Raw genomic sequence first — 57,671 nt, 5'->3', positions numbered from 1 at the left:
GTATTTGCATTATTAAAACCTTGAATTTGTTCTTTATCTAAAAAACGTTCTGAAGCAAAACCATCTTCTCCTCCATGACCAAAATAATCGAATACTAAAGTCCCTTTTTCAACAGCATTTGTAATCGCTTTATTAACTTCTGGATAACGTTCTCCACCAGCAGAATTTTCTTGAACAAAAGCATCAGCATATATTTTATTGATATTAAAAATAGGCTTATTCGCTTTTATTTCATCTGCTATTGACTCTACACCTTGTTCAATAACTTCTTCACCTGCAACATCTATATCATCAGCCAAAAGTGTTATGGTATTTCTCCAATCTCCAATGGCTTCTTTACTATAATAAGATAGTATTTTATCAATAACATCTGTAGCCTCAGAGACTGTTGACACAGGAATTCTACTTGAAACTACGTCTATGGTGTGAGAAGTACTCATAATTCCTTCATCAGCATCTAACATCACAAAAAAATCATCTGTCACATAAGAACTTGCCAAATTAAAACTAATAGTAGATAATTTTACGGGTACTATATTATTATTAGCTTCTATTCGATCTTTATAATCGTAAGATGCATCTCCAAAAAAACAAACGTATTGTAATTTTTTATCAGGTGTAGTATTAGAATCATAGATGTATTTTATGAAATCTCTTACCCCAGTAATGTCTTTTGAACCCGATGAAAACTCATTATAAATTTCATCTATCAACACTACTTTAGTCGTTAAATTTGAATTATTTTGATGATAATCTGCTAATCTTTGTGCTTGGTTAGATAGTTCTTCGTTTGTTATAATGATGTAATTAATATCTTGTAAAGCATGTAAATTTTGATTTTCTACCCTACTATTTTGTATGGTTTCTGGAATGTAAAAATCATTTTGATCAAGTATAATATATTCTCTTAACTCACCAGCATTATCCTTAAAGGTAAAATTAGTTCCTGCATCTTCATTTACAATTTGCTTGGGATTTATATAGTCTGTTACATCCCAAACTTGAAAAGCATTTGCTCCATTTTGAATTTGATATGCAATAGCACCTGTTGCATTAGCTTGCTGAAAGCTTCTAAAAGAAAACTGAAAATCTGAAAACCTTAAATTCTTTTTACCTAAAACTTCAACATAATCTAAAAAAGCACTTGCAGAAGGATTTCCATTATTATCATATGTAATAGAAATAGCTAAATTTTCTGATGAATTAGTCACTTTTGCACTTCTTTCTAGTGCAATTGCTTTTGTTAAAGAACTTGCATTTATGCCTGGATAATTTATGGTGAAAATATCTTGACTATTCAACTGTACATCCATTGAAGAATTAACCACAGAATTCGTAACTCCCCTTACACTTACCTCTAACTCTTGTCCACTTAAAGCATTAGGAAATGGAATATTAAATTCTTGTGTATTGGCAATGTTAAAATCTTCTTTGTAAAACCATTGTGTACCAGCTGCCAAAATGCTTTTTTCTTCTTTTTCGATAAAGGTAAAATCATCAAAAATAGAAATTGTTGCTGAAGCTGTGTTGTTATTTACAGTCTTAGCTTGAATTCTTTTACCATCAGTTTCATTAACTGTTATAAAATAATACGCTTTATCAGAATAAATATTTTGTCTATGAGTTGCTGTTTCATTGGTGGTATCTACTACCCAGTCATGAGGCCCTTTTGCATAAAATAAAATGAAATCATTGGCATCAAAAGAGCCATCTGTTTCACCTTTTATGTAAATAGCATTTTCTTGTAAATCATCATATCTAAAAGCACTATTTAATTCAGGTAACAACTGACCTCCATTACCATAAATATGAATTTTTCTAGGATTTAAACCACTTGTAGAAATGCCAATACTTTGTAGTAAGTTTCTATCAATTTTAAAAACCCCTGTTGTATCTACGCTAAACTTAAACCAAGTTCCAGAAGACAAAACAGAGTTATTTTGACTTATTGCAATTTGACTTGATAAAATTAATAGAAAAAGAAGAAATCGTTTTTTCATATAACTATTCAAATAACGACAATAATATGTAGATATTTTATGAGAAACAAAGATATAGTATACTAAACCAAAAAAGCAATCGTTTTAAAGAATATGTATTAAAAATAGATGCGTTAAAATTAATAATTTACTTGTTCTAAATTATAATTATTGTAAATTGCATCACTATAAAAACCCTGACAATTTTAAATTAGGAAATGAAAAACATATTTAAAATAACATTAGTAGTCCTAACTACATTATTATTAGCAAATTGTAATAGAAACAGTGATAATAAATCTAGTTTAACTGGTTTAGCTTTCAACGATCCTAACAATGGTAACTTTATCAAAGGTAAATATGATGCCAGCCAAAAACCACCTCCAGGAATGGTGGCCATAGAAGGTGGTTCATATACCATGGGTCAAGTGCAAGATGATGTAATGTTCGATTGGAATACTACCCCAAGAAAAATGCACGTTCGTTCCTTTTTTATGGATGAAGCAGAAGTTACAAACTCTGAATATTTCTTGTATGTGCAATACATGAAAAATGTATTTAATCCTGCAGAAGAAAAATATAGACATATCTACAACTCTACTTTACCAGACACTTTAGTTTGGAGAAAAAGTTTAGGAAATACAGATATTTTATCAGAAAACTATTTTAGACACCCTGCTTATGGTGATTATCCTGTTGTAGGTGTTAGTTGGATTCAAGCTAACGAATACTGTAAATGGAGAACCAATGCTGTAAACCTTAAAACGTTAATAGATAAAGGTCACATTAAAAACATCTTTGAAATGGATACTGTAAGTAACTTTTTTGATACTGATGTTTTCTTAGTTGATGATTCTAAGTTGTTTGATGGTGATACTACGATTTACAAAAGAGGTGTAGGAAGAACCATGAGAAAAAGAGGAGAGCCAAGACCTCCAAAAGATGCTTTTCAGGGAAGAAAAATAACCAAAGCAGATGGTATTTTAACGCAACGTTTTAGACTACCAACAGAATCTGAGTGGGAATTTGCAGCAAAAGCAAATATCGAAAATAGAGAATACAACAACATTAGAGGTCGTAAAAAATACGCTTGGAATAGCAAGTATACGCGTTCTAAAAACAAAAGAACGAGAGGAGATCAATTAGCTAACTTTAAACAAGGTAAAGGAGAATATAGTGGTTTATCTGGCTGGAGTTCAGATGGAGCTGATATTCCTAATAAAATTAAGTCTTACCCTCCAAATGGTTTTGGCTTGTATGATATGTCAGGTAACGTAGCTGAATGGGTTGCAGATGTATATAGACCTATTATTGATAATGAAGCAAATGACTTTAACTATTTTAGAGGAAACCTTTTCACAAAAAAGTTAATTGACAGTGAAGGCAATGTAGTTTTTGCAGAAAATAGCGCTAACGCAAATGTAGATTACGATACTTTACCAAATGGTAAAATTGTACCTAAGCAATTACCAGGTACTATTGTTTATGTGCCTATCACCAAGAATGATGTTACTTTAAGAAGAAATTTCGCAAAATCTGACAATGCCAATATTGGAGATGGCGATTTATTATCTTCTCGTTTTTATGAAGATGATGAAGAAAGCTTTAAGAGTAGACCTAGCATGTACAACTCTCCTAGAAAACCAACTAGAGTTTTAGACTCTGTTACTGGTAGAGAAATTCTTGTAAATGATGCTAAAAAACGTACAACTTTAATAAGTGATAAAACAAGAGTTTATAAAGGTGGTGCATGGTCTGATAGAGAATATTGGTTAGACCCAGCACAAAGAAGATATTTACCAGAATATATGGCAACAAACTATATAGGCTTTAGATGTGTATCTGATAAAGTAGGCCCAATGTCTACAGGAAAAAGAAGAGCTAGAAACCCTTCTAGATAAAAAATATTTACATTATTTAAACCTCATTATTTTTAAAGTAATGAGGTTTTTTTTTATTTTTAAATTATGGAAATACATTCGCTTTACGAATTATATAAAGAACATTTTTTAGTTGATACAGATACTAGAAATATTAGAAAAAACACAATTTTCTTTGCGCTAAAAGGAGACAACTTTAATGGCAACACATTTGCTGAAAAAGCTTTAGCACTTGGTGCTAATTATGCCATCGTTGATGAGAAAGAATATAAAACTAATAGTCGTATTATTTTGGTTGATGATGTGTTGCAAACACTACAAAAATTAGCCAATTATCATAGAAATCAATTAAACATCCCATTTATTGGTTTAACAGGTAGTAATGGAAAAACCACCACCAAAGAATTGATTCATGCAGTATTAAATAAAAAATATAATGCAATAGCAACAAAAGGGAATTTAAATAATCATATAGGGGTTCCTTTAACGTTATTATCTATACAACCAGAGCATGAAATTGCGATCATAGAAATGGGTGCTAATCATCAAAAAGAAATTGAATTTTTATGTTCTATCTGTGAACCTGATTTTGGTTATATCACCAATTTTGGAAAAGCGCATCTTGAAGGTTTTGGAGGTGTTGAAGGTGTCATCAAAGGTAAAAGTGAATTGTATACCTATTTAAAAGAAAATCATAAAACAGCGATTGTAAATCCTGATGACAAAATTCAGGTTGAAAAAACAGAAACAATTCAAAGAATATTCTTTGATAGAGATAAAATTCAATTAAAAGCAACCAACCCTTTTTTAAGTATAGACTACAATTCTAATACGATTGAAACTCAAATTATAGGCACCTATAATTTTAACAACATAACAGCTGCTATTACTTTTGGAGAACTTTTTAATGTTCCTGAAGAAGGTATTGTAAATGCTCTACAAACTTATGTTTCTGAAAATAATAGATCTCAAATTATTGAGAAAAATAATACTAAAATTATACTTGATGCCTACAATGCTAATCCTTCTAGTATGAAAGTGGCTCTAGAAAATTTTGCTGCTTTAAAAGAAAATAATCAATTAATTATTCTTGGTGATATGTTTGAACTTGGTGATGAAAGCGAAAAAGAACACCAAGCAATTGCAGATTTAGCAAGCTCACTTCAATTAGAAAATCAGTACTTTATAGGAGAACACTTTTATAAAGTAACTATAGCGCATAAAAAATTCAAAACTTTTGATGATTTCAAATCTTATATTGATAAAAATCCTATCAAACAGCAATCAATTTTAATTAAAGGATCAAGAGGCATGCAACTTGAAAGAGTTTTAGAATTTATTAGTTGATATTATTCCTATGATATTCTAATAAATTATCTATAGGCCTCTGAATAACATCAGTAATCTTTAAATCGTATTTGGCAGCTACATCATCTAATATTTCTCTAAAATAAAAAGCTATAGAACCTATAAAATAGATAGGTGTATCTTTTGCTACTTGATAAGGAAGTATTCTAAATTTAAAGAATTTTTCAAATCCTTTTCTCATTAATCTTCTTACATATTTCTCTTCTTTAAACTCAAACATAAACTGTGCAAAAGAAGCTAAATACATATTTGGATTTGGTTCTCTATAAATATTTTGCTTAATGGTATCAGGGTCTAATACAAATTCTTTTTCAAATTTCTCTACTATATAGTTTGGCATTAAACCATAATAATAATCACGAATTAATCTTTTCCCAAAATAGTTTCCACTAGCCTCATCCATTAACACATAGCCTAAAGAAGCCACTTTCATGTGCATTTTTGTGCCATCAAAATAACAAGAGTTAGAGCCAGTTCCTAAAATGGCTACTAAGGCTGGTTGGTTGCCAGAAGCTGCATATACAGCAGCTAACATATCTTCTTCTACCACTATTTTTGCATTTACAAAAATAGCTTGCATAACATTAGCCAAAATATTAGCTGCTTTTGGTGTACCACATCCTGCACCGTAAAAATAGATTTCTTTAACCTCATCTTTTACTTGAATAAGTTGAAACATATTAATAATTCTGTTGTGTAATTCCTCTTGAGGCACAACAGCCGGATTTAAACCAAGCGTTCTTACTCTAAAAGTTTCGGCTTTATTAACATCTAAAGCTATCCAATCTGCTTTAGTAGAACCACCATCTGCAATTAATATCATATTCTATTTTTATTCAAATATAAACTAAGTAAAATCGATATCCAATAGTACTAAAAACTTCAATCGTTTTCGTTTGTAATTACTTGTTTAAAAACTTAAAATTGTATTTTTGAAGAAAATTAATTCTATGTTTTTTTTTAAGAAGAAAGAAATTCCGTTAACCGATTTTTTCCCTCAAGGATTTGTTGATATTCATTCTCATTTACTTCCAGGTATAGATGATGGTGCAAAAGATCTAGATGAATCTATAGCATTAATAGAAAAAATGTCTTCTTTTGGCATTAAAAACTTTGTGACAACACCACACATCTTAGGTGATGTGTATCCTAATACACCTGAAATTATTAAAGCTAAATTAAAAGTTGTACAAAAAGAATTAATCAAAAGAAATATGACTGATATTAACATAAAAGCTGCAGCTGAATATATGTTAGATGAACAGTTTTTAGAATTGATAGAAAATGACCAACCTTTGTTAACTTTAAAAAATAATTTGGTATTGGTTGAAATGTCTTATTTCAGTCCTCCAATTAATTTATATGATATCTTATTTCAGTTACAATTAAAAGGCTACAAACCTGTTTTAGCACATCCTGAACGTTATAATACTTATCATACAAAGTATAATGAATTTCAAAAATTGAAAAGAGCTGGCTGTTTATTTCAACTCAACTTATTATCACTCACAAAACATTATGGTTTAGGGGTAAAAAAAACAGCAGAAAAGTTACTAAAAGACAATTTATATGATTTTATGGGTACTGACACACATAATAATGGCCACTTAGAATCAATGAAAAATATAACAAAAGAAAAAGATAAAATTAAAATATTTTTTAATAATTTTAAAATAAATGAATGACTAAATATTTAGAAACTTTAATATTTATTGGGAAGTGTTTAACTATTTCAGTTAATTACAAAAATAAAATTATAGTTAAAAATAAAATTATTAATAAAAAAATAGACTGGGAGTATTTTATAAAGGTTAGTAGCTCTCATCTTTTGATTCCTAGTCTTTATTATAATTTTAAAAACACTAATTTAATTGACAAACTACCTTTAGATTTATCTAATTTTATGAAGTCTATATACAAAATAAATTATGATAGAAACGAAAAGATATTAATTCAGATAAAAGAATTAAATAAAATTTTAAAAAAAAATGATATTTTACCAATTTTTTTAAAGGGAGCTAGTTTTTTGATAGAAGATTTATATTTAAATAAAGGGGAAAGAATGATTGGAGACATAGATTTTATAGTTTCGAATGAAGATTATTTTAAGAGTATTAAAATTTTAAAAAAACATGGTTATTCATCAAACATTAAAGAACAAGATATCATTTTTCCTTCAAAGCATTATCCAAAAATGGTGAAAAAAGATAGGATAGCTGCCATAGAGATTCATTCAAAAATTATTTTAAAAAAACATTCTAAAATATACAATTATGAAAGTTTTTTATCTAAAAATAGAATAATAAATAACATGAATATACCATCTATAGAAAATCAAATTATCCATAACTTTTTAAACAAACAATTTAGTGATAGAGGAAAATATCTTAGAAACCCGAATTTTAGAAATACTTATGACCTTTTTAGATTATCTTTAAAAAAGCAACCACTAAAAATAATAAAAAAAAATAAAATTTTATTTAACACTTTTAATTCTTATTTGCTTCAGTCCTATTATTTATTAAAACAAAATGAATTGAATTATTATAAAAATTTTAAATCAAAAATTGAACTAAAAATATTTATACTCCTTATAAAAAACAATAAAATAAATATTATTTATAATAATGTTTATTATTTTTTAAGAAAATTTAAAATAAGATTTATATTAATTATACAACTAATTTATAAATCAAAATATCGCAATTATTTTTTTCGAAAATATAAAATAAATTTAATTATTTTAATATTTTTTTATACCATGGTTTAGTACTAGTTTCAATATAACCATATCCATAACCATATCCATAACCATATCCATACCCCCTTTTCATATCTGTATCATTTAATAAGATCGCCATGTTTGGTAATTTCTTTTCTTTATAAAGGGATTCTGGAACCACTAACATTCTTCTATCTAGGTAATTTGCTCTAGTGACATATAAAAACATATCAGCATATTTAGCTACTAATAAAGTATCTGTTACTAAATTTACGGGTGCTGTATCTACTATAATATAATCATAATCTTGTCTAACTTCTTCAAACAGCTGTTTAATCTTATCTGTCATTAACAACTCTGCAGGGTTTGGTGGAATGACACCAGATGCAATAATATGTAAACCTTCAATCTCTGGAATTTGAAATTTAATATGATCTAAAGTTTTAGAGTCGTTAGTAATGTAATTAGTTATCCCTTCTCTTTCAGATAAGCCTAAGTATTCCGTTACTTTTGGTGCTCTAAGATCTAAACCTACTAGAAGCACTTTTTTATTAGACAGGGATAAAGCCGCTGCTAAATTGATAGAGATAAAAGACTTCCCTTCTCCACTAGTAGTAGACGTAATAAAAATAGTTTTACCCAATTTCGAATTAGAATTGGGTAACATAAATTCTAAATTTGTTCTGATTAATCTAAATGATTCAGAAGTACTTGAACGTGCATTTTTATTAATTACAATTTTAGAATCTACCTCTGAGTGTGGGACATCACCTATAAAAGGAATTGACGTTAATGACTCTATTTCTTTTCTTGTATGTATTTTTGTATCTAATAAATTCCTTATATAAATAATGATAAATGGAATAAATAAACCTAATAAAATTGCTGAAAGATAAAATATTTGCTTATTTGGAGAAATAGGAACGTCATTAGAGTATGCAAAATCTATAATTTTTGCGTTAGGTACTGTTACAGCTAAAGAAATAGCTGTTTCTTCTTTCTTTTTTAATAAGTAAGAATATAATTCTGAGTAAATTTCTCTTTGACGTTCAATATCTATCATTCCTCTTTCAATTAAAGGAATTGAAGATAATTTAGAACTTATTTTTCGAGTTTCATTTTCTAATTCACTTAGTTGAATTTCTAATGATTTGTTTAAATTATCTAAACTTGATAATAAATTCTGATTTAGTGTAGATAGTTGATTTTGTATTTCTATTAATTGAGGGTTTAATTTTCCAGCAGTTACTAATAATTTATTTTTCTTTAACACTAAATCGTTATAAGAAATAATAGATTGAGTTATATCTAAATCAGAAAAACCCATGTTAGTCGGTAAAACATCATTTGAATCAGATTCTATTTTTAGTTTTTTTTGAATCCACTTTGCTAAACTTAATTGACTCTTAATTTCAATAATTTTCTGGTTACTCTCAGAAACTTCTTGTAAGGCAAATTCACCTTCTTTAGAAAGACCTGTTATACCAAACTTTGTCTTATAATTTTTTACATTATCTTGTATAAGAGCTAGATCTATTCCTACACTATATAATCTGTCGTCAATAAATTCTTTTGTTTTTTGAGAAACTAAATTTTTATCTTTAATAGCATCTAGATTATATTGCTTAACCAATTCATCTAGAATAGTTTCTGCCTTTTCTTTTGAGTTATTAGTAAAATTCAATTTTAACACACTAGAATTTTTATCAACAGGTGAAATTTTGATTCCCTTAATTAATCGATCTATTAATTTATCTCTATTATAAATTTTTATAGTTATTTTTTTTGGATAAAGATTTGTTTTTAAATCATTTTTAACGACTTTAAAATTTCCTAATTTACTTTCATTTTTGGTATTAAAAGTTGAACTTGTTATTAAATCATCATCAATACTTCTCAGTTGGTAATTATTTTTATCTATTAATTTTATTGTAAATGAAGTATCCTTACTTAAAGAATTTAATATTTTATTATTATCAAATATTATTTTTATATCAGAGCTATTAAATAATTCTAATGATTTAAATCTTTCTTTATAAAAATATGCTATATTTAAATTTAAACTATCAACAACGTTACCAACAATTTTTCTTGATTTTAAAATTTCGATTTCATTCTCTGTATTATTAGCGGAGCCTCCAATAATTCCTAGGTCTTCAAATGCAGCTAACTCAGCTGAAATACCTGATTTTTTATTATCTTTAATAAGTATAGACCCTTTAGCACTATAAATTGGAGCTGTATATAAAAGATATATATAAACTAAAGAGATCGTTAAGATTGGCAATAATAAAAACCATCTCCAATATATAATATATTTATCTAATTCTTCTCTAATATTTATACCATCGTTTTCAAAAACTTGGTTTGTATTATTATTTTTTAATAAATCTTGCATTATGTTATCTAGTTAATAGAGCTATAGCAGTAATTAATGAAGCTACTAGACCTGTAATTGATATAAAAAGACTTGTATTCGAATTAGCTGAAGCAGACTGAATCTTAGCATAATTTGGCTCTACATATACAACATCATTTTGTTGTAAATAATAGACAGGTGAAGTAAAAAGATCATTAGATAATAAATCAACTCTATATTGTATTTTTTTTCCATTTTCTTCTCTTTGAACAAGTACATTGTTACGTTGAGCTGAAATGTTTAAATCTCCTGCTAAACCTAGAGCCTCAAGAATTGTTATTCTTTCATTTTGTATCGTATAACTTCCTGGCATTCTGACATCACCTAAAACTGTAACCTTATAATTTGAAATTCGAATATTAATATTTGGATTTAAAATATAATCTGGTTCTAATTTATTTTTCAAAAAAACGATGAGTTCATCTCTTGTCAATCCTCCAATTTTTAATTTACCTAAAACAGGAAAATCAATTTCTCCATTAGTATCAACTAAATAAGTTTGCTGTTGAGCTACTCCAATAGCAGAATTTGAAGAAGTTGAATAAGTAACAGCTGATAAATTAAAAGGCTTAACAGCTTCTACATCTAAAGCTGTTATTGTAATCTGCAAAACATCATCGGGTTTAATAATAGTTTTATAACTATTAGAAACTTTAGATTGATCTATTTTATCATTTTGAAAATAAGTAATATCTTTTTTAGAAACACAAGATATGAATATTAAAGTAATGGAAATATATAAAAATCTTCTTATAAGCATATTAAAAATTTATTTGCGAAAATAGTATAAATTAGGAATAGAAACTAAATAAAATTAGAATATATGTACTGAAAAATTTTTATTTACTTCTTGCTCCTTTAAAAAATATATTTACAAATGCTTTATAAAAATATCTAATATCTGTAGACAATGGATTTTTTAAATATTGATTCAAATAATTTACTTCTGATTCTACTAATTCTTCAAAATTATTTGGCAAATCAGCATAAAAAGGTGGAACTAAACCAGGTTTTGTTTTTGTTCTTAAATTTTGAACTTCAGAAGGATACATGTTAAACTTAGCTTTACTTAAAGGCCTAACTCCAACTATTTTCAAATCTCCTTTAAGCAAATTTATTAACATTGGGAGTTCATCTATCCAAACCTTTCTAAAAAAGCGACCTAAAGGTGAAATTCTAAAATCATCATTAACTTTATCTCCATTAGCTGTACCATTTTTTTCAAAAACATATTTTTGCAAATATTCAGAATAGGGATGCATAGTTCTTAACTTGTAAACGTTAATTATTTTTTTTGATTTTCCTATTCTAGGCATTTTATAGATTGGCCCATAACTTGGATTCATGTCATAAGTAGGATTGTTTTGTTTCTTCGTGACAATATATATTAATCCGTCAATATTTTTATAATCTATAATTTCAAACCCACAGCAAACTAACCTTCCTAAAGCCTCTGCTTTAGACAACAACCTATTTTTACCACCTGTAAGTGTAAAATATATTTTTCTTAGGAATTTTACTTTAGGAAAAATTCTCATGAAAACAAATTCTATACTAAAATAAAAATCTCGTAGAAAAGGTATTTTATTTATTCTTTTTCTCTCTCTTCTTGAAGTAAAAGTCTCAACACAACAAACAAAAGTATCATCGATATCTATAACCTCATTAATTCTTTCAAAAAACTTATTTATAAATCTTATATCATTAATCTTATGTAAATTTAGAATACCTTTATGGTAAGATTTATAAGTATATTCGAGATTAGTAACTATATTTGAAACTAAAAGATGGTTTAAGTTGATATTAGTTTCGTCAACAATGTAGTTATGTAATTTATTTGTTAAATCTTCACTAATTCTATTGCTGCCAAAGATATGATTTTTTCGTATGTGAAATATATTTTTTTTCTCGGCTCTAGTTATTTCATTGGTTATAGCATTCATTTTTTTTTTTCAAATATATAAAAAATATAAACATAAAATAGTTAATAATAGGATTTTACAATTAGTTAATACTAGCATTGAAGATTATAACAAATTTGATATGATAAGAAAATAGTAATTAAAATAAATAAATAAATCCTAAAGATAAATTTGGTAATATGTCATCATCTCCTTGATAAATATCCCAACCAACTATAGCTCCAACATCTAATTTTATTTTAGTTTTTTTTGAAAGAGAAAAATTATTAGCTGCTCCCAAAACATAATGTATACTTGAATTTCCATAGAATCTATTTTGAAAATAACCTAAACCAGCATGAAATACTAAATCATAAAATCTATTGTCTCTTTTTTGCTTTAATATTAAATTCTTAAAATTAAGAACCCCTTCAAAAAAATAGAAATTATAAAAATGTTTATCATTATCTGCAATAGTATTGAAATACCTCCCTTGATAACCTATTTGCACTCCAAATGAAGAATTTAGCCATTTACCTCCAACTACCCTAATCATAGGTGAATAATTAGATTGTACAAAATCTTCACTTTTAATTCCAGACATTTGAACCCCTAAATCAACTCCTAAAAACCACTTTTTTTCAGTATCAAAATTATTTACTTGACTTAATAAAAGAGAGGAATTGATTAAAAAAATACTGAAAAAAATTATTTTAAAAATATACTTCATCATTGCTTTAATAATTAATTAAAGTTAGTACAATTTTGGCAGTTCATTGATAATATTTATTGCTTTATCATAATCAACACCAACAATTTCTAAGTACCACCTTAATGAATCATATCTTGGTTTATTTTCATCATTAACCAATTCTAAAGCTTCTTCTCTAGTAATCATACCTTCTCTTATTTGATTACTTCTAAAGGTATCAAACTCAGAAAATCCAGCAACAGTATAATAAATGTAATTATAGAAACTCGCAGTACCATCACCAATTCTCCAAGTAGATTTTAAATCTTTTGAAACTTCCCAGTTATAATCATCTAGTAAAATTTGTTCTATTTCTTTTTCATCCCATCTATAAAAGTCAAAAAAATGATAATAATCTTTTCTTGGATTTAAATATCTTGACAAAAAGGAATCGAAAGTATCCATTAATGAAGAATTAATATAAGCAGGATTAGTAATAATATTTTTACCTACATGACTAAATAGCTTTAATTTTCTTTTTGTACTCATTGAATATATCATTTCCTTATCCCAATCAGGGGGAACTCCACAAAAACCAACTTTAAAATCAGTGTTTTCTAAGAAATTAATCCCCCAAATATTTAAATCGATATTAGCTTGATCTTTAACAACATTTGCGTATTTAAAGAATTGTTTATCTCCTGCCATAAATAAAGGAATCATTCCTAAATCTGGTTTTTTTAACCAAGCTTCAATATTTAGTTTTATATTTTTTCTTTTTAATTTTATATCTGCAGCGACAATAACATTTTCAACACCTAACTTACCACAAACTCTAGCTATATTTCTTCTTGCTAAATCTGTTACCATACCCCAATCGTAGGTATAAGCTAATGGATTTAAGTCTAAAACATTTTTTACAAAATGTAGTACATAAGTACTATCTCTACCTCCACTAAATGGCACCAAACAATCTAATGAACCATCTTTACTTCTATATGGTGCTACCAACTTTTTTAATTCTTCTATAGATTTCGGTTGATTTTTTGGCACATAATTATTACAGTAGTTACATACCCCTTTGCTATCAAAATCTATAAAAGGAAAAGTTTCCGGTAATATGCATTTATTACATCTTTTTAAATTGTTAATTTCATCAATATTATATTCTAAAAGGTTTTTCTTTTCGGAATAGTCTTTTTTGCTTTTTATATCTTCAATCTCTATGACTGTTGACCTATCTCCACTCAACTCAATAGATTCTACTATAGTAGAATAATTAATTTTAGACTCATTAATAATAACTTCTTTTGAATCATTAATATTAAAATTTAAAAAATTGAAATTAGATAAATCTATAAATATACCTGTATTAGATTTTAAATGTTGAACGTTAAATCCCTTTTTAGCTAAACCACTTTTTTCTAAAACTTCATTAATTATAAATCTCTCAGATCCGTATATTAGTATATCATCATTATTTGTTGCATAATATAAAGAACCATTATTTGTTGCTAAAATAAACTGATTATATTTTTCAAAAAATAGTGAAGTAGATATTGTTCCAAAAATTTCATTAAAAGATCTTTTCAAAGATTCAATAGAGTTATATTCTTTAATATTCTGAAAATAATTCATTAATGATAAAAAAACTTCTGTATCAATTTCATAATTTCTTTCAAAATTATATTTAGAATTAATTTCGCTTACATTAACAATAATTCCATTATGTATTGCAATCAAATTATCTTTTACTACCGGTTGATTGTTATTGCTTTCAAGTTGCGAACCATTAGTGACTAACCTTGAATGTCCAAAAGAAAAAAATTGGTTTTTAGATGTGTAATTATTATGCAATAATTTATATTCTTCAGATTTTAATAATCCAGAGATTGGTTGATTAGATTTTAATACTCTAAACTGTTTATTCTCATTACTTCTAATACAAATACCAGATGAATCTTTTCCTCTAGCTTCAGATAGCTTTGCCAAATTAGTTAATGTTTTCTTTAGAAAAGCATCTTTATAATTTGAGTTTTCTTTTGTGATTATTCCAAATATACCGCACATATTCTTAGCTTTTTTATTTTTTATTATTTTTTAAAATGATTGCTGGTAAATGCATCAAAACGTATAGTAGTCTTCTATAATATCGCTTAGGATCCCTTAATAATTGATAAAACCATCTTAAACCTATTTTTTTTAACCATTCTGGTCCCATGTAGGCAGTTCCAGCAAAATAGTCAAAAACGGCACCAACACCAATCATTATAGTCCCAGGTTCTGTTGAGTGAAAATAATGCATTAGAAAATCTTGTTTGGGGCTACTAATCCCAATCCAAATTATATTAGGTTTAATTTTCCGGATAACTTTTAAATCTTCTTTGATTTGAATGCTTTCTTCAATTTCTTCTTGTAATATCAATGGTGGAGATTTATAACCTAAAATTTTGGCATTTGGAAATTCATTATCAAGAAAATTCTTCATTAATTGCAAATTTTCTGGAGAGGTTCCATAAAAAAAATGTGATAATTCTGTATCTAATAATTTTTTACATAACCAAAAACCACTGATTGTTGTTACATTTTTAAAACCCTTTTTTTTTAAAAAAAATTCAGAAGGTTTTCCATCTGGCAGAGTTAAAGTACTATTATTGTAGATACTTTTTAAAAAACTGTCATGATTAGATCTAACAATGTTATAAATATCTGGAAAAGAAATATATTTTTTTCTATTTCCTTTATTTTTTAAGAAATCAATTATTTCTTCGTATGTTACTGGGTTAAAACCCACCCCCAAAACATTAACCTTTTCTTTAATCAATTTTATTTTTTTTTATATAAACTGCAGGGTTTCCTGCCCAAATTTCATTCGGAGGAATTGATTTAGAAACAACACTTCCTGCACCAATCACAGAATTATCTCCAATTGAAACTCCTTTCAAAACTATAGAACTTCCTCCAATAAAAACATTATTTCCGATTGTTATTTCTTTTTTAAGATAGTTAGAATTAGGAGTAAGTTTTCTTTGTTTTGGATTAATTGGATGAAAATCAGAATCCCATATTTTGCATCCTCCCCCAATCATTACATTTTTACCAATTGTTATTCTATGAGCACAACAGATTGCAGAATTACTCATTCTAAAGCCGTCTTTAACGACTAATTCTGCGTCTTTTTCTAAAACAATAGAGCTTTTTTTATCACCTCCAATGATATTTTTATACTTATGAGAATTGATAATACAATCTTTACCAAAACTGATTTTACCACCTTTGTTCACTAATAAAATTATACCATTTATAACTGGATAGGGTTTTTTTAAAGAATTTACTTTAAAAAAAAACACATTCAATAATCCATAAAATTTATAAAGTATTTTTCTAACTAATGATAACATTTAAATATAAAATTATTAAGCAAAAATAACTTAATTCTTAATACTATTTTTTAAACAATAATTAATTGCACCTGTAGCTCCTTGAACAAATTTATCTATTGAAGCTTCATTCTCAATAACATTTTTTATATTATTTTTAAATTCATTTTGTAATTTTTCATTTTTTAAGTAATCTATGATTATGGTAACAGACTCTTCGTTTGTTTTATCCCATAAATTATAACCAGTTTTACCATCTTTTAAATATATAATTTCAGGAGGGTGAAATTCTTTCTCGAATGTAACTAATGGACAATCAAAACAAAACGAATGAACAATTGATAATCCAAGCCAACTTGGTATAATCATTAAATCTGAACAATATATCATTTTACCTGTTAACTCATTATTGTAAATTGCTCCATAAAGTTTAATATTCTTAATATTTTTTTCTTCAATAATTTCTTTCAGTTTTTTTTCTAATGGTCCTGAACCTATGATGTGTAAAGAAATATCAATTAGTTTTTCTTGTAAAAGTTCAAAAATTTCTAATAACTTTTCTGGTTTTTTTTCAGGTTCCAAACGAGCAGTGAAAATTAAATTATACTTAGTTATAAAACCTAATTCGTTCTTTAAATCTTTTTTAGTTTTACTTTTAAATTTCTTTTTTAAATTTAATAAAGGTTCTGTATCCAGAGTGTTATTAGCAACAAATAATTTTTCAGAATTTATATATTTTGAGAGTTTTTTTGGAGCATCCTCAGAATAAAAAATCATTGCATCCGCTTTTTTTAGCATAAATAATCTTAATTTATCCTTTAAGGAACTTTCAGGATGAAAACCCGTTCTACGATCCCAACCATGATTCCAACCAATAATTTTAAATCTAAAAAATGGTCTCAAAATATATAAACCCCATATACTTAAATTACTAAAGCTATACTGAGTTACAATAACTTTTGGCCTTTTTTTTAACACAATATTAAATATATTTGCAATGAAAAATTCTCTTTTTTTGCTTAAATAAATATTGTTTATTCTAATAAATTTTCCATTATCTGGAATTTCTCCGTTCTGTAAAGAACTATGCTTTTGAGGTTGGCCATATAAAACTTTTAAGCCTTTGATAGCTTTTAGTAATTTCAAATAACCAGGTATTCTGTAGCTTGTCATGATACCTTGATGTAATAGTACTAAAGGCGACTTATTATTCATTAATTTTTTTCTTAAAAAAATGAGAATTAAAACTACTCAATATAAAAATTGAAAAAGTTATTGGAAAGAAGATTTTATGGCCGTGTCTAAATAAATATCTAGCATTATCTTTTAAATTGGTTCTAGAGTGCTTAGTAATGAATCCTTTTAAAAAGCTTTTAAATGAGCTTTTCAAATACGAGGTACCTTGTCCTGTTTCTTCTATAAAACTATATACAATTAAATCCCAACACACATATAATTTATATCCTTTTTTCTTAGCTCTTAAACTAAAATCATAATCTGAATGGTATTGAGGGAATTTTTCATCAAAACCATTTATTCTTTTAGCAATTTCAATTGGGAATAACAAGCCTCTACCTGGTAAAACCTGAGATTGATGGAGCCCTTCTAAACATCTTACATCTTTCTTGTTAGTAAAAATTTTATAATAGGGTATTAATTTATAACGCCATAATATTATTTTCTTTACACCTAAAGAGAGTATTTTTTTTGGTTTTGTTTTGGTAAATGAAGATGCTCCAATTATACTCTTTTTAGGGGATTGTGTCATTGCTTTATATAACTCTTCGAAAAAATTTTCTTTTAATAGTATGTCATCATTTAATGTCAAAATATAATCTGTCCCTAATTTATAGGCACAATCTATTCCTTTATTAATACTTTTGGTATACCACCAATTCCCATTACCAATTACTGTATTAACTTTTGGGTGATTGCTTTTTAACATTTCTAATGTTCCATCTGTGGAACCGTCAACTACTGTAATGACATTTACAGTAAATTTACTGTGAGAAATATTTTTTATTTGGTCTAAAAGATTTTTTAAATATTCTTTTCTATTAAAAGTAGGTATTATTACTGCAAGATTTATCATAACAATATCAAACGAGTATTTTTTTATCCATAGGCTTCATCGCCAAAAATAGAAATAAAAAACATAAGAAAAAAGGCTTAGAAAACAAAGATTGTGAAAAACCTAAAGTCATTATTGTTGCAAAAAAAACAAAAGAATAACCTTTAATAAAATTATAATATTTATTTATTCTAAATATTGATTTATAAAATAAATAAAAATACAGTAGACTTCCTAAAATACCATAAGTAGCTAATTGAACAAAAACGCCATTATTCCTATGTTGATCTTTTCCAAAAAAAATAATTTTTTGTCCACCATAACGCATTGGCCCCCTTCCCCAACCAAATAAAGGGCTTTGTTTAAACAAATTATAATCTGCCAAAGCACTACCAAATCGAGAACTTGTTGTTTCATCTGCAAGAGAAATATTATGTTTCACTTTTTCCTCTAAAAATGAGGTAGTCGTGTAAATACTTATAGAGGCAAATACAAAGAGTATTAAAAGTAGTTTGTGTGATACTTTTTTATTCATTAAATAATAGCCACTTACTAAAATAAAAAATGCTATATAACCTGCTGTGGAAAATGTTGTAATAAGTGCTACAATGAAAAACTTATTTTTTTTATCAATTAAACTTTTTGTTTTTATAATATTAAAAAGTATTGCAAAAATTAAAAAAACAGCAAAAGCACCAGGTTCCCAAAAAGGTCCACTGTTTCTAAACTCTGTTAATAAAGATAATTCAAAAGTAAAAACAATAATACTTGGAGATTGTTCGTAAAATGCATTTGGGTCTACAAATGGAGACTCAAAAAGCGGAGCTATTTGACCAATCATTAAATCTGTAAATCCAGGCAGAAAAGATAGTGTATAGAAAATTAAACTAATAACTGTAAAAAAATATAAAATATTGATATAATAATTAATGAAGTTATATTTCACCAACTTTACCACAAAGTAAACAGTTGCTAACTTAATGGCTGTTCCAACTGAAGTTCTGTAACTATAACTACCATGCAAAAAATGTTGAAACAACTCTATGAGAAAAAACAATCCAATAATTAAAAACGCATTTGAATCTTTGTTCTCTTTATTATAAATAAAAAGTATTAAACTAAATAAAAATAATGATATTTCTATAAAATCTATACCAGAAAAAAAAGGTATTCCAGAAGCTGCAATAATTATGAATACTAGAAAATAATTTCTTTTTAAATTTCTATCTTTATTTTTCATCCATTTTCTTTATAAATCTGGCTGGATTTCCTGCCCAAATCTCATTAGAGGGTATATTACCAGCCACAACACTACCAGCTCCGACTATTGAATTTTGACCAATACTAGACCCTTTTAAAATTAAAGAATGCCCCCCAATAAATACATTATTACCTATATAAATTGGTTTAACTTTAATATGATCCTTATTTTCAGGAATGCTTATTCTATCATTGTATTTTAAAGAATGAAAATCAGTATCATAGAAAACTGTATTTCCACCAACTCTTACATTATCTCCAAAAACTATTTTTTTTGAACAAACAATAGCTACTGAACTCATACCCACATTTTTACCTATAATTAATTTTGCATTTTTATTGATGACAAATAAACTTCTTTGATTTCTACCTATTGGGTTATATACTTTTCCACTATTTAATTTAAATTTTTCTCCAATTTGTATGGCTGCTCCTTTGCCTATAATTATTTTAATATAACCATTGATTCTAATATCTTTTTCATAATCAATATTATTGATATATAGAATTGTTTTATTATAAAAAAGTGCAAATAAATTATTCAATTCAAAAAGGATCTTTTTGAATATTTTATAAATTAATAAGCCAACTTTTTTTAAAAACATTTTAATTTATAAAATTATTTATTCCAAATACCTTTGGCTTTTTTATTAATTATTTTTAGGTATTGAATTGGATAGATGATAAGGCCTAAGATACTACACAAAATTGTAGCAAATATAACACCACTTACACCAAAGCCATAATATTTAACCAAAATAATTGATAAAGGAATATTAATAATTGCCATTAGAACACCAATAATTAGTTGAACTCTAATTTTACCTATACCATTTATAAAAAAAGTAAAAGGTTGTATATACAAACTCAACATAACAAATAAAGCCATAAATAATGTTAATTTGAATGGTATAACTATTTCTTTACCTACCCAAATTACATAAAATTGATCTGCAATAATGACCATAATAACACATATAATAGAAAAACCTAATGAAATTTTCATTAAAGATCTTATGGATTTTTTTATCCAACTATAATCTTCTTTTGTATAAGCGTCGGTTATTGCAGACCAATATGGTGTTACTATTATTGAGAAACTCATACTCAAAATGCTAAAATATTTAAATGCTAAATTATAAGGTACTACATCTTTAGGTGAAAATAAATGAGTAATTATTAAATTATCTGTTGTGTATAAAATCACAGCAGCTATTTGTATTATGAAAAAATTTATTCCTAAACCGAAAATATCTTTCACATAATTTTTCTTCCAAAGCTTAATAGTTGGTCTATAATCTTTATAAATACCTTTAAAAGCTAATAAATTAAAAATTAAAAATATTACAACTGGTATAAAAGAAAAAATCAATCCAAACAAAACCAGAGAAGATTTTGAATATTTTAGCAATAAAAAAACTGCAACCAAAGAAGTTATTTGTGTTAAAAAATTTACAATTACTGAAATTGAAGGTTTTTGATCTGCTGTATAAATTGTTGTAATTAATTTAAAAACAAGCTGAATAGTAAAAAAACTGAAGACAATCAACATTAAAAAACTAATTTTATCTTGTAAATCTTTACTTGTATTAAAAACTTGAGTCCAATCAATAAAAAAATTAATTGAAAAAAATAAAGTAATTAAAACAAGACAAATTAATCCTAAAGTAAAATATGCTGAGCTTATGTAAGCTCTTGCAAGACTAATATCTCCTTTTGCTTTTGCTTCTGTAAATCTATTACGTAAACCATGTCCTAAACCAGCATCAAAGAAAGTAAACCACCCAATAAAAGAGGTAATAACTAACCAAACTCCATAATTAGAACTTCCTAGATAATCAAGGGTCAATGGTACCAATAAAAAATTTGATACAATTGCTAAGAATTTAAAAATAAAAGATAAACCAATATGTTTAGTTATATTGAATGTTCTCTCTGAGTTAATTCCAAAATTACTTAAAATATCTTTTAGATTCATTATTATTAAAAACTTATCTAAAAAAATCGTTTAGCACTTTAGATTGATTAATTGCTTCATTATACCAGCTAACTCTTTCTATTTCGTTTTTATAATTTTTACAGAAATATTTAAATTCTTCCACAAAATGATCACAAGGGTTTAAGGTATATACTTCTTTAAACCCTTGTTTTTCTAACGTACAAGTTGGATTAAAATTTGGAGGTAATGCATAAGCTCTCTCTAATGTAATCTTTCCTTTAGAACCCCAAATAACATAGTTACTTTGATACATATTATTAAAACCAAAAATTAAGCTTGCTGTATTGCTATTGCCAAAATCTAATAAAACGGTACCTCTAACATCTACTTCTTTATCTTCATTTTCAAGAATAGCACAAGAAGCAACTGGTTCTTTCCCAAATAAATGACGAGCTGCATGAACAGTATATGCTCCAGCATCTAATACTACACCACCCCCTAATTCTTTTTTATATCTAAAATCATTTTCATTGATTGGTGGAAATCCAAATCTACCAAGAAAATGAAATGGGACCCCAATTTCACCATCATCTATAAGCTTTCTAACAAATTGATGTTGAGTATGAAATTGGTACATGAAGCCCTCAAATAAAGCCAAATTTCTTTCCTTACAGAAATTAACCATTTCTTTAACTTCATTCAGATTTGAACCTAAAGATTTTTCACATAGTATATGTTTGTTAAAACTCGCTGCTGACAATACTATTTCCCTATGAGCACCTGTTGGTGCAGCAATATATACTGCATCAAAATCATATTTTTTAATAGCTTCATCTATAGTAGTAACTAGCGGTAAATTAAACTTTTCTTTTATAGCTTCTCTTTGCCCTCTTCTATTTGGATCAATACAAACTATCACTCTACTAACTCCTGAATTTATGAGAGCTGGTATAGCATATTTCATTGCTAAATTACCACAACCTATTACTGCAAAGTTTAACATAATTTTTAATTATAAATTTTATTTAATTGAATTTCCATTTCTTGAACACAATAATCAAGACCTATCTCCCCTAATTCTGTATAAAAAGGCAATCTTACTATTCTATTACCTAAATCTTCTGTTAATGATAAGTCTTCCTTTTTATATCCATATTCTAATCCTTTAGGAGCGGAATGGAGAGGTATATATCCAATATATGCATAAATAGATTTTTCTCGTAAACCTGCCATAAATAATTCTGCATTTTCTTTAGTGTCAAAAATTACCCAGAATGCATGATGATTTATCTTTATATCTTCTGAAATTTTAAAGGTTGAAACAAACCCATCTTTTTCATAGTTAAAAAATAATTCTTGGTAAGCTTTAGTTATGTTACTTCTTAAAGATTTCATTTCGTCTTCACTCTCTAATTGAGCTAACAACATAGCTGCTAAAATATCTGATAACAAATAACTCGATCCTTTATCTACCCAGGAATACTTGCTTTTAACTCCTTTTAAGACAAGCCTTCTATCTGTACCTTTCTCCTGTATAAAATGAGCTCTTTGTAACCACTCGTCTTTATTTACAACTAACGCTCCTCCTTCTCCCGCATTAAAATTTTTAGTTTCATGAAAACTAAAAGCTGCTAAATGAGCTTGAGTCCCACAAGCTTTGTTTTTGTAATATGAGCCATAAGACTGTGCACAATCTTGCATTACAATAAGGTTGTGTTTTTCTGCAATTTGCATGATTTTATCAATCTCGCAAGAAACCCCTGCGTAATCTATTGGTACAATCATTTTTGTTTTTGGTGTTATTAATGCCTCAATTTTTGAAGCATCAATATTCATAGTTTCTTTTTCTATTTCACAAAATACTGGTATAGCTCCAAATAAAATTACTGCATTTACTGTTGAACTAAATGTATATGATGGGAGTATTACTTCGTCTCCTGGTTTTATATCAGCCAATACTGCACCCATTTCTAATGCAGCAGTTCCTGAGGGTACTAAAAATACTTCGTTGAAACCATGTTTCTTTTTCATTAAAGAGACAACTTTATTGCAGTATTGGTGATTTCCACAGTGTCTCCCTGAGCGATATGCATCTATAATGTAACTTTCCTCTTTTCCTGAGTTGTAAACCTTATTAAATGGTATAATCATGAGTTTTAATTGTTAAATAAATTTTATAGCAGAAATTAAACTTCTTGCTTGTATATTGAGGTAATTATTGAATTTAAGAAAGTAATTCAATTGATTTAATGTTAACCAAATATAATTCTCTGGTATTATAGTTGGAAAACTATCATCAGCTTCAATTATCATACTTCTATTTTGTTCTCTAAAAAATCTTCCCCCTTCTTCAGATTGTAAAGTATTAAATCTAATTTGATCTTCCTTAGCATTTAGAACATCATCTAAAAAAGGTAAACTATTATCACTATCATAACTACCTGTAATACATTGTACTGTTGGTGCCATTTCAATGATGTCAAAGTTACCACTTTCTAATTTTGCTTGTACTAAAAAATGGTAAATACCATTTATTTTTTTTACTATAAAAGCAATTATTCCTTCTTGGAGAGGTTCTATAAGAGGTTGAGACCAAGTTTTTACTTCTCTATTCGAAATTTCTACTTGAGCAGCAATAACTCTAAAATATTTATCTTCATTATGTCTAATATCGAAAGGAGTAACCTCCCATTTCTTTATATTAAATATTGATCTTGATTCTATAGTTAGCTCATATCTACATTTTAAATCAGTAATCCATTTAATAACATCATCATAAGTATGTTTTGAATTAGTTTTATTATTTGCAGATAATAACATCCCTAACTCAAAATTATCCAACTTTTCTTTTACTGTAATTGAATGTTCAAATGAAATACCAGAAATGACAGTTCTGGTATCCATATTTACTAGATTATCTTTTTGTATTAATTTCTTTATTTGTCCGAGAGTTAGCCAAATAAAGTCTTCATGAACATCTATATCTCCATCTATTTTTATTATAATGTTCCTATTTCTTTTTTTTAAAAAACGGGCTCCTTGTTCTGATTGTAATTGGTCTAATATAATTTCATCTCTTGTTGCATTCTGAAAATACTCTAAATAGCGTGGTTTATTACCTTGATGAACCTGTGTATAATTACTTTTTGTTGCTTGTAGAGTAGGAGATAATTGAACATTATTAACATTACCAGGTTCTACTTTTGCTTGTAACAAAAAATATAAAATACCATTAATTTCTTTTGTTATGATGCCTAAATAACCTATTTCTGGTTGGTTTATTATAGGTTGTTCCCACTCCTTAACAGCACCCCAATTTGTTTTTACATTTATCCCTTCTATAGTGAAAAATTTTCCAGAACTATGCTTTAACATACCATTGGTTTTATCTAAAAACCAATGATTTAATTTCTTAAAAGGAATTTTTGTAACCTCAACATTAATAGCTTCGTTTCTATATTTTAACCATTCCATAACTTTTGAGGTAGTTATAAAAGGATTCTCTTCTGTTAAGGCAGATTTTAAAAATTTATTTTCATTAATTGTTTTATAGTTCATCATTTAAAGTGATAACATTTTATTAAATTTCTTTATATATTTTTAAAATATATTTTACCCCATCTTTAATAAAATATGCAGGATACCTTTCGTTATCTACAACTCTTAATAAATTAAATTGTTCGCTTAAAGATTTATTTAAGTCTAATTCACTGTCTTTTGAAGTTCTCTTTGGATAGAAGGTTTCATCACCTCTCTGTGGTTTTCCTATTCTATTTTCAAAATCATTTAAATACTCTCTTATCATTTCTAAAGTCTTTATCCCTTGTTGATGTTTTATTTCATCATTTAATTCATGACCTTCAAGTTTTACATAATCTAAAATGTAAACTTCACCATCATCTACTTTATCATTAGCTTCAAATAAACTTAGAGGTATATTGTTTTCACCTTCTAATATTTGCCAAGCTAGTGGCGACCAACCTTTTCCAAGAGGTAGTTTACTTGGGTGAACAACAATATTGCTTTCATGAAACGAAAGATGAGTGTTTTTTAAAATTTTTTCACAACTTAATATTAACATAACATCTCCAGAAGTAATATCATTTGAACTAAAAATATGAGTTACTTCATGTTCTTGTATTAATTCTTCTTTAAGATCTTCAACATAAGGCATAATCCAACTTTTTGGATTATCTGTTAGTATAGTTATTTTCATAGTATTTGTTTTAAAGTATTAAAACATGAAAAATTAAATTAATTCTAATATTTTTTTTGCTGCAACTTCTTTTGAAAAATTATCTATAGCCAATTGTGAACAATTATTGGCCATAACTTTTCTCTCTTCAGAACTTTTCAAAAAGACTTTTTTTATTTTCTGTGATAGAATAGAAGAGTTATAAACGGGCGCTTTGTATCCAGTAATCCCATCTAAAACAATATCTTTTGCCACTCCTAAATCGAAACAGACAACAGGAGTTCCTGATGCAATTGACTGGTTAATCATCATAGGACCAGAATCTTGTATTGAAGAAACTACAAAAAGATTTACCATATTATAAATATCTGAGAGTTGATTAAAATCTGAAATATAACCTAAATTATGAATTTTAGCTTTTGTATTAGGTAGTAAGGTTTCTAATTTCCCTCTACCAATTGACACTATGCTAAAATTACTCAAGTCAATTTCGTTTTCTAATTTTTGAATTGCCTCAATAAAATACTTAACTCCTTTTCTCTTTTCCTGAGTATTTGTAGCTCCAAATAGAATTACAAAATTATTTATATCAATATTGTATTTATTCCTTAAGTCTTTCTCTTGGTTTTTTTGATAAAATATTGATAAGTCAATACCCCCAAGAATCATCTTTATATTTTTGTCTTTAAATAATGTACTTTCTTTTGCATAGTTGTAATCTTGGCTACAAACAGCAACCAGCTGTATATCCATCTTTTTAATTAAGTGATTATTAAAAGTTAGATTTTTATTGGCATGTTTTTTATGCTTATCTTCTATAATTGCTGGACAATTTGAGCAGCTATTTTTATAACCTTCACAATCCCAAGCAAAATGGCATCCACCAGTAATATGAATCATATCTGCCATAAATAAAATTACTGGTGCCTTATAAAAAAGTTGTAAATCATATAAATCTTTAATATTAAAAAAAGCATTCGCAAAATAACCTATGATTACATCTGGCTTTTCCACTAATTTATTAACTTTATTGACATTTAATAGATTTTTTCTTTGATTTATATCAAAAAAATAATAATTGCTATCTGTTTTTATGTTTATTTTTAACTTTCTACTTAACTTATCTATTACTTTTTTAAAAAAAAGCCTTTGGCTTGAAAAATACGACACAACGTCTTTTCTCTTATGTTTACTACCATAGACCATCATTTGCGAGTTATGATATTTTAATAATCCTTGATGTAAATCGTAAGCTAGAACACCAGCTGCATGAGAAATATCAGGTGTAGAAATAATTAAGATGTTTTTTCTTTTCTTCAATTAAAAAATATTTATTCCGTAAATAGTATTATTAAACTATTTATTAGTTATTAATTTAAAATTCTCTTGATATAATCAAAATAATCACCTTTTTTGTTCTTAATATTATTTTTTATAGTAAGCTTATCTATCATTTTCATTTTCAAAGCAATTTCTTCTAAACACGCTATTTTTAAACTAGTTCTTTTTTCTATTGCTTTTACAAATTCCGTTGCCTCTGTTAAAGACTCATGAGTACCAGTATCTAACCATGCAAATCCTCTACTCAACAATTGAAGTTTCAAACTTTTCTTTTCTAAATAGACTTGATTTACACTAGTAATTTCTAACTCTCCACGAGATGAAGGATTTACGTTTTGAGCAACATTAACTACTGAATTAGGATAAAAATACAAGCCAACAACAGCATAGTTAGATTTAGGATTTTTTGGTTTCTCTTCTATACTTACAACATTATTATCATCATCAAATTCTGCTACACCATATCTTTCTGGGTCATTAACATAATTACCAAAAACTACTGCTTTTTTTTCTTCCTTTACAGTTTTTATAGATTCAACCAGCATTTTCTGTAAACCAGAACCATAAAAAATATTGTCGCCTAACACCAAGCAAACATCATCATCTCCAATAAACTTCTCTCCAATTATGAATGCTTGTGCTAGTCCATCAGGACTTGGTTGTTCTTCATAACTTAAATCTATACCAAATTGAGAACCATCTTTTAATAACTTTTTGAAATTGGGTAAATCATCAGGTGTTGAAATAATTAATATTTCCTTTATACCCGCTAACATTAATACTGATAATGGGTAATAAATCATTGGTTTATCATAAATTGGAAGCAACTGTTTACTTACACTTATTGTTAAAGGATGAAGTCTTGTTCCAGAACCTCCTGCTAAAATGATGCCTTTCATAATTAATTGTATTGCTTTTCGTAGTATTTTAAGTAATCGCCATTAACAATATTGCTCATCCATTCTTCATTTGCTAAATACCAATCTATTGTCTTAGAAAGTCCTTGTTCGAATGTTACACTTGGTTTCCATCCCAAGTTTTTATTTATTTTAGAGGCATCTATAGCGTATCTTAAATCGTGACCTGGCCTATCTTTTACATAGGTAATCAATTTCTCACTTGTACCTTTCTCTCTTCCAAGTTTTTCATCCATTTGTTTACACAAAAGGTAAATCAAATCAATATTTTGCCACTCATTAAAACCTCCTATGTTATATGTTTCCTTGATACTTGCTTTATGAAAAATAACATCAATAGCTATTGCATGATCAACTACATATAACCAATCCCTAGTATATTTCCCATCTCCATAAACAGGTAATGGTTTATTATTTATAATATTATTAATAAATAATGGTATTAATTTTTCAGGAAACTGATAAGAGCCATAATTGTTAGAACAATTACTGATTACATATGGTAAATTGTAAGTTTCTCCATACGCTCTTACGAAATGATCAGAGCTCGCTTTACTTGCTGAGTATGGTGAGTTCGGATCATAAGGTGTTTTCTCTGTAAATAAACCTTCCTTTCCTAAAGTACCATAGACTTCATCAGTACTCACATGGTAAAATAACTTGTTTTGCCAATTGTTATACCACAAATTTTTAAAAGAGTTTAATAAATTCATTGTACCCAATATATTTGTTTTAGCAAATGCTAAAGGATCATTAATTGACCTATCTACATGTGACTCTGCTGCAAGATGAATTACAGAATCAAATTTATATTCATTAAATAGTAGTTCAATTAATTTTTCGTTAGTAATATCTCCTTTTATAAAAGTATAGTTCTCTTTAGATTCTATATCTTTTATATTTTCTAAGTTCCCTGCATAAGTTAAAGCATCTAAATTATAAATGTGATAATGGGGGTATTTTTCAACAAAAGTTCTTACAACATGTGAACCAATAAAACCAGCACCTCCAGTAATTAATATTTTCATAGTTAAGCTATTTTAAAATTTACTCTGCTTGCTTTAAAATTTCATGACCTGCTTTTAATAAATCTACATCCTTCTTCATTAAAGCTATATCACTTTTCATCATATCTTTTACTAAATCAGCTAAATCATATTCTGGTATCCAACCTAATTTCTCTTTTGCTTTAGTTGGGTCACCAATCAATAAATCAACTTCTGTTGGTCGAAAGTATGAAGGGTCTATAGATAAGACTTCTTTGCCAATAAAAAGTTGTTTAGATTTCTCGACGTTGCTCGTAATGACAGAAGTATACTTTTCTTGATTTATACTTTTAACAAAACCTTTTTCATCAACTCCCTCTCCTTGAAATTCAAGCTCAACACCAACTTCATTAAAAGCCATTTTAACAAAATCACGAACTGTTGTTGTAACTCCTGTAGCAATTACCCAATCTTCTGGTTGTTTAGCTTGCAAAATCATCCACATCATACGCACATAATCTTTAGCATGTCCCCAGTCACGTTTTGCTTCTAAATTTCCTAAATAAAATTTATCTTGCAGTCCTAATGCTATTTTTGCTATAGCTCTTGTAATCTTTCTAGTCACAAAAGTTTCCCCTCTTCTTGGAGATTCATGGTTAAATAATAGACCGTTACACGCAAACATATTATATGCTTCACGATAGTTTTTAGTAATCCAAAATCCATAAATTTTTGCAACTCCATATGGTGATCGAGGATACAGTGGAGAATTCTCATCATAAAAACCTCTTTCATTTTTATTTTCTGGCAACCCTCCAAATAGTTCTGAAGTTGAGGCTTGATAAATTTTTGTCTTTTTACTTAATCCTAAAAGTCGAACAGCTTCTAAAATACGTAAGGTACCAAGTCCATCAACATTACCAACATATTCAGGCATATCAAAAGACACTTTAACATGTGACATTGCTCCTAAATTGTAAATTTCATCAGGTTGGACTTCTTGAATGATTCTGGTTAAATTCATAGAATCTGTTAAATCACCATAATGTAATTTTAATCTTTGATTTGGATCATGAGGGTCTTGATATAAATGATCAATTCTATCTGTATTAAAAAGAGAAGATCTCCTCTTTATTCCATGTACCTCATAACCTTTTCCTAATAATAATTCAGCTAGATACGATCCATCTTGTCCTGTAATACCTGTAATTAACGCTACTTTCATGTTTGACTTAGTTAACTTCTAATTTTACTTCTTTTATGTTTTCAATATTATCCAAAAACCATAAATAGGTTTTTTCTATCCCTTCTTGTAATTCTGTTGTGTAGGTCCATCCCAAATTCTTCATCTTAGAAACATCCATTAACTTTCTCGGAGTTCCGTCTGGTTTTTCTGAGTCCCAAACGATGTTACCTTGATAACCTGTTACTTTTTGAATTGTTTCTGCTAATTCTTTAATGGAAATATCTTTACCAGAACCTACATTGTATAAATATTCTGGTAATTTATTCTCTAGAGCATAAACTACTGCTTCAGCCATATCATCTACAAATAAAAATTCTCGCATTGGAGTACCACTTCCCCACAAAGTTACTTCAGAATTATTATTGATTTTTGCCTCGTGAAATTTACGAATCATCGCAGGTAAAACATGAGAAGTTTTTAAATCGAAGTTATCAAAAAAGCCATATAAATTTGTTGGCATTAAACTTACATAATCTTTATTATATTGCTTTCTAATAGCCTGACATGCTTTTACTCCTGTAATTTTTGCAATTGCATACCATTCATTCGTTGGCTCTAAGGAGTCTGTTAGCAAATATTCTTCTTTTAGTGGTTGAGGAGCAAACTTTGGATATATGCATGAACTACCTAGGAAAATAAATTTATTAATTCCTAACTTTAGTGACTCATCAATTAAATTATTTTGAATTTGCATATTCTCCATTATAAACTGATAGGGATAATCATTGTTTGCTAAAATACCACCAACTCTGGCTGCAGCATCTATGACAACATCTGGTTTTTCTAAATTAAAAAACTCTTTAACTTTAGTTTGATTTTTTAAATCTAAATCTTTGCTGGTTTTCCCAATTAAATTTCTATACCCTTTTTTTTCAAGAGCTCTCCAAACTGCAGAACCCACCATTCCTCTATGTCCTGCTACATAGATTTTAGAATCTTTATTCATAAACTTTTTATTACTTACCTATTTGAAAATATTCAAATCCTTTTTCTTTCAAATTAAATGCGTTGTATTGATTTCTACCATCAAAAATAATAGGTGATTTTAATTGACTTTTAATTTCTTCAAAATCTGGAGATCTAAATTCTTTCCACTCTGTTAATAAAATTAATGCTTCAGCATCTTTTAGAACCTCATACTTAGACTCGACGTAGATTATACCCTGAACTCCTTTTAAATAACACTCTTTTGCTTCTTTCATAGCTTTTGGGTCATATGCTTTAATTTTAGCACCTCTTTTTATGAGTTCTTTTACAATGTATATTGCAGGAGCTTCACGCATATCATCTGTTCCTGGTTTAAAAGCTAATCCCCATAAACCAAAAGTTAATTCAGATAAATCTTCTCCAAAACGTTTTACAATTTTATTAGCAATGACTAATTTCTGTGCGTCATTTACATATTCAACAGACCTTATTAAATTAGCTTTATAACCATATTCTTCTGCTATTTTATTAAGTGCCTTTACATCTTTTGGAAAACAGGATCCTCCATAGCCAGCACCCGGATAAATAAAACTATATCCAATTCTTTTATCGGATCCAATACCAATGCGAACTTGATTTGCATCAGCACCTACTCTTTCACAAATATTCGCAATTTCATTCATAAATGAAATTTTAGTAGCTAACATAGCGTTCGCAGCATATTTGGTCATTTCAGCAGAGCGAATATCCATAGTAATAAAACGATCGTGTGTTCTGAAAAAAGGGGAATATAATTGTTTCATCACATCAAAAGCATATACTGAATCTGCTCCAATAACGACTCTATCTGGCTTCATAAAATCATCAATAGCAGCCCCTTCTTTTAAAAATTCTGGATTTGAAACTACATGAAAATCAATCTGTAAATCTCTTTTATTTAGTTCCTTTTGAATAGTCTCTCTTACTTTATCTGCAGTACCAATAGGAACTGTTGATTTATCTACTACTACTAACTCTTTGTTCATAGTTTTCCCAATTGACTTAGCAACAGCTAATACATATTGTAAATCTGCAGAACCATCATCTCCCATGGGTGTACCCACTGCAATAAAAACAATTTGAGCATTTTTAATTGCATTACTTATATTAGATGTAAAAGATATATTTTTATTTTTTAAGTTTTTTAAAATAATAGGTTCTAAACCAGGCTCAAAAATTGGAATTACACCTTTATTTAAATTATCAATCTTTTCTTTGTCTATATCAATACAAACTACTTTATTTCCCATTTCTGCAAAACAAGCTCCTGATACTAAACCTACGTAACCACTTCCTAAGATAGTTATATTCATTTCTTATTTAATAATTAAATTTTTATAACCTTCCATCAACTAAATCTTTATTTATGAATGATTTTGTATCAAAAATAACTGCACCATTTTTTTTATACTCACTAAAGTTAAAGCTGTTGAATTCTTTATGTGCTACAGTTACTATTATTGCTTTATATTTTTTTTTAAAATTAACTTTATTAAGTAATTCAATATTATATTCATTTTTTACCTCTAGTTTGTTTGCCCAAGGATCAAATACATCTATATTTAAACCAAATTGGACTAGTTCTTTATATACATTGATAACTTTTGTATTTCTAGTATCTGGACAATTCTCTTTAAATGTTATACCAAGGATTAATATGCTAGATCCTTTTATTTTATGTCCTTTAGAAATCATTAACTTTACGACTTTACTTGCTACAAAAAAAGGTATATTATCATTGACTCTTCTTCCTGAAAGTATTACTTGGGGATAGTAACCTAATTGCTCTGCTTTATGTGCTAAATAATAAGGATCAACAGATATGCAATGACCACCTACTAAACCAGGTTTATATTTTAAAAAATTAAACTTGGTACCAGCAGCCTCTAATACTTCAGTTGTATCTATACCAATTCTATCAAAAATTAAAGCTAACTCATTAACAAAAGAAATATTAACATCTCGCTGAGCATTCTCAATTGCTTTTGAAGCTTCGGCTACTTTAATACTAGAAGCTTTATGAGTTCCTGCTGTAATAATTTTTTTATACATCATATCTATTTCTTCTGCAATAAAATGGTTTGATCCAGAAGTTACTTTTACAATAGTTTTCAAAGTATTAACCTTATCTCCAGGCACAATTCTTTCAGGTGAATAACCTACAAAAAAATCTTTATTAAAAAACAACCCCGAATTCTTTTCCAATATTGGAACACATATTTCCTCTGTACATCCTGGATAAACAGTAGATTCATATATTATTATATCACCCTTATTAATTAATTTACCAATCATTTTCGAAGCACTTTTTAGAGGTGATAATTCAGGTGCATTAAATTCATTTATAGGTGTTGGAACGGTTACTATATATGTATTTGCTTTTTCAATCTCGTTCAAGTCACATGAAGCCTTATAACCTAACTTAAAATTTGTTTCAACTTGATTTTTCAAGACAAATTGCAAATCATTTATATCTGCTTCTAGTGTATGATCCTTCCCTTGATTTAGCTCACAAACTCTTTTTTCATCAATATCAAATCCTATTACAGGATAAAACTTTGCTAATTCAATTGCTAAAGGCAATCCTACGTAACCTTGGCCAATAATAGCTATTTTATTTATTTTATTCTTAATCAAAATACTTTTTTTACTTTTTTAAAAATTAAAAATTTAATACATTTATAAAATAAGAAAAGAAATAATTACAGGGGTTTTACTTGTTTCTTAAATTTTCTTTTTCTTGAACTTCTTTTCGCAAACCACTGCTTGAGAAACGATGTTCTCTTTTGTTAAAATATAATTCTATACCTTTTTCTTCACAATATTTTCTACCTGTAAATTGCTTACTAGCATATTCTTCACCGATAATTCTCACATCTATTTTAAAAGAACGTAATACATCTTCTAAATCTTGTTCTGTTGCATAAGGCACAATTTCATCAACAAATTTACAGCCTTTTAATTGTATGTAACGTTCTACAACAGATTGCACAGGTCTATTTTTCTCTGGTCTATCTAATGTTGGATCTGTTTGCAAACCACAAATTAAATAATCGCATTGACGTTTTGCATCTTCTAGCATGGTAATATGACCTGCATGCAATAAATCGAATGCACTAAATGTTATTCCTATTTTCATATTTGTTATTCGTTGTTCGTTGTTCGTTGTTCGATAAACGATCATCGGTAATCGATAATCGGCTAACGACTTTTTAATAACCAAGAAGAAGATTGTATTTTATCTCCTAAACCATCTATTAAATCTATACCTAATTCTTTACAAGTTGGAGCTTCTGGAATAGAATCATTATTTTGATCACCTCCATTTGCAAAAGCCAAATCGTATTCTTTAGAAAAGTCTTTGAATAATAAAGATATCGATTCACATACAGTTCTATCTTTATCAATAGAAATAATAGCTTTATCAACAGCTTTAATATTTTGCACAATAAAAAGCCTTTCGTCTTCTTTTTGAAATTCTTTGGATCCTTTTAAGGCTCTTTGATGATCGCTATTTACAATAACAAACAACTCATCTGCCAAGGCTTTGGCATTATTAAAATATTCTAAATGTCCTTTATGAATGGGATTGAAGTAGCCAGAAACAATTATCGCCTTTTTCTTCATAATTTCTTTTTTTTTACAAATATAGATTTATTTATGAAAAGGAAAAAGATGTTTATAATCTTTTAAAGAAATCGTTTGAAAACAGTTTTATAATTTTTACTAAAAAATTTCTATATGATTTTTAAATATTATCAGTATAAAAATAATTTAATTTTAATTTCATAAATTTCACAATACGCTGACAAGCCAATCCATCTCCATAAGGATTGTTCAAAGCACTCATTTCTTGATAATGATTATCATCTGATAATAAACTATTTGTTTCTTTAACAATTTTTCTTTTATCTGCACCAACTAAAATTACAGTACCTGCTTCAACAGCCTCAGGTCGTTCTGTAACATCTCGCATCACTAACACAGGCTTACCTAAACTAGGTGCTTCTTCTTGTATACCTCCTGAATCCGTAATAATAATATAGGATATATTCATTAACCAAACAAAAGCAGGATAAGACAAAGGAGAAATTAAATGAATGTTTTTTGTTTCTGATAAAACTTGATGTATAGGTTTTTGTACATTTGGATTTAAATGTACAGGATAAATGATTTGAACATCCTTATTTTTTAAAGCTATTTCTTTTAAAGCTTCACATATATTCATAAAGCCTAGACCATGATTTTCTCTACGATGCCCAGTAACTAAAATTATTTTTTTTGAAGGGTCAATAATCTTTTTTAAATCATCTATTTCTTTATTATCTAACGTAAACACTCTTTTAGAACTATCTAGTAAAGCATCAATAACAGTATTACCTGTGATTAAGATGTGTTCATCTTTAATATTTTCAGCCAATAAATTCTGTTTTGACTGTAATGTAGGTGCAAAATGATAATCTGTAATGCGCCCTGTAACTTGACGATTGATTTCCTCTGGGTATGGAGATAACTTATTACCTGTTCTTAAACCCGCTTCTACATGACATACTTTAGCCCCTGCATAGTAAGCAGCAATACTTGAAGCCATGGTTGTTGTAGTATCTCCATGGACATAAACGTAGTCTGGTTGAAAATCTTCTAAAATTGGTTTTAAACCAGTGATAATATCAGCTGTTAAAGAGTATAAATTTTGATTTGGCTTCATTAGATCTAAATCATAATCAGGAATAATTTCAAAAAAATCTAAAACCTGATCTAACATTTCTCTATGCTGTGCAGTAACACACACCTTAGTTTCAAAATCATTTTTATGCTTACAAAATTCTTTTACTAAAGGTGCCATTTTAATAGCTTCAGGCCTTGTTCCAAAAATGATTAGATTTTTCTTTTTCATTGTCTTTTTAAATTATTTAGCTATTTTAAAAATAATATCGCCTTTACTAAAAGGAACTATAAAGTTTATGTACTTTTTATTTTTTAGAAAATACTTAATTAATTAGAATAGGATGCTTTTCTCCGTTATTTTTTACAGCATCATTTCTTATGTCGTAAACAATATCTATGGAAGATTTTGCATCTAATAACCCAAAACCTTCTCCTTTTAAAATAGATTTGTAGCTTTCTGTATGTAATTCAGTAAACCCTGAACTAAACTCTAATGCTTCATTATTAATGGTGATGGATCTGTAGGTCTTTTGCCCCAACTCTTTAATTTCTTTAGGCAAATTATTTTCATTAATAGATAAAAACCAACGCACTCTAGCATTTTCAAATTCTAAGTAACCTGAAGATTTATCTTTCTCTCTTAAGTGTACCATACTTTCTTGCACATCACCAAAAATCCAAGATAGCATGTCGAAAAAATGAATTCCAATGTTTGTAGCAATTCCTCCTGATTTGCTTTCATCTCCTTTCCAAGAAATATCATACCATTTTCCTCTTGAAGTAATATATGTTAAATCGACGTCGAATTTTGTAGTAGAAGTATTTTGGTCAATTTTATTTTTTAACGCAATAATACTAGGGTGCAACCTTAGCTGTAAAATGGTATTTATGTTTTTACCAGATTCTTTTTCAATATCCATTAAAGCCTCTACATTCCATGGATTTAATACTAATGGTTTTTCACAAATCGCATGCGCTCCACTACGTAAAGCCATTCTAATATGAGCATCATGCAAATAATTAGGTGTACAAATACTTACATAATCTAATCCTTTTCCATTTCTTCTTAGCTTTTCTACATGCCTGTCAAATCGCTCAAACTCTGTGAAAAAATCAGCATTTGGGAAATAAGAATCCATTATACCCACACTATCAAATTTATCTAAAGCACAAAGTAAATTATTGTTTGTGTCTTTAATAGCTTTTAAATGTCTAGGTGCAATATAACCTGCAACCCCAATCATGGCAAAGTTCTTCATTATATCTTTAAATTAAAATCAAATTTACAAAAAAGGTTTTTAGGAAAGAGGTAAAATAAAAAAACCTCATCATTTCTGATGAGGCTTGTTGTTGTGGGTACACTTATCAAAATTTATTTGCTGAATAGGGATTATATATCCCTTTACACCCCATTTTGAAAAAGCTAAAAATTCTTTTTCTTCAAAAAAGCATTCTTTTTTTATCTCCACAAACTTTCAAAACAGGTCTTAAGTTTGCACAAATAAAAAAAGCCTTACCATTTGGTAAGACTTTTTGCTTTTATCTGTGGGCGCGAAGGGATTCGAACCCCTGACCCCTTGGGTGTAAACCAAGTGCTCTGAACCAACTGAGCTACGCGCCCTTTATATTTTTATTCCTAAGGTAAGGAATCTAACTTCTTATTCGAACTCTGCTGACCACTCCCGATTGTAATCGGGATGCTCTGAACCAACTGAGCTACGCGCCCTTGCATGTTAGCGGATGCAAATATATAATAGATTTTAATTCTACCAAAAGAAAAAGTAATTATTTTTATAGTATTTCTGCAACAACAAATGTACTTCCTCCTATATATATTACATCTTTAGAATTTGGTTTAGAGCTAGCATCTTTAAAGGCCTTCTTAACTGACTGATAAACATCTCCTTTTAACCCAAAAGAAAACGCTTTTTGTTGTAATTCTTTTTGACACAAACCTCTTGGAATATTAGGCTTACAAAAATAATATGTTGCTGCTTTAGGAAATAATGGTAAAACATCTTCTAATTTTTTATCATTAACCACCCCTAAAACAATATGTAAATTTTGAAAGTTTTCTTTTTTTAATTGAGACATTACGATTTGTAAGCCTTCTTTGTTATGTGCTGTATCACAAATAATCTTTGGACTTTCTTGTAAAATTTGCCACCTACCTTTTAAGTTTGTGTTTTTAGCTACTTTAAGCAATCCTTCTTTGATATGATTTTCAGCAATTGTAAATCCTTTTAATTGATGAATCGCTGTTATTGCTGTTTTTAAATTCGATTTCTGATAATCGCCAAGTAAATCTGTCTTGTAATCGTAATTAAAATCGGATGCAAAAGTAATTGTTGCATCACAAGTTATGGCTTTATTTTTAAAAACATGCACAACTTCCTCTTGCTGTTCCCCTATAATTACAGGAATATCTTCTTTAATAATGCCTGCTTTTTCAAAAGCAATTTCAGGTAGTGTTTCTCCTAAAAACTGCATATGATCATAACCAATATTGGTAATAACAGAAACTTCTGGAGTAATGATATTCGTAGAATCTAATCTACCTCCTAAACCAACTTCTATAATAGCAATATCAACTTTTTCATTGGCAAAAAAATCAAAAGCCAAACCCACTGTCATTTCAAAAAAAGACAATTTTTGTGTTTCTAAAAAGCTTTTGTGTTTGGTAATAAAAGAAGCTACTTTTCTTTTAGAAATTTCCTTCCCATTTACACGAATTCTTTCTGTAAAGTTTTTTAAATGAGGTGAGGTATATAAACCTACTTTGTAACCTGCTTCTTGCAAAATAGAAGCCAACATATGACTTGTAGAACCTTTACCATTTGTTCCTCCAACATGAATAGATTTAAACTTTTTTTCTGGATGATTTAACGCTTTAGAAAAAGCAAGAATGTTTGTTAAATCTTTTTTAAATGCAGTTTTACCTTGTCTTTGATACATAGGTAATTGTGCAAACATCCAATCTAGTGTTTCTTTGTAATTCATTTCAAAACAAAAGTAATTTATTATTCTAAAGAGAAATAATAAATTATAGTTCCTTTTTGTTGTGCTTTAGCACTTTTATCAGGCTCCCATTTCGTCTTTAATGCCGCTTTTTTTGCTACTTCATTCAGGCAGGTATCAGTTATTGTAGAACCTTTAACTCCTGGATTTGCACTAATTACTTTCCCACTTCTATCTACAATAATCTCAACAACAACCTTACCATCTACTTGACAATCAGATTTTACTGTAGGTATATCTAATACTTTTCTATCTCCTAAATTATAATTTCCATCAGAACCTCCACCTGTATTTCCATAATATTTAGTTGAGTTTTCATCACCTTTTTCATTACCTTTTACGCCGTCTTTTTTACCATCTCCTTCTCCTTTTGGTTTTCCAGAATCTGCATTTCCGTTTAATAAATTTTTTAAAGCGTCTGTGGCTTCTTTAGAAGGTTTAGGCATTGGTGTTTCTTTTGGTTTTTCTATTTTTTCAACGGGCTTCTTTTTTTCTTCACTTTTTTCTACAACAGGTACATCTTTAGAAGTATCATCTGTAATAACATCTTCTTTAACGGTTTCCTTTGGTATCTCTTTTACCTCTTCTACAACCTCTTGCTTTTCTTCTATTTTTGGAGTAGCTACTTTTTTAGTTTTCTCTACAGGATCTCCTTGCCCAACATTTGCATCACCAAAATTAATTGCCAAACCATATTCTTCTGGAGGATCTAAATAGGTTATTCCAAAATTAAAAATCAGAAATAATATCAATAACAAAATTGATGTTGTTATGACAAATGATTTTCTTTTATGTTTTGAATCTAATACTGACACTATTTTCCTTTTACAGCTAAAATCATTTTTAGCTTATTTTTATTGGCAATATCTATAACTTTCATCACATTTTTGTAAGCAACATCTTGATCGCCTCTAATTACAATAGTTTTCTTTTTATCTGAGCCAACACTTTTTAAAATTTCACTTTCTAAATTTGCTGAGCTTACCAATGTTTTATCAATGTAAAATTGAGATTTACTATTAATACTCACAGCTACAGATTTACTGTTTTCTGTTTTACCTCCTGCTTTTGGCAATAAAACGTCGATAGCACTTACTGTTACTAGAGTGGATGTCAGCATAAAAAATATCAATAACAAGAACACAATGTCTGTCATGGATGACATATTAAAAGACGGATCTACTTTATTTCTTCCTCTTAAATTCATACTAAACAGGTTCGTTTAATAAATCTAAAAACTCAACAGATTTTGCTTCCATTTGATAAACCACCTTGTTTGTTCTAACTACTAAATGGTTGTAAGTAATATAGGCGATAATACCGACAATGAGTCCAGCAACAGTTGTTGTCATAGCTGTATACAAACCGTCTGAAAGCATTTTTATATCTATTTGACCACCTGCGTTTGCTATTTCATGAATGGCAACAATCATCCCAATTACAGTACCTAAGAAACCAATCATAGGTGCTGCTCCAGAAATTGTAGCCAAAATAGAAACGTTTCTTTCTAATTGATATACCTCTAATTTACCTGCAGTTTCTATAGCAGTATTGATATCATCTAAGGGTTTGCCAATTCTAGAAATTCCTTTACCTATTAATCTTGCTGTAGGTGTATTTTTACTTTTACAAAGCGAATCTGCTGATTCTAATTTTCCATTAGAAACGTAATCTTTAATTTGATTCATAAAGTTCTTATCAACTTTTGATGCCGCTTTTATCGCAAAAAAACGTTCGAAATAAATGTATAATGCTACAGCTAAAAGCACAAAAAGAATAGCAATTATAATTTGACCTCCTAAACCACCATCCATAATTAATTTATAGATAGAAAGTGTTTTTTCTTCTGATAAACTTTCTTCTATTAGTTCTTTATTTTCTTGAAAAAATAATATCATTCTACTCTTTTTTTAATTCGTATGTTATAACGTGTATTCTACTTTTTAATTGTCTTTAGCTAAATTCTTTACAAAAAAAATGCCACTTTGAAAAAAAATCAAAATGACATTTTATAATTTTTATAAAACCTTAAATGATTTGCCTTAAAAGCATAAATGAAATTGAACCTACAATAAATCCAATAAAAGCTAACCAAGCAATCTTTTTTAAATACCAAAAGAAATCAATTTTTTCCATACCCATAGCTACAACACCTGCTGCAGAACCAATGATTAACATACTACCACCTGTACCAGCAGAGAATGCTATAAAGTGCCATAAAGGGTCATCTAATGGTGCTGAGAACATACCTAAACTTGCTGCCACAAGTGGAACGTTATCTATAATTGCAGAACCAACACCTAATAAAACAACTACTAAATCTGAAACTTTAGCACCAGTTAATTCTGTACCCATTAAAGGAATACTTTCTTTTAAACTGGCTGCAAAATTGAATAATATACCTAATGATTCTAAAGCTGCTACTGCCATTAAAATACCTAAGAAAAATAAAATACTAGGCATCTCTATTTTTGATAATGAAGAATGCACAGGACTATGACTAGCATGTTCTCTAGATTCATCCATTGTATTAAAATCTGTTAAAGAGAATTTTCTTCTACTATAAATCTCTGCACATGTAGCTACAATTGCCAATGATAACATCATACCTACATAAGGAGGTAAATGGGTTACTGTTTTAAAAACTGGTACAAATACAATTGCACCTAAACCAATTAATAACATTCTACCACTAAATCTGCTATTTGGCTTTTCTTCTGGATTATCTTCATAATCTATTTCTCCTTTAAAAGAAGGCAAAAAGCTTGCTATGAATGTAGGAATTACCATACATAATAATGAAGGTAAAAACAGGTAAGTAAATAACATGCTTGTACTTACTTTATCACCTATCCAAAGCATAGTTGTAGTTACATCTCCTATTGGAGAGAAAGCTCCTCCTGCGTTTGCAGCAATTATTATTAAACCTGCAAACCAAATTCTATCTTCTCTAGTACCAACTATTTTTTGTAAGATTGAAATTAACACAATCGTTGCTGTTAAGTTATCTATAATTGCAGATAGCACAAATGCTAAACAACAAAACATCCAAAGTAATTTCTTTTTACTTTTAAAGTTAACGTAACTTTTAATCGTAGAAAATCCATCAAAATAATCGATAATTTCTACAATTGTCATGGCTCCTAAAAGGAAAACTAAAATTTCTGCTGTCTTACCTAAATGATGTAATAAAGTTTCTTCTACTAAGTGCAATTTATCATCATGTACCATAGATGCAAAACCATCTACTAAACCATGATTTGCAGAATCAAACCAATTAGAAAAACTATCTACACCTAAAGCTACAATAGCCCAACAAACTGCCATCATTATTAAGGCTGGTATAAGTTTGTCTAATTTTAAATTATGTTCTAAAGTAATGGCTAAATAACCTACGATAAATACAATTATAATGATTGACTCCATATTTCTATTTTAAATTATATTAATTGTTCTAGCGCAATTTCGAACGCTGTTTCACTGATATTTGTTTTATAAGGACTTTTTTCAAAAGTCTTTTCTAATGCTTTTCTTATTGTTTCTGAAGTATCATTAAAAATAGCTTCGTCTGTCATTTCTACTTTTCTTTCCATAAAGTAAGCAAAAACTCTAGCCATACCACAATTAGAAATAAAGTCTGGAATAAGACTTACTTTTTTATCTGTATCTTCCATAATAGAACCAAAGAAAATTTCTTTATCTGCAAAAGGTACGTTTGCACCACAAGAAATGACTTCTAAACCAGTTTCTATCATTTCATTTATTTGTTCTTGCTGAATTAATCTTGATGCTGCACAAGGGGCAAAAATTTCACAAGGCAAATTCCAAATTTTTTCATTGATTTCGTTAAACGGAATCATATTATCTGCTACTAAAGTATTACCATCTTTAGCTAAGAAAAGTGCTCTAATTTCTTCGAAAGAAAAACCATTTTCATTTATCACTCCTCCATCTCTATCAATAATTCCAACAACTTTAGCTCCCATTTCAGCTAAATAATAAGCTGCTGCAGAACCAACGTTTCCAAATCCTTGCACTATTGCTCTTTTACCAACTACACTACCTCCATATATATCGTAATAATGACGAACAGCTTCTGCAACACCAAAACCTGTAATCATATCTGCAACAGTATATTTTTTAGTTACTAATGGCGATAATTTTTCATCTTCTATTACCTTAATAACCCCATGTCTTAATTGACCAATTCTATTAATTTTATCTGCTTCTGTAGGTTTAAAATGACCGTTAAAAACGCCTTCTTGAGGATGCCAAACTCCACTTTCTTCAGTAATAGGAATTACTTCATGAATTTCATCGACATTTAAATCACCTCCTGTACCATAATAACTTTTTAACAAAGGAGCTACAGCTTTATACCAACGTTCTAAAACTCCTTTTTTACGAATATCATGTGGGTTAAAATTAATACCAGATTTTGCACCACCTATTGCTGGTCCAGAAACTGTAAATTTAACTTCCATAGTTTTAGCTAAAGATAAAACTTCGTTCATATCTAAGCCTTCTCTCATTCTTGTTCCACCTCCAGCAGCACCTCCTCTAAGTGAGTTTATAACTGTCCAACCTTCTGCTTCAGTTTCAGCATCTTTCCAATGAAACACAATTTCTGGTTGTTTATTTTCGTATTTTTTTAATAATTCTTTCATTCCTAATTTGTAAAATTTTTAACTTAATATCATCTTTTTCATTGTGCAAAACCCATGTAATTATCTGATTATTAAAGTTAAAGCTGATTCATTTAAAATAAGTTTTTAGAATTATTATTATACTATACTACTACTTACAAACTTAATGTAAAAAAAGTGATTCTTAAAATTTTTTGCAAAAAAGCTATGGACAAAAAACAACACCTGAAGAATGGTTTTTTGAAGCTCCTGTTACCGATTTTAAACAGTTAATTTCTCCTTTTAATTTTAACAATCCTAGAAAAGAAAAAATTAATGCTTCTTTAAAATCGATTAGTGTTTCTTTTGGTAAATTAATTTCTACTTTTGAGTGATATGCTATCCTTTCCATCAAAAAAGTATTGTATACTCCACCACCAGTAAATAATACTGAATTATTATTGATAATTACTTTACTAATTTGAATGGCAATATGCTCTACAAAGGTGCTTAGAATTACTTTTACATCTAATTCAGATTTTTCTAAAATTGGAAAAACAGAAGATTTTACCCACTCCAAACCCAATGATTTTGGAGGCTCTTTATCATAAAAACTCAAATCATTTAGTTGCTGTAAAAGTTGTTGATTTATTTGTCCAGAAGCTGCCATTTTACCAGATTCATCATAAGCAAAACCCAATTTATTTGCATAGTAGTTTAGTACAATATTAACAGGACAAATATCAAAAGCTAATCTTTGACCATCCTTTTGATAAGATACATTAGAAAAACCACCTAAATTGATACAATATTGAAAATCACTAAAAAGCAACTCATCTCCTATTGGCACCAAAGGTGCTCCTTGCCCACCTAATTTTACATCTTGTGTTCTAAAATCACAAACCACTTTTTGCTTGGTAATGTTTGCAATCTCTTTTCCATTTCCAATTTGAAGTGTTATTCCTTTTTCTGGTTCATGAAAAATAGTATGCCCATGAGAAGCTATAAAATCAATTTTATCAATTTTATAATTGTAAATAAAATTCTGAATGGTTTGCCCTAAATATTTTCCATAAATAGTATCAAGTTCTTTTAATTCACTTTCATCTTTATAAATCGCATTTTTCAAAAACTCATTCCATTCTTTAGCATAAGGAATAGTTTCTGCATGAATTATTGAAAAATCTTTATAGTTTTTTTCATTAAAAGAAACATAAACCAAATCTATTCCGTCTAAAGAGGTGCCAGACATCACACCAATAGAAAAAACTTTACTTTTCATCATATATGTAAAAATAATAAAAGTCTATTGAAAATATGTTACGAAATCGATATCTTTGCACTCCAAAATTAAGAATTTAATAAAATATATCTTATGGATTTTAGCTTAACAGAAGAACATTTAATGATTCGTGATGCTGCAAGAGATTTTGCTCAAACAGAATTATTACCAGGTGTTATAGAACGTGATGAAAAACAAGAGTTTCCTCAAGAATTAGTAAAAAAAATGGGAGATCTTGGTTTTATGGGTATTATGGTTGATCCAAAATATGGAGGAAGTGGTATGGATACTATCTCTTACGTATTAGTTATGGAAGAACTTTCTAAAATAGATGCTTCTGCTTCTGTTATGGTTTCTGTAAACAATTCACTAGTTTGCTATGGATTACAAGCTTATGGTACAGAAGAGCAAAAACAAAAATACTTAACAAAATTAGCAACAGGAGAGCAAATTGGAGCTTTTTGTTTAAGTGAACCAGAAGCTGGTTCTGATGCTACTTCACAAGCAACAACTGCCTTAGATAAAGGAGACCATTATGTTATTAATGGTACAAAAAACTGGATTACAAATGGTGGACGCTCTGACGTTTATTTAGTCATTGCTCAAACAGATAGAGAAAAAGGACATAGAGGAATTAATGCTTTTATCGTAGAAAAAGGTATGGAAGGATTCCACATTGGACCTAAAGAAGACAAATTAGGAATTCGTGGATCTGATACACATACTTTACAGTTTAACGATGTTAAAGTACCAAAAGAAAACAGAATTGGTGAAGACGGTTTTGGATTTAAATTCGCCATGAAAACACTTTCTGGTGGTAGAATTGGTATTGCTGCTCAAGCTTTAGGTATAGCTTCTGGTGCTTACGAATTAGCATTAAAATACTCTAAAGAACGTAAAGCTTTTGGTACAGAAATATGTAATCATCAAGCCATTGCTTTTAAATTAGCAGATATGTATACAGAAATCGAAGCTGCTAGATTATTGGTAATGAAAGCTGCTTACGAAAAAGATCAAGGTAAAAATTACGACATGGCTTCTGCTATGGCTAAATTATACGCTTCTAAAGTAGCTATGGAACAAACTGTTGAAGCTGTTCAAATTCATGGTGGTAATGGTTTTGTAAAAGAATACCATGTAGAGCGTTTAATGCGTGATGCAAAAATTACTCAGATTTATGAAGGTACTTCAGAAATTCAAAAAATTGTAATTTCTAGAGGAGTTATAAAAGGATAAACTATCAGCTATATAAAACTAAAATCCATCTTAATATTTAAGATGGATTTTTTTTATATCTCTAATTCAACATTATACAATTGCAATCCAGAGGCAGGAGCAATATTTCTTAAATATTTTTTATCATTATCCTCTTTTAAAGAATCTTCTATAAATTCTAAAGTTAAATTTCCTTTACCTAACTCAAACAATGTTGCCATCATTAATCGAATTTGATATCGTAAAAACCCTTTTCCTTTCACTTTTAAAACATAGCTTTTTTCAGGAAAAAAATTAGCTTTTAAAATTGTATTTTCTACGATTTCACAAGAATCAATAGTTCTTTTTAAAATTGTTTTTGCAGATGGTTTTGTACAATATTTATCAAAAAAATGCTCTCCTTTAAACAAGTTAGCTCCTTTTTGCATAGTCTCAATATCTAAGTCATCCATAATATTAGTTAAAAAAGGCGCTGCATAAGGATGGTTTTTATCTCCAAAAGAAAAATAATAATGATACTCTTTTTGTTTAGCCGCATTTAAAATATTAAAAGAAGCATCAACCTGCTTCATTGATAAAGCTCTAAAATCTGGTGAAAGATTTTCATTAAAAACGCTTAAGAACGAATCCTCTATTAATTCAGTATTCATAAAAAGCTGAAAGTAATATGAGTTGGCAGAAACTTTAGCATCGGTTCTACCCACTCCTAATGTTTTAAACTTATCATTCCCTAAGGCGTAAGACAAAGACTTGTCAACCATTTCATGAAGTGTTTTTGCATTTTTCTGCTTTTGCCAGCCAGAAAACCTAAAACCGAGAAATTGTAAACAAACAACATAATTTTTTGAATATTTCATAAGTGCAAATGTATAATAATTACATTTTTTTTTACAAAAAGTTCATTTTTATGAATATCTCAAAAAAAATACCTTCTTTTTTTTGAACTCTATATTTTACAACCTTCAAAAACAAAAAAATACACTTATCGTAATTATACCCCCTTTTTTTTTAGGGTATCAATTAAAATTACAACGTTTTCGAAAAACAACCCCCTTGTTTTTGTGATTTTAATATATACATTTACAGCGTTCAAATAATAAAAATCAGTAAAAACTAAAACGAAACATTATTATGAAAAAAATTATTTTAACTTCATTATTCTTAGCTGTTAGCTTAGTAATGAGCGCTCAAGAAGAAAAAGGAAAATTTACTTTAAGTGGAACAATAGATGTTTATGGTACAACCAATTTTACAGGTGACACTGGAACACCAGGAATTTTAATTGCAAATCCAGGTAATGCAAATGCCTTTGGTTTAGGATTTGCTAATACAGTATTTTCTTACGAAAAAGGAAAAGCAGGAGTTGTTGCAGATTTAGCTTTTGGTCCAAGAGCAGATGATGCTAACTTAGCAGGAGCAATTAATCAATTATACGTTTACTATAATTTAAGTGAAAAATTAACAGTAACTGCTGGTCAGTTTAATACTTTCTTAGGTTACGAAGTTATTTCACCAGCTGCAAACTTTAACTACACTGTATCTTATTTATTTAATGCTGGCCCATTTTCACACACTGGTGTAAAATTAGATTATGCAGTTTCTGAAGATTTCTCATTAATGGCAGCTTTAACAAATGCACATGCTTTAACAAGTGCAGATGGTAACTTTGCAGATGCAACTCAATTTGGTGCACAAATTGGCTATAAAGGTCAATATTTAAATTTTATTGCTGGTGCTGTAGATGCTACTTCTGCTAAAGATTGGATCTTTTTAGATTATACAGGAGGATTTGATTTATCTGATTCTTTTTATGTTGGTATAAATGCTGCTTACGCTAATTCAAGTAATGATGATGCTGGATACCAAGGTGTAGCTTTATATTTACAAAATGCATTCTCAGAAAAGTTCTCTTTAGGTTTTAGACCAGAATTCTTTAAAACTACTTCAAGTGCTGGTGATGCTTCTGTTTCTGCATTTACATTAACATCTAATGTAAGCGTTACAGACAACTTTAAATTTATTACAGACTTAAGATTCGATTCTTCTGATGATGGCTTAATCGAAGCTTTCCCTGCTAAGAGTAGTACTTCTACATTAACATTAGCAGCTGTTTATTCTTTCTAAGAAAAACTATATAACTAACTAAAATTAATATAAAATGAGTTTATTATTAACATTATTTCAAGAAACGCCTTCTGAAGCCGCAAAAGTTTTAGAACAAGTAAATGGAGATATGGGAATGTTATGGATGCTTTTATCTGGTATCTTAGTATTCTTTATGCAAGCAGGATTCACATTAGTTGAATCTGGTATGACAAGATCAAAAAACGCAGTTAACATTGCAATGAAAAACTTGTTAGATATCTGTGTAGGTTCTATCAGTTTTTGGCTAATAGGGTATTCATTAATGTATGGAGACACTTCTAATGGATGGTTCTTCTGGAGCGGATTATTTCAAGGAGAAGGAGCAGATTTATTTTTCCAAACTATGTTTGCTGCAACAGCTGCAACAATAGTTTCTGGTGCAATTGCAGGTAGAACAAAATACACAACTTATATTATCTTCTCTGTAGTGATAACTGCATTTATATATCCAATTTCTGGTGGTTGGCAATGGCAAGGAGAAGGCTGGTTAACTAAATTAGGATTTATTGACTTTGCTGGTTCTTCTATTGTACACTCTGTTGGTGGATGGGCTGCCTTAGTAGGTGCAATTATGGTAGGGCCAAGAATTGGGAAATTTGTTAATGGAAAAGTATTACCTATACCAGGACACAATCAAATTTTAGCAACATTAGGTGTATTTATCTTATGGTTAGGTTGGTTTGGTTTTAATGGTGGATCTCAATTAGCTTGGGGTGGTGCTGATGCTGTTGGCGCTTCTAACGTTGTATTAATTACAAATTTAGCTGCTGCTGCAGGTGGTTTAGGTGCTTTAATTACTACTTGGATTTGGTATGGAAAACCTAACTTGTCTCAGACATTAAATGGTGCTTTAGCTGGTTTGGTAAGTATTACTGCTGGTTGTGGTAATATGTCTGACATAGGAGCTGTAATGGCTGGTTTAATTGGTGGTATAATCGTTGTTTTCTCAATTGAGATTATCGAGAAAAAATTAAAAATTGATGATGCAATTGGTGCTGCTTCAGTTCATGGTGTTGCTGGTGTATGGGGTACTATCGTAATTGGTCTTTGGGGTATTAATCTTGGAGAACATGCAGATGGAACAGCTATCGAAAGTTTGTTTGCTGGAGGTGGATTTCACCAATTAGGAGTTCAAGCGTTAGGTGCTTTAGCATATGCAGTTTGGGCTGTTGTATTATCTTTTATAGTTTTCGGAATTTTAAAAGCAACAATGGGATTAAGAGTTTCTAAAGAAGTAGAAATAGAAGGTTTAGATATCTCAGAACATGGATCAATTGCTTATCCTGGAAAAAGAGTAAGAGAGATTGATGAAGATAGATAATTAGTAAGAGTACACTTTTATTGAATATTTAAAAAACACACAGTTTATTCTGTGTGTTTTTATGTTTCAATAAAATTAACATTCATTTATTTTTGAAAATAAAAAAATAAGGGTTTAAAAAAATAATAATGGAATTGATTGAAAATGTGACAAATATATTTTTTTCTATTTTGCGTCACTTTAAGAATTACTAACTAACATTTATCATGAAAAAAATTGAAGCAATTATTAGAAAATCAAAATTCAGTGCTGTAAAAAAAGCATTACACGAAGTTGATGTAAACTTTTTCTCTTATTGGGATGTAACTGGTTTAGGAAACGAAAAAGAAGCACATGTTTATAGAGGTGTTAGCTATAGCACAAGTGATATTCAAAGAAGATACTTATCTATTGTAGTTAATGACGATTTTGAGCAAATTACGATAGACGCTTTGTTAAAATCTGCAGCAACTGGAGAAGTAGGTGATGGTAAAATATTTGTATCTGACATTAAAGAAGCTTACAGAATTAGAACTGGAGAAAAAGGTGGTGGAACTTTAAAAAAAATATCAAAATAATAAAACATGGAATTAATTACAAATAACGTATGGATGATGATCTGTACAGCTCTTGTTTTCTTTATGCATTTAGGATTTGCTTTTTTAGAAATAGGATTAACAAGGCAAAAAAATACAATAAACATATTATTTAAAAACATCTTTATCATAACAGTTGGTTTATTACTTTATGCTTTAATTGGCTTTAATTTAATGTATCCTACTTGGGGGCCAAATGCAGCAGGATATTTAGGTGACTTTATTTTTGGAATTTCAGCTCCTTTAAAAGAGGGTTCTTTAGATTTATCATATAATGAAGGCTATACTTATTGGACAGATTTCTTATTTCAAGGAATGTTTGCAGCGACTGCTGCAACTATAGTATCAGGAGCAGTAGCTGAAAGAATGAAAATTTTACCTTTTATGATTTTCACCTTAATTTACGTTGGTTTAGTTTATCCTATTGCTGGTTCATGGAAATGGGGAGGTGGATTTTTAGATCAATTAGACACACCTTTTTATGATTTTGCTGGATCTACTTTAGTTCATTCTGTTGGTGGCTGGGCAGCTATTGTTGCAGTTTGCTTATTAGGAGCTAGAATAGGTAAATTTAAAAATGGTAAAATTCAAGCAATACCAGGTCATAATATACCTTTAGCAACAGCAGGTGTTTTAATTCTTTGGTTAGGTTGGTTTGGTTTTAATGGCGGTTCTGTTTTATCAGCAGACCCAGAACTAACTTCTTTAACTTTAGTTACTACTTGTTTAGCTGCTGCTGCTGGTGGAGTTGTAGCTGCATTTGTTTCTACAATTTTATACAAAAACTTAGATTTAACGATGTTTTTAAATGGAATATTAGGTGGCTTGGTAGGTATAACAGCAGGAGCAGATCAAATGTCTCCAACAGATGCAATTATCATTGGAGCGATTGCTGGTGCTATTATTGTTTTTGCTGTTAGCTTAATTGATAAATTAAAATTAGATGATCCTGTAGGAGCGATTGCTGTTCATTTGGTATGTGGCATTTGGGGAACCTTAGCAGTAGGTATATTTGGAAACCTAGCAGGTATAGATCAATTTTTAAGCCAGTTACTTGGTGTTGGTGTTTATGCTGTATTTTGTTTATCAACTTCATTTATCATAATTTTTACACTAAAGAAAACTATGGGTATAAGAGTTAGCGAAAAAGAAGAGTTAGAAGGATTAGATGCACATGAACATGGAATGGAAGCTTATCCTGATTTTAGATTAAACGAACACTAAAAGTTTAAATTCATAACAAAAAGCGCTTTAAAAGTTTTAAATTTTAAGGCGCTTTTCTAGTTTTTATTAATTTGATAAATAAATCCTCTTAAATTATCATAAATAAATTTTTTATATCATTTTTTTATTTTCATCATAAAAATCATATCAAAACCTTAAATTCATTGATTTTTTTTTAATAAAATACATATGTTTGTGCATATAATTGAAAAGAATAATGAAGAAACAAGGACTATATTTACCAGAATTTGAACACGAAAACTGTGGTGCAGGTTTTATATGTAATTTGAATGGAGAAAAGACAAATCAAATTATACATGATGCCCTAGAAATTTTGGTAAAACTAGAACATAGAGGTGGTGTAAGTGCTGATGGTAAAACTGGTGATGGAGCAGGTTTATTGATAGACATTCCTCATGAATACTTTAGAAGAGTCTGTGATTTTCCATTACCAGAACAAAGAGAATATGCTGTAGGTATGGTTTTTCTTCCAAAGGTTTCTAATCAACACGATTTTTGTAAAAAAACTTTTGAAAAGGAAGTTAAAGCTCAAGGATTATCTATTTTAGGTTGGAGAAAAGTTCCTGTAGATTCTTCTCAGTTAGGTGAAATAGCTTTAGCCTCAGAACCAATTATAGAACAACTCTTCATTGGTAAAACAGAAGATATTAATGAAGCAACATTTAAAGCAAAATTATATGCTGCTCGTAAAATAACAGAACACGAAATTAGGAATTCTAAAATTTCTGAAGCGCACTATTTTTACGTTCCAAGTTTATCTATAACAACCATTATCTATAAAGGTATTATTATGCCTGAAGATATTGGACCTTATTATTTAGATCTTCAAGAAATAGATTTAGTAACACGTTTGGCATTAGTACATCAACGCTTTTCGACCAACACAATGCCAACTTGGGAGCTTGCACAGCCTTTTAGACACATGTGTCAAAATGGAGAAATTAATACATTAAGAGGGAATGTGAGCAGAATGCGTGTTCGTGAAGAAATAATGAAAAGTGATGTTTTTGGACCACAAATAGAAAAATTATTTCCAATTATTCTTCCAGGTAAATCAGATTCTGCTTCTATGGATATGGTTGTAGAATTACTTACTCATACAGATAGGTCTTTACCAGAAATTATGATGATGATGATACCTGAAGCTTGGGAAAAACACAAAACCATGTCTCCAGAAAAAAAGGCTTTCTATGAATATAATGGTTGCATTATGGAACCTTGGGATGGACCAGCATCAGTACCATTTACAGATGGAGATTATATTGGAGCTTTATTAGACAGAAATGGTTTACGACCTTCTAGATATACATTAACAAAAAGTGGAAAACTAATTATGTCTTCTGAAGTTGGGGTGGTTGACATTGATCCTTCAGATATAAAAAAACATGGTAGATTAGAACCAGGTAGAATGTTTTTAGTAGACATGAATGAGGGTAGAATTATAGATGATGAAGAAATAAAAAACAAAATTGTTTCAGAAAGACCTTATCAAGAATGGTTAGATAAAACTCGTTTACACCTAAAAGATGTTCCTTATACTAACGAAACCTGCCCAATAGAAAGTATAGATATCAAAACGCGTCAACGCTTATTTAACTATACTTTTGAAGATATACAAGAGGTAATTACACCAATGGCTCAAAACAAAAAAGAGGCACTTGGTTCTATGGGAATAGATACACCTTTAGCTGTTTTATCAGATAGACCTCAATTAATCTCTAACTATTTTAAGCAACTATTTGCACAAGTAACTAATCCTCCTTTAGATGGTATTCGTGAAAATATTGTTACAGATATCAGTCTAAACTTAGGAAAAGACAGAAATATTTTTAGCATTACAGAACGTCAATGTAGAAAATTAAGAATTCAAAACCCAGTAATTTCTAATGCAGATTTAGAAAAAATAAGAACTATAGATATAGAGAGTTTTAAAACGGAAACCATTCAAATATTATATCCTAAAGCACAAGGATTAAATGGTTTAGAAAATGCATTAGATTATATTATTATTCAAGTTGAAAAAGCTTTAGAAAGAAAAACAAATATTATTATTTTATCAGATAGAGGTGTAAATCAAGAATATGCACCTATCCCTGCTTTATTAGCTTGTTCTTATGTAAACCATCAATTAAATAGACTTCGTAAACGTTCTTTTTTTGACATCATCATTGAATCTGCAGAACCACGTGAACCACATCATTTTGCAACTTTATTTGGTTATGGTGCAAGTGCTGTAAATCCTTATATGGTTAATGAAATTATCAGAATGCAGGTTAAAGAAGGGTTTATCACAGATATGGATGAGCAAAAAGCCGTAGATAATTTCAACTTTGCTATTGGTAAAGGTATCTTAAAGATTATGAATAAAATCGGAATCTCTACATTACACTCTTATAGAGGTTCTCAAATATTCGAAATAGTTGGATTTAATTCACAATTTGTAGAAAAATATTTTCCTTATACAGCCTCAAGAGTAGAAGGTATAGGTTTATATGAAATAGAAAAAGAGATAGATAAAAGATACAAGCAAGCTTATCCTGACAATCAAATTGATAAAACTTTAGGTTTAAATATTGGTGGTGATTATAGATGGAGAAGAAATGGAGAACGTCATTTATTTAATCCTACAACTGTTGCTAAATTACAGCAAGCTGTTCGTTTAAGTGATCAAAAAAGTTACGACGTTTATTCTAAGGCTATTAATGAGCAATCAGAAAATTTAATGACCATTCGTGGTTTATTTGAATTTGATAATTTAGACCCAATTCCATTAGAAGAGGTAGAAGATTGGACAGAAATTGTAAAACGATTTAAAACAGGTGCCATGTCATATGGCTCAATTTCAAGAGAAGCTCACGAAAACCTAGCAATTGCTATGAATAGAATTGGAGGAAAATCTAATTCTGGTGAAGGTGGTGAAGATAGAAGACGTTTTCAAAAAGACATAAATGGAGACAGTAGAAATTCTGCAATTAAGCAAGTAGCTTCAGGTAGATTTGGGGTAACATCACATTATTTAACCAATGCCAAAGAGATTCAAATTAAAATGGCTCAAGGAGCAAAACCTGGCGAAGGTGGACAATTACCAGCACATAAAGTGCTTCCTTGGATTGCAGCTGCAAGAAACTCTACTCCTTTTGTTGGCTTAATTTCTCCTCCTCCACATCATGATATTTATTCAATCGAAGATTTAGCACAATTAATTTTCGATTTAAAAAATGCCAATCGTGAAGCTAGAATTAATGTAAAATTAGTTTCTGAAGTTGGTGTAGGTACTATTGCTGCTGGAGTTGCTAAAGCTAAAGCTGATGTTGTTTTAATTTCTGGTTACGATGGTGGTACAGGAGCTTCTCCTCTAACCTCATTAAAACATGCAGGTTTACCTTGGGAACTTGGTTTATCAGAAGCACAGCAAACTTTAGTTTTAAATGACTTAAGAAGTAGAATAGTTGTAGAATGTGATGGGCAATTAAAGACAGGTAGAGACGTAGCTATTGCAGCTTTATTAGGTGCAGAAGAATTTGGGTTTGCAACTGCTCCTCTAGTAGCTTCTGGCTGTATTATGATGCGTAAATGTCATTTAAATACATGTCCTGTAGGTATTGCTACTCAAGATAAAGAGCTACGCAAAAATTTTAAAGGCACTCCAGAACACGTTATTAATTTCTTCTACTATGTAGCTGAAGAATTAAGACAAATAATGGCTCAACTAGGCTTTAGAACATTAGCAGAAATGGTAGGCCAAACTCATAAAATAAATGCTAATAAGGCTATAAAACATTATAAGGCAAAAGGTTTAGATTTATCTAGCATCCTATATAGACCATCAGCCTACAAAAACATGACTGTTAGAAATACAGAAAAACAAGAACATAATTTAGATGATGTTTTAGATTTTACAATTTTAAAAGATTCTCACAGAGCTTTATATCGTAAAGAAAAAATGAATCTTCAATATCCAATTAAAAATGTTAATAGAACTGTTGGTGCTATTGTAAGTAATGAGATTTCAAAAATTTACGGTCATTTAGGATTACCAGAAGACACATTAAATATCAATTTTACTGGTTCTGCTGGTCAAAGCTTTGGAGCTTTTGGTGCATTCGGATTAACGTTTACACTAGAAGGTAATACAAATGATTACTTAGGAAAAGGATTATCAGGCGCAAAATTAATTGTAAAAAAACCAAGTCAAGCAGATTTTATTGCTGATGAAAATATTATTGTAGGTAATGTTTGCTTATTTGGAGCTGTAAATGGACAAGCATACATAAACGGAATTGCAGGAGAGCGTTTTGCTGTTCGTAACTCTGGAGCAACAGCAGTTGTAGAAGGAGTTGGAGATCACTGTTGTGAGTATATGACAGGAGGAAAAGTAATTGTTTTAGGTAAAACTGGTAGAAATTTTGCTGCAGGTATGAGTGGAGGAATTGCTTATGTCTTCGATCCTGAGAATAAATTCATAAATGGATTATGTAATACAGAAACTATAGAATTCGAATCACTTTCAGAAGAAGATATTGCAGATTTAAAAGCAAACATAGAAAAGCATGTCTTATATACAGATAGCAAGAAAGGAGCTTCTTTATTAACAAATTGGAATACTTCAATTAAAAACTTTGTAAAAGTAATGCCAACAGAATACAAAAAAGCACTTAAGCGATTAGAAACAGAAGAACCAATGGTAGAAGAATTAACAACAACATAATGTCATGGGAAAAATAACAGGATTTAAAGAATTTGAAAGACAAGATGAAAAGTACACTTCTGTTAAAGATCGTGTAAAACATTATAAAGAATTTACAGTTCCATTATCAGAAAAAGAGATAACAAAACAAGGTTCACGATGTATGGATTGTGGTATTCCTTTTTGTCATAGTGGATGTCCTTTAGGTAATCTTATTCCAGATTTTAATCATATGGTTCATCAAGGTGAATGGCAAAAAGCCTCATGGATTTTACATTCAACTAATAATTTCCCAGAATTCACTGGTAGATTATGTCCTGCACCTTGCGAAAAATCATGTGTATTAGGTATTATAGAAGATCCAGTATCTATAGAAAACATTGAAAAAAATATTGTTGAACGAGCTTTTAAAGAAGGATGGATTAAACCACAACCTCCTAAAACAAGAACTAATAAAAAAATTGCAATTGTTGGTTCAGGTCCTGCAGGATTAGCAGCAGCTCAACAACTAAATAGAGCTGGTCATACTGTTACTGTATTTGAAAGAGATGATGAAGTAGGAGGATTATTACGCTATGGAATTCCAAATTTCAAAATGGAAAAAGGAATTATTGATAGAAGAATAGCTATATTAAAAGCTGAAGGAATTATATTTAAAACAAATGTAAATGTTGGCGTAAATTACGAAGTTGAAGAATTAAAGAAGTTCGACGCTATAGTTTTATGTGGTGGAGCTACAGAAAGACGAAGTTTACCTACTCCTGGAATAGATGCTGATGGTGTTGTACAAGCAATGGATTTCTTAACACAACAAACAAAAGTATTGTTTGGTAAAGAGGTAAAAAACCAAGTAATGGCAACTGATAAAGATGTAATTGTCATTGGTGGTGGAGATACAGGTTCAGATTGTATAGGAACTTCTAATAGACAGGGTGCAAAATCAGTAGTTAATTTTGAAATTATGCCTAAACCTCCTGGTCATCGTTCACCAACTACTCCTTGGCCTTTTTGGCCACTTCAATTAAAAACATCCTCTTCTCATCAAGAAGGTGTTGAACGTAATTGGTTAATTAATACCAAGGAATTTATTAAAAATGAAAAAGGGAAATTAATTGCTTTAAAAACTGTAAATGTTGAATGGAAAATGGTTCCTGGTCAAAGGCCTCAATTAATAGAAATTGCAGGCACTGAAAAATCTTGGCCATGTGATTTAGCTTTATTAGCATTAGGTTTTACAGGTCCAGAAAGTACATTAGCAGATAAATTGGGTATTGAAAAAGATACACGTTCTAACTTCAAAGCTGAATATGGAAAATATCAAACTAATATTCCAAATATTTTTACAGCTGGTGATATGCGTAGAGGCCAATCTTTAATTGTATGGGCAATTTCCGAAGGTAGAGAAGCTGCTAGACAAGTTGACATTTTCTTAATGGGCAAAACAGAATTACCATCAAAAGATATTGCAGGTGATTTAGTAGAAATGTAATATGGATCTATTCATAAATATATTTATTTAATGATTTTATTATATAATGCTGAATAACAAAAAAACCTCATACTAAAAAGTATGAGGTTTATAATTTCTGATATTATGATCAGAATAAAGAAAGGCAGCGACCTACTCTC

General features: G+C 29.0%; 48 protein-coding genes and 1 tRNA gene (1 of these 49 running past the window's edge). 11 read left to right on the top strand and 38 right to left on the bottom strand.

The genetic code is table 11. The features are described 5' to 3' along the window. Positions 1-2,000: the 5' portion of a type IX secretion system sortase PorU gene (gene porU, locus ACFOWD_RS12595; RefSeq protein WP_377411093.1), read on the bottom strand. The gene continues 1,393 nt to the left of window position 1, outside the view; only the first 2,000 of its 3,393 coding nucleotides appear in the window; its start codon is at positions 1,998-2,000; its stop codon lies beyond the left edge, outside the window. A 197-nt stretch (positions 2,001-2,197) separates the two neighbouring features. Here porU and gldJ point away from each other — a divergent pair, with 197 nt between their 5' ends. Together gldJ and ACFOWD_RS12585 are read left to right on the top strand one after the other, a co-directional pair. Beyond that, positions 2,198-3,880, top strand: coding sequence for a gliding motility lipoprotein GldJ (gldJ, locus tag ACFOWD_RS12590; protein ID WP_377411091.1), 1,683 nt, complete (start codon positions 2,198-2,200; stop codon positions 3,878-3,880). A gap of 66 nt (positions 3,881-3,946) precedes the next feature. Next, positions 3,947-5,206: a UDP-N-acetylmuramoyl-tripeptide--D-alanyl-D-alanine ligase gene (locus ACFOWD_RS12585; protein WP_377411089.1), complete on the top strand. Its 1,260-nt coding sequence runs from the start codon at positions 3,947-3,949 to the stop codon at positions 5,204-5,206. Here ACFOWD_RS12585 and ACFOWD_RS12580 read toward each other — a convergent pair. Beyond that, complete coding sequence (locus ACFOWD_RS12580) at positions 5,199-6,050, bottom strand: N-acetylglucosamine kinase (RefSeq protein WP_377411087.1); 852 nt, start codon at positions 6,048-6,050, stop codon at positions 5,199-5,201. The genes ACFOWD_RS12585 and ACFOWD_RS12580 overlap by 8 nt on opposite strands. Before the next feature lie 109 nt (positions 6,051-6,159). On the opposite strand from ACFOWD_RS12580, the gene ACFOWD_RS12575 reads away from it, so the two are divergent. Continuing rightward, positions 6,160-6,912, top strand: coding sequence for a tyrosine-protein phosphatase (locus ACFOWD_RS12575; RefSeq protein WP_377411085.1), 753 nt, complete (start codon positions 6,160-6,162; stop codon positions 6,910-6,912). After that, on the top strand, positions 6,909-7,997 hold the full coding sequence (locus tag ACFOWD_RS12570) for a nucleotidyltransferase family protein (RefSeq protein WP_377411083.1): 1,089 nt from the start codon (positions 6,909-6,911) through the stop codon (positions 7,995-7,997). The genes ACFOWD_RS12575 and ACFOWD_RS12570 overlap by 4 nt, the downstream gene beginning before the upstream one ends. Here ACFOWD_RS12570 and ACFOWD_RS12565 read toward each other — a convergent pair. The 35 genes from ACFOWD_RS12565 to ACFOWD_RS12395 form a co-directional block, all read right to left on the bottom strand. Then, complete coding sequence (locus tag ACFOWD_RS12565; RefSeq protein WP_377411081.1) at positions 7,966-10,347, bottom strand: GumC family protein; 2,382 nt, start codon at positions 10,345-10,347, stop codon at positions 7,966-7,968. The genes ACFOWD_RS12570 and ACFOWD_RS12565 overlap by 32 nt on opposite strands. 4 nt (positions 10,348-10,351) lie before the next feature. After that, positions 10,352-11,128 (bottom strand): polysaccharide biosynthesis/export family protein, encoded by a 777-nt coding sequence (locus tag ACFOWD_RS12560; RefSeq protein ID WP_377411079.1) that lies wholly within the window; start codon positions 11,126-11,128, stop codon positions 10,352-10,354. A gap of 79 nt (positions 11,129-11,207) precedes the next feature. Next, positions 11,208-12,311 (bottom strand): sugar transferase, encoded by a 1,104-nt coding sequence (locus tag ACFOWD_RS12555; protein ID WP_377411077.1) that lies wholly within the window; start codon positions 12,309-12,311, stop codon positions 11,208-11,210. Positions 12,312-12,429: 118 nt separating this feature from the next. Continuing rightward, positions 12,430-13,002: a hypothetical protein gene (locus tag ACFOWD_RS12550; protein ID WP_377411075.1), complete on the bottom strand. Its 573-nt coding sequence runs from the start codon at positions 13,000-13,002 to the stop codon at positions 12,430-12,432. A gap of 21 nt (positions 13,003-13,023) precedes the next feature. Beyond that, positions 13,024-15,030, bottom strand: a complete 2,007-nt coding sequence (locus ACFOWD_RS12545; protein WP_377411073.1) for a hypothetical protein — start codon at positions 15,028-15,030, stop codon at positions 13,024-13,026. Between the two features lie 13 nt (positions 15,031-15,043). Further along, positions 15,044-15,784, bottom strand: coding sequence for a WecB/TagA/CpsF family glycosyltransferase (locus ACFOWD_RS12540; protein WP_377411071.1), 741 nt, complete (start codon positions 15,782-15,784; stop codon positions 15,044-15,046). Next, complete coding sequence (locus ACFOWD_RS12535; RefSeq protein WP_377411069.1) at positions 15,777-16,361, bottom strand: DapH/DapD/GlmU-related protein; 585 nt, start codon at positions 16,359-16,361, stop codon at positions 15,777-15,779. Before ACFOWD_RS12535 ends, ACFOWD_RS12540 begins: the two co-directional genes overlap by 8 nt. A gap of 30 nt (positions 16,362-16,391) precedes the next feature. Then, positions 16,392-17,555, bottom strand: a complete 1,164-nt coding sequence (locus tag ACFOWD_RS12530; RefSeq protein ID WP_377411067.1) for a glycosyltransferase — start codon at positions 17,553-17,555, stop codon at positions 16,392-16,394. Next, complete coding sequence (locus ACFOWD_RS12525; protein WP_377411065.1) at positions 17,548-18,432, bottom strand: glycosyltransferase family 2 protein; 885 nt, start codon at positions 18,430-18,432, stop codon at positions 17,548-17,550. The genes ACFOWD_RS12530 and ACFOWD_RS12525 overlap by 8 nt, the downstream gene beginning before the upstream one ends. Positions 18,433-18,439: 7 nt before the next feature. Next, positions 18,440-19,651, bottom strand: coding sequence for an O-antigen ligase family protein (locus tag ACFOWD_RS12520; RefSeq protein ID WP_377411063.1), 1,212 nt, complete (start codon positions 19,649-19,651; stop codon positions 18,440-18,442). Further along, positions 19,641-20,216: an acyltransferase gene (locus tag ACFOWD_RS12515; RefSeq protein WP_377411061.1), complete on the bottom strand. Its 576-nt coding sequence runs from the start codon at positions 20,214-20,216 to the stop codon at positions 19,641-19,643. Before ACFOWD_RS12515 ends, ACFOWD_RS12520 begins: the two co-directional genes overlap by 11 nt. Positions 20,217-20,290: 74 nt before the next feature. Next, positions 20,291-21,649: a lipopolysaccharide biosynthesis protein gene (locus tag ACFOWD_RS12510; protein WP_377411060.1), complete on the bottom strand. Its 1,359-nt coding sequence runs from the start codon at positions 21,647-21,649 to the stop codon at positions 20,291-20,293. A gap of 13 nt (positions 21,650-21,662) precedes the next feature. Then, positions 21,663-22,613 carry a Gfo/Idh/MocA family protein gene (locus tag ACFOWD_RS12505; protein WP_377411058.1) on the bottom strand — a complete coding sequence of 317 codons (951 nt, stop codon included), beginning with the start codon at positions 22,611-22,613 and terminating at the stop codon, positions 21,663-21,665. A gap of 5 nt (positions 22,614-22,618) precedes the next feature. Next, complete coding sequence (rffA, locus tag ACFOWD_RS12500; RefSeq protein WP_377411057.1) at positions 22,619-23,761, bottom strand: dTDP-4-amino-4,6-dideoxygalactose transaminase; 1,143 nt, start codon at positions 23,759-23,761, stop codon at positions 22,619-22,621. Positions 23,762-23,773: 12 nt separating this feature from the next. After that, complete coding sequence (locus ACFOWD_RS12495; RefSeq protein ID WP_377411055.1) at positions 23,774-25,171, bottom strand: NDP-hexose 2,3-dehydratase family protein; 1,398 nt, start codon at positions 25,169-25,171, stop codon at positions 23,774-23,776. A 19-nt stretch (positions 25,172-25,190) separates the two neighbouring features. Then, positions 25,191-25,826 carry a formyltransferase family protein gene (locus tag ACFOWD_RS12490; RefSeq protein ID WP_377411053.1) on the bottom strand — a complete coding sequence of 212 codons (636 nt, stop codon included), beginning with the start codon at positions 25,824-25,826 and terminating at the stop codon, positions 25,191-25,193. 33 nt (positions 25,827-25,859) lie between these two features. Further along, on the bottom strand, positions 25,860-27,125 hold the full coding sequence (locus tag ACFOWD_RS12485; protein WP_377411051.1) for a glycosyltransferase: 1,266 nt from the start codon (positions 27,123-27,125) through the stop codon (positions 25,860-25,862). A 50-nt stretch (positions 27,126-27,175) separates the two neighbouring features. After that, on the bottom strand, positions 27,176-28,045 hold the full coding sequence (gene rfbA / locus ACFOWD_RS12480) for a glucose-1-phosphate thymidylyltransferase RfbA (protein ID WP_377411049.1): 870 nt from the start codon (positions 28,043-28,045) through the stop codon (positions 27,176-27,178). Between the two features lie 2 nt (positions 28,046-28,047). Beyond that, entirely contained in the window at positions 28,048-29,091 is a 1,044-nt protein-coding gene (gene rfbB / locus ACFOWD_RS12475) for a dTDP-glucose 4,6-dehydratase (protein WP_377411047.1), read from the bottom strand. A 19-nt stretch (positions 29,092-29,110) separates the two neighbouring features. Continuing rightward, a complete protein-coding gene (gene gmd / locus ACFOWD_RS12470) occupies positions 29,111-30,274 on the bottom strand; it encodes a GDP-mannose 4,6-dehydratase (RefSeq protein WP_377411045.1) in 1,164 nt (387 codons plus the stop codon). Between the two features lie 7 nt (positions 30,275-30,281). Beyond that, positions 30,282-31,241, bottom strand: a complete 960-nt coding sequence (locus ACFOWD_RS12465; protein ID WP_377411044.1) for a GDP-L-fucose synthase family protein — start codon at positions 31,239-31,241, stop codon at positions 30,282-30,284. Between the two features lie 10 nt (positions 31,242-31,251). Next, positions 31,252-32,574 carry a UDP-glucose dehydrogenase family protein gene (locus ACFOWD_RS12460; protein WP_377411042.1) on the bottom strand — a complete coding sequence of 441 codons (1,323 nt, stop codon included), beginning with the start codon at positions 32,572-32,574 and terminating at the stop codon, positions 31,252-31,254. Between the two features lie 22 nt (positions 32,575-32,596). Continuing rightward, on the bottom strand, positions 32,597-33,895 hold the full coding sequence (locus ACFOWD_RS12455; RefSeq protein WP_377411345.1) for a nucleotide sugar dehydrogenase: 1,299 nt from the start codon (positions 33,893-33,895) through the stop codon (positions 32,597-32,599). A 79-nt stretch (positions 33,896-33,974) separates the two neighbouring features. Then, positions 33,975-34,400, bottom strand: a complete 426-nt coding sequence (locus tag ACFOWD_RS12450; protein ID WP_377411040.1) for an adenylyltransferase/cytidyltransferase family protein — start codon at positions 34,398-34,400, stop codon at positions 33,975-33,977. Between the two features lie 62 nt (positions 34,401-34,462). Further along, entirely contained in the window at positions 34,463-34,888 is a 426-nt protein-coding gene (locus tag ACFOWD_RS12445) for an adenylyltransferase/cytidyltransferase family protein (protein WP_377411038.1), read from the bottom strand. A gap of 121 nt (positions 34,889-35,009) precedes the next feature. Continuing rightward, positions 35,010-36,158 carry a non-hydrolyzing UDP-N-acetylglucosamine 2-epimerase gene (gene wecB / locus ACFOWD_RS12440; RefSeq protein ID WP_377411036.1) on the bottom strand — a complete coding sequence of 383 codons (1,149 nt, stop codon included), beginning with the start codon at positions 36,156-36,158 and terminating at the stop codon, positions 35,010-35,012. 94 nt (positions 36,159-36,252) lie between these two features. Continuing rightward, positions 36,253-37,188 carry a Gfo/Idh/MocA family protein gene (locus ACFOWD_RS12435; protein WP_377411034.1) on the bottom strand — a complete coding sequence of 312 codons (936 nt, stop codon included), beginning with the start codon at positions 37,186-37,188 and terminating at the stop codon, positions 36,253-36,255. Between the two features lie 287 nt (positions 37,189-37,475). After that, positions 37,476-37,550: transfer RNA gene (locus tag ACFOWD_RS12430), tRNA-Val, on the bottom strand. Positions 37,551-37,720: 170 nt separating this feature from the next. Further along, a complete protein-coding gene (locus tag ACFOWD_RS12425; protein ID WP_377411032.1) occupies positions 37,721-38,929 on the bottom strand; it encodes a bifunctional folylpolyglutamate synthase/dihydrofolate synthase in 1,209 nt (402 codons plus the stop codon). Positions 38,930-38,949: 20 nt separating this feature from the next. Beyond that, a complete protein-coding gene (locus ACFOWD_RS12420; protein ID WP_377411030.1) occupies positions 38,950-39,762 on the bottom strand; it encodes an energy transducer TonB in 813 nt (270 codons plus the stop codon). Beyond that, on the bottom strand, positions 39,762-40,154 hold the full coding sequence (locus ACFOWD_RS12415; RefSeq protein WP_377411028.1) for an ExbD/TolR family protein: 393 nt from the start codon (positions 40,152-40,154) through the stop codon (positions 39,762-39,764). The genes ACFOWD_RS12420 and ACFOWD_RS12415 overlap by 1 nt, the downstream gene beginning before the upstream one ends. Position 40,155: 1 nt before the next feature. Further along, a complete protein-coding gene (locus tag ACFOWD_RS12410) occupies positions 40,156-40,845 on the bottom strand; it encodes a MotA/TolQ/ExbB proton channel family protein (protein ID WP_377411026.1) in 690 nt (229 codons plus the stop codon). 130 nt (positions 40,846-40,975) lie between these two features. After that, positions 40,976-42,373: a sodium:proton antiporter NhaD gene (gene nhaD / locus ACFOWD_RS12405; protein ID WP_377411024.1), complete on the bottom strand. Its 1,398-nt coding sequence runs from the start codon at positions 42,371-42,373 to the stop codon at positions 40,976-40,978. Positions 42,374-42,387: 14 nt separating this feature from the next. After that, positions 42,388-43,614: a Glu/Leu/Phe/Val dehydrogenase dimerization domain-containing protein gene (locus ACFOWD_RS12400; protein ID WP_298994286.1), complete on the bottom strand. Its 1,227-nt coding sequence runs from the start codon at positions 43,612-43,614 to the stop codon at positions 42,388-42,390. 184 nt (positions 43,615-43,798) lie between these two features. Continuing rightward, the gene (locus ACFOWD_RS12395; protein WP_377411022.1) at positions 43,799-44,857 is read right to left on the bottom strand and encodes an anhydro-N-acetylmuramic acid kinase; all 1,059 of its coding nucleotides are present in this window, start codon (positions 44,855-44,857) and stop codon (positions 43,799-43,801) included. A gap of 90 nt (positions 44,858-44,947) precedes the next feature. On the opposite strand from ACFOWD_RS12395, the gene ACFOWD_RS12390 reads away from it, so the two are divergent. Then, entirely contained in the window at positions 44,948-46,090 is a 1,143-nt protein-coding gene (locus ACFOWD_RS12390) for an acyl-CoA dehydrogenase (RefSeq protein WP_377411020.1), read from the top strand. 53 nt (positions 46,091-46,143) lie between these two features. Here ACFOWD_RS12390 and ACFOWD_RS12385 read toward each other — a convergent pair whose 3' ends face one another. Then, positions 46,144-46,926 carry a tRNA pseudouridine(38-40) synthase TruA gene (locus ACFOWD_RS12385; protein ID WP_377411018.1) on the bottom strand — a complete coding sequence of 261 codons (783 nt, stop codon included), beginning with the start codon at positions 46,924-46,926 and terminating at the stop codon, positions 46,144-46,146. A 274-nt stretch (positions 46,927-47,200) separates the two neighbouring features. Here ACFOWD_RS12385 and ACFOWD_RS12380 point away from each other — a divergent pair, with 274 nt between their 5' ends. From ACFOWD_RS12380 to ACFOWD_RS12355, 6 genes are all read left to right on the top strand, one after another. Continuing rightward, positions 47,201-48,193, top strand: a complete 993-nt coding sequence (locus tag ACFOWD_RS12380; protein ID WP_377411016.1) for an outer membrane beta-barrel protein — start codon at positions 47,201-47,203, stop codon at positions 48,191-48,193. Between the two features lie 34 nt (positions 48,194-48,227). Continuing rightward, entirely contained in the window at positions 48,228-49,535 is a 1,308-nt protein-coding gene (locus tag ACFOWD_RS12375; protein ID WP_377411014.1) for an ammonium transporter, read from the top strand. Positions 49,536-49,741: 206 nt separating this feature from the next. Continuing rightward, on the top strand, positions 49,742-50,092 hold the full coding sequence (locus ACFOWD_RS12370) for a P-II family nitrogen regulator (protein WP_288954545.1): 351 nt from the start codon (positions 49,742-49,744) through the stop codon (positions 50,090-50,092). A 6-nt stretch (positions 50,093-50,098) separates the two neighbouring features. Then, positions 50,099-51,334: an ammonium transporter gene (locus ACFOWD_RS12365; protein WP_377411012.1), complete on the top strand. Its 1,236-nt coding sequence runs from the start codon at positions 50,099-50,101 to the stop codon at positions 51,332-51,334. Positions 51,335-51,551: 217 nt separating this feature from the next. Continuing rightward, entirely contained in the window at positions 51,552-56,063 is a 4,512-nt protein-coding gene (gene gltB / locus ACFOWD_RS12360; RefSeq protein WP_377411010.1) for a glutamate synthase large subunit, read from the top strand. A 4-nt stretch (positions 56,064-56,067) separates the two neighbouring features. Continuing rightward, positions 56,068-57,531, top strand: a complete 1,464-nt coding sequence (locus ACFOWD_RS12355; protein WP_377411008.1) for a glutamate synthase subunit beta — start codon at positions 56,068-56,070, stop codon at positions 57,529-57,531. Positions 57,532-57,671 lie beyond the last annotated feature (140 nt).

The sequence above is a fragment of the Polaribacter marinivivus genome, assembly GCF_042651285.1.
Taxonomy (GTDB): domain Bacteria; phylum Bacteroidota; class Bacteroidia; order Flavobacteriales; family Flavobacteriaceae; genus Polaribacter; species Polaribacter marinivivus.
Note: the sequence above shows the minus strand (reverse complement) of the source record. Positions and strands in the feature narration are given on the sequence as shown.

Bases quoted from the DNA above. Each gene is read 5' to 3' on its own strand.
- gldJ (WP_377411091.1), top strand. From the start codon at position 2,198: ATGAAAAACATATTTAAAATAACATTAGTAGTCCTAACTACATTATTA.
- ACFOWD_RS12585 (WP_377411089.1), top strand. From the start codon at position 3,947: ATGGAAATACATTCGCTTTACGAATTATATAAAGAACATTTTTTAGTT.
- ACFOWD_RS12580 (WP_377411087.1), bottom strand. From the start codon at position 6,050: ATGATATTAATTGCAGATGGTGGTTCTACTAAAGCAGATTGGATAGCT.
- ACFOWD_RS12570 (WP_377411083.1), top strand. From the start codon at position 6,909: ATGACTAAATATTTAGAAACTTTAATATTTATTGGGAAGTGTTTAACT.
- ACFOWD_RS12565 (WP_377411081.1), bottom strand. From the start codon at position 10,347: ATGCAAGATTTATTAAAAAATAATAATACAAACCAAGTTTTTGAAAAC.
- ACFOWD_RS12560 (WP_377411079.1), bottom strand. From the start codon at position 11,128: ATGCTTATAAGAAGATTTTTATATATTTCCATTACTTTAATATTCATA.
- ACFOWD_RS12555 (WP_377411077.1), bottom strand. From the start codon at position 12,311: ATGAATGCTATAACCAATGAAATAACTAGAGCCGAGAAAAAAAATATA.
- ACFOWD_RS12550 (WP_377411075.1), bottom strand. From the start codon at position 13,002: ATGATGAAGTATATTTTTAAAATAATTTTTTTCAGTATTTTTTTAATC.
- ACFOWD_RS12545 (WP_377411073.1), bottom strand. From the start codon at position 15,030: ATGTGCGGTATATTTGGAATAATCACAAAAGAAAACTCAAATTATAAA.
- ACFOWD_RS12535 (WP_377411069.1), bottom strand. From the start codon at position 16,361: ATGTTATCATTAGTTAGAAAAATACTTTATAAATTTTATGGATTATTG.
- ACFOWD_RS12530 (WP_377411067.1), bottom strand. From the start codon at position 17,555: ATGAATAATAAGTCGCCTTTAGTACTATTACATCAAGGTATCATGACA.
- ACFOWD_RS12525 (WP_377411065.1), bottom strand. From the start codon at position 18,432: ATGATAAATCTTGCAGTAATAATACCTACTTTTAATAGAAAAGAATAT.
- ACFOWD_RS12520 (WP_377411063.1), bottom strand. From the start codon at position 19,651: ATGAAAAATAAAGATAGAAATTTAAAAAGAAATTATTTTCTAGTATTC.
- ACFOWD_RS12510 (WP_377411060.1), bottom strand. From the start codon at position 21,649: ATGAATCTAAAAGATATTTTAAGTAATTTTGGAATTAACTCAGAGAGA.
- ACFOWD_RS12505 (WP_377411058.1), bottom strand. From the start codon at position 22,613: ATGTTAAACTTTGCAGTAATAGGTTGTGGTAATTTAGCAATGAAATAT.
- rffA (WP_377411057.1), bottom strand. From the start codon at position 23,761: ATGATTATACCATTTAATAAGGTTTACAACTCAGGAAAAGAGGAAAGT.
- ACFOWD_RS12495 (WP_377411055.1), bottom strand. From the start codon at position 25,171: ATGATGAACTATAAAACAATTAATGAAAATAAATTTTTAAAATCTGCC.
- ACFOWD_RS12490 (WP_377411053.1), bottom strand. From the start codon at position 25,826: ATGAAAATAACTATACTAACAGATAATCCAAAAAGTTGGATTATGCCT.
- rfbA (WP_377411049.1), bottom strand. From the start codon at position 28,045: ATGAAAGGCATCATTTTAGCAGGAGGTTCTGGAACAAGACTTCATCCT.
- rfbB (WP_377411047.1), bottom strand. From the start codon at position 29,091: ATGAAAATATTAATTACTGGAGGTGCTGGTTTTATTGGTTCACATGTT.
- gmd (WP_377411045.1), bottom strand. From the start codon at position 30,274: ATGAAAGTAGCGTTAATTACAGGTATTACAGGACAAGATGGATCGTAT.
- ACFOWD_RS12465 (WP_377411044.1), bottom strand. From the start codon at position 31,241: ATGAATAAAGATTCTAAAATCTATGTAGCAGGACATAGAGGAATGGTG.
- ACFOWD_RS12460 (WP_377411042.1), bottom strand. From the start codon at position 32,574: ATGAATATAACTATCTTAGGAAGTGGTTACGTAGGTTTAGTATCAGGA.
- ACFOWD_RS12450 (WP_377411040.1), bottom strand. From the start codon at position 34,400: ATGAAAATAGGAATAACATTTAGTGCATTCGATTTATTGCATGCAGGT.
- ACFOWD_RS12445 (WP_377411038.1), bottom strand. From the start codon at position 34,888: ATGAAGAAAAAGGCGATAATTGTTTCTGGCTACTTCAATCCCATTCAT.
- wecB (WP_377411036.1), bottom strand. From the start codon at position 36,158: ATGAAAAAGAAAAATCTAATCATTTTTGGAACAAGGCCTGAAGCTATT.
- ACFOWD_RS12435 (WP_377411034.1), bottom strand. From the start codon at position 37,188: ATGAAGAACTTTGCCATGATTGGGGTTGCAGGTTATATTGCACCTAGA.
- ACFOWD_RS12425 (WP_377411032.1), bottom strand. From the start codon at position 38,929: ATGAATTACAAAGAAACACTAGATTGGATGTTTGCACAATTACCTATG.
- ACFOWD_RS12415 (WP_377411028.1), bottom strand. From the start codon at position 40,154: ATGAATTTAAGAGGAAGAAATAAAGTAGATCCGTCTTTTAATATGTCA.
- ACFOWD_RS12410 (WP_377411026.1), bottom strand. From the start codon at position 40,845: ATGATATTATTTTTTCAAGAAAATAAAGAACTAATAGAAGAAAGTTTA.
- nhaD (WP_377411024.1), bottom strand. From the start codon at position 42,373: ATGGAGTCAATCATTATAATTGTATTTATCGTAGGTTATTTAGCCATT.
- ACFOWD_RS12400 (WP_298994286.1), bottom strand. From the start codon at position 43,614: ATGAAAGAATTATTAAAAAAATACGAAAATAAACAACCAGAAATTGTG.
- ACFOWD_RS12395 (WP_377411022.1), bottom strand. From the start codon at position 44,857: ATGATGAAAAGTAAAGTTTTTTCTATTGGTGTGATGTCTGGCACCTCT.
- ACFOWD_RS12390 (WP_377411020.1), top strand. From the start codon at position 44,948: ATGGATTTTAGCTTAACAGAAGAACATTTAATGATTCGTGATGCTGCA.
- ACFOWD_RS12385 (WP_377411018.1), bottom strand. From the start codon at position 46,926: ATGAAATATTCAAAAAATTATGTTGTTTGTTTACAATTTCTCGGTTTT.
- ACFOWD_RS12380 (WP_377411016.1), top strand. From the start codon at position 47,201: ATGAAAAAAATTATTTTAACTTCATTATTCTTAGCTGTTAGCTTAGTA.
- ACFOWD_RS12375 (WP_377411014.1), top strand. From the start codon at position 48,228: ATGAGTTTATTATTAACATTATTTCAAGAAACGCCTTCTGAAGCCGCA.
- ACFOWD_RS12370 (WP_288954545.1), top strand. From the start codon at position 49,742: ATGAAAAAAATTGAAGCAATTATTAGAAAATCAAAATTCAGTGCTGTA.
- ACFOWD_RS12365 (WP_377411012.1), top strand. From the start codon at position 50,099: ATGGAATTAATTACAAATAACGTATGGATGATGATCTGTACAGCTCTT.
- gltB (WP_377411010.1), top strand. From the start codon at position 51,552: ATGAAGAAACAAGGACTATATTTACCAGAATTTGAACACGAAAACTGT.
- ACFOWD_RS12355 (WP_377411008.1), top strand. From the start codon at position 56,068: ATGGGAAAAATAACAGGATTTAAAGAATTTGAAAGACAAGATGAAAAG.